The organism is Sphingobium sp. (assembly GCF_041987595.1).
Classification (GTDB): Bacteria; Pseudomonadota; Alphaproteobacteria; order Sphingomonadales; family Sphingomonadaceae; genus Sphingobium.
This window is the reverse complement of the sequence record NZ_JBHIWJ010000005.1, coordinates 1-54703: the sequence shown is the minus strand read 5'-3', so window position 1 is coordinate 54703 and position 54703 is coordinate 1. Positions and strand designations below refer to the sequence as shown.

The window sequence follows — 54703 nt, the reverse complement described above, 5'->3', positions numbered from 1 at the left end:
TGAAGGGCGTCGATATAGCTGCGTTGCGTGCCGAGATGCGCAGCCCTGCCCTCGCTGTGGCCGATGAGTTCGGATGCAAGGTCGTGATCGGGAAAAATGGGGAGCGGATGATAATCCAGAACGGCGTCGTGGTGACGGTGCTGGGGAAGAGCCGGACCGTGGGGAGGACGATTGCGCGATGACCCCGAAGCAACAGCGCTTTGTCGAGGAATATCTCATCGACCTGAATGCCACCCAAGCGGCGATCAGGGCGGGCTACAGCGCAAGGACGGCAAACGAGCAAGGTGCAAGGCTGTTAGCGAATGTTAGCGTCCGTAGTGCCATTGCTGACGCCAAGACGAAGCGATCGGAGGAAACTCAGGTAAATGCGGCTTGGTTGCTCGCTCGGCTCGCGCAGGAAAGCGTAGCCGACCTTGCCGACCTGTACGACGAACGGGGCAACGTGAAGCCGGTCAAGGACTGGCCGCTGATCTGGCGCCAAGGTCTGGTAGCTGGCATCGAAGTCGAGACGATCGGCGCGGGAGCGGGCGTCGTCACCAAGCTCAAGATCAGCGACCGGATCAAACGGCTCGAGCTGATCGGCAAGCACATCGATGTCCAGGCCTTCAAGGAGAAGGTCGAGCATACTGGCGCGATGACGCTGGTGATCGACAGCAAGGACGCTGCCCTTTGAGCCCAGCGGTTGGATTTGCTGACGAAATCTCTGCTGAGCGTCCTGTTGGCATAGGGCACAATGGCGGCCCGGCGATTGCCAAGCTAACCCCCAAGCAGGAAGAGGCGCGCGACCTCCTCGCCTCCCCTGCCCGCAACATCATGCTCCGCGGCGGTTCGCGCTCGGGCAAGACCTTCCTCCTGTGCCGCGCCATCGTCCAGCGTGCCATCAATGCACCCGGCTCCCGGCACGCGATTTTTCGGTTCCGTTTCAACCACGCCAAGACCAGCATCTGGGCCGACACGCTGCCCAAGGTGCTGAAGTTATGCTTCCCCGCGCTGCGCGTCCGGTTCGACAAGACCGATTTTTACGTCGAGCTTCCCAATGGCTCGCAGATCTGGATAGCGGGTCTGGATGACAAGGAACGGGTCGAGAAGATCCTCGGCGCGGAATATGTGACGCTCTACTTCAACGAGTCCTCACAGATCCCGTGGGGTTCGGTCGAGATGGCTATGTCCCGTCTCGCCCAGAAATGCGAACTTGCGCCCGAGATCGCCGCCGCGACCGGGCGGACGCACCTCGCGCTGAAGGCCTATTTCGACTGCAACCCGCCGAGCAAGCTGCACTGGTCATTCCAACTGTTCCGGCAGAAGATGAAACCAGGCACGAAAGAGGCGGTGCCGAACCCCGACGATTATGTCGAGATGAAAGTCAATCCGTCGGACAATGCGGATAACCTGCCGGCCGAATATTTCGAGGTGCTGGCATCCATGTCGGCGGCCAAGCGGCTGCGCTTCGAGGCCGGGGAATGGGCTAGCGAGGTCAATGGCGCGCTGTGGACGCTGGAGGATCGGAAAGCGCCGGACGATCGCGTGATTCCCGGCATCGACAGCCTCCGCATCACGGAGGATCAGAAGCCGCAGATGCAGCGTATCGTGGTCGCGGTCGATCCTTCGGGAACGAAGGGCGATGGGACAGGCGATGACATCGGCATCGTTGTGGCAGGTAAGGGCATCGATGGGCGCGCCTATGTGCTGGAAGATGCGACCTGTCAGCTATCGCCAGATGGCTGGGGGCGGCGCGCTGTCGAGATGTATCGGCGCTGGCAGGCTGATCGGGTGATCGGCGAGCGGAACTATGGCGGGGCCATGGTCGCGTTCGTGATCAAGACGGCTGACCAGTCCGTGCCCTACAAGGAGGTTACAGCGAGCCGGGGTAAGGTAGTGCGCGCAGAGCCGATCGCCGCGCTCTATGAGCAGGGCAAGGTCAGTCATGTCGGGACGTTCCCCGATATGGAGGATCAGATGTGCAATTTCACATCATCGGGGTTTGTAGGCGAGGGATCGCCTGACCGGGCCGATGCGATGGTGTGGGCGCTGACCGAGCTGATGCTGGAGGGCGCCGATCCTTGGGCATCTGCTCTCTAGGCTGGCGTCCGTAGCATTCGCCGGCCGATCCCCGCAGCGTCCGACCATGGCCCATCTGCTCGACCACCGCGGCAACCCCATCCAATCTGCCGCGCGCAGCAATGTCGTGCCGATCACGCGCGACGGCCTCGCGGGCCTTGTCAATGCCGCGACCGGCGCCGGGACCAGCATAGACCGCAGCGTCTGGGACAACTGGTATTTCGTGCCGATGTCGCCGCAGGAGATCATCTCCGGCTATCGGGCCAACTGGTTGCTGGGCAAAATCGTGGATATCCCAGCTGAAGACATGGTGCGCGAGTGGCGCGAGTGGCAGGCGGACGAAGGGCAGATCGAAGCCCTGGAGGAGGCTGAGCGCAATTTCGGGATCGTCGGAAAGGTGCAGGAGGGCATCTCCTACGGACGCCTCGGCGGTGGCGCTATGTTGCTTGGATATGGCGATGCGAACCCGGAGAATCCTGCGCCAAAAGCGACCAAGGATAGCCTGAAATATGCGCACGTCTTCAATCGCTGGGAACTGACGGTCGAGGAGGAGGAGCGCGACGTTAACTCGCCTTGGTTTGGCCAGCCCAGGTTCTTCCGCATCAACGGCACGGTCGGCCAACCTCGCATCCACCCCTCGCGCATGGTCGTTTTCAAGGGTGCGCGGGTCCCGCGTTTTCCCGGTGTGACATGGGAGGATTATTTCTGGGGTGATAGCGTCCTGACCCGGGTGGACCGGGCCGTGAAGAACGCGATCAAGGCCAATGACGGATTTGCGCGCCTCATCGACGAGGCGAAGATTGACATCTACCGGCTGTCGGGCTTCATGCAAAACCTCATCAGCAATGAGGACGCGGTTCGCAAGCGGGTGCAATATACCGACGCAGGCAAATCGTCCCTCCGCGGCGTCTATCTCGACAAGGACGACGAATTCACGCAGCGCCAGCTTTCGCTCACAGGCATGCCCGAGATGATCGAATCGCTGCTATCGGTCGTCGCCGGTGCCGCCGACATTCCTGCCACGCGCCTGCTCGGTCGCGCTCCGCAGGGTATGAACAGCACCGGCGATCACGACGAGCAGAATTATCATACAATGATCCGCAGCAAGCAGCGGCTTTACCTGTCGCCCGCCGTCGATCTTATCGATAGCGCATTGATCCCCTCTGCGCTCGGAACCCGCCCGAAGGAAGTCAGCTACAAGTGGGCGCCGCTCTCCCTGCCTTCCGAGAAGGAGCAGGCCGAGACGAACAAGATCAAGGCCGAGACGATCAAAATCTACGTCGACGCGGCCCTGCTGCCGTCGAGTGCGATCGAGAAGGCGACGCAATCCATGCTGTCGGACGACCAGTGGCTGCCAGGTCTGGATAAGGCGCTGGAGGAGGCTGCCAAGGCGGGAGAACTTCCGGGCGACGGCAACGAAACCGAGCTGGGCATTGTGCCGGTCGGATCGGAAGGAGGTGATCGGACATCTGCCGGCGGCGGGGGAACCCCCGTAAATTCCTCCGCCCGCCGTGCTGCGAATGATGCGGCGCTTTTTGACAGCATTGAGGCCGCGACAGGTGCGGACCGTGCCCTGATTGAAAGCATTTTCTCGATGATCCCGCGCGCCTCTGATTAATTGGCTGCGGCTGATGCCCTACTCCCTCCCTACCCTCGCCCGCCGCGCCGGAAAGCGTCGCAACATCACCCTGCGCCCGATCATCCCGACGCAGGCCCAGGCCACCGACCTCGCCAACATCTATGCCCCCGCCTGGCGCATCTGGGCCGATAGCGTCGACCGCATCCTCGCCGGGTACGATCCGCAGACCCTACCCACCGCCGACGCACTGACGATCGATACCGCTGACCATGTGCAGACCGCGATCAACGGCGTGGCGAATGAGTTCCTCATCATCCTGACGGCGCGGATCACGCCTGCGCTGCAACGATGGCTGATTTCTGCTGAGCGAGTGCATAGATCGAAGTGGTCAGCAGCCATCCGCGCGGGCGTGGGGGTCGATTTGGAAATGATGCTGTCCGCGCAGCCGGTGGAAGAAACCTTGTCGGCATGGATGGCCCGCAACACCGCCTTGGTGAAGAACATTTCGGATCAGGCCCAGTCCAGAATATCAGATGCGGTCTTTCGGGGATATCAGCAGCGCACGCCCGTTCGCGAGATGGCGAAAGAGATCAGCGGATATACCGGCATGGGTCGTGACCGGGCCTTGCGGGTGGCGAGCGACCAATCGTCAAAGCTGAGCAGTGCGCTCGACAAGGAGCGGCAGGCTGAAGCTGGCCTATCCGAATACAAATATCGCCATGGTGGAAAACTTCATGCTCGGCCGTGGCATAAGAAGCGCGACGGCCACATTTTCACGCTGCGCACCGACAAGGAAGTGGATGGGGGCGAGCAGATCGAACCGGGGGATGGGCCAGGGGAGCCGCCCTTCTGTTCGTGCCGCCGACAGGCCTATATTCGACTGCTTGATGAGATCGAATAACTAGGTTTTTCAGCGAGTCGGTGGTATATTTGACGAGCCGCAGCAGGACTGGAACTCCCGCCACGGCTCTAACCATAATCGCATTGGAGGTGCGGCAATGGCTCGTATGAGCATAGAGGAATTGTTGCGCGGGGAAACCCGCTTTGGGATGTTCACCGTGCTCGGTGAGGGTGATCCAATCATCACGAAATCTCACCCTTTGCGGTGCGCCAAGGTGCAATGTGACTGCGGCAACATCCGGCATGTCCAGCCTGCAAAGCTGCGCAGTGGGCGGCATTTGAGCTGCGGCTGCGTATCTGGCGAGATGAGCCGCCAGCGGTTCACGAAGCACGGTGGGTCTGGAACACCCGAATATTCCAGTTGGAAGGCTATGCACGAGCGCTGCTACAACCCGGCGCATCGGTCGTTTGGCCGCTATGGCGGAGCGGGTATCACCGTTTGTCCACAATGGCATGGATCTGAGGGTTTCAATCGCTTCGTCCGCGACATGGGGCCGCGACCGAAAGGCACCACGATTGATCGCATTCGTGGAGACGAGGGATATTCACCTTCCAACTGCCGCTGGGCAACAGCAAAAGAGCAGCAGACCAACCTGTCATCGAACGTTATGTTGACCCACGACGGAAAGACAATGACGCAGAAGGATTGGGCGCTACATCTGGGAATGAGCAAGAACGCGGTGTCGGAGCGCTTGCGGAAAGGGTGGAGTATAGAGGCTGCACTGACGACGCCTGCTCATGGGAACCTCTGGCGTCCGTAGAACCCCTTTCCCGCGATGGGGCAAACCAGCCCCATGCTTTTTGCCGACGCTCTCACGCTCGACGCCCCCCGCCGCACGCAGGACGGCTATATGGCCGTGCGTGCCAAGGCGGCCAGGACGGGAACCTACGCCTATCTCGGCAGCGAGATCGACCCGCAGAACGCCCACGGCCTTCGTGATGCTGGGCTGGTCCATGTCCTGCGCGATGACGCCGCCGTGTTCGACAGCAAGTCGGCCCACAGCTTCATCGGCAAGCCGATCACGGACAATCACCCGAAAGAGGCCGTGAACGCGGCAAACTGGCGGGATCATGCCCGCGGCGTCGTCATGGGCGCGATGCGAGATGGCGAATATCTCGCCTTTGATCTCCTGCTGACCGATGGCGATACCATAACCGCCGTCGATGCGGGCAAGCGCGAACTGTCCAACGGCTATGCGGCCGATCTCCAGTTCGGCGACTTCACCGGTCCCGGCGGCGTGAAGTGCGTCGCCAAGCAGGTTTCCATCACCGGCAACCATGTCGCCATCGTCGACAAGGGCCGTGCGGGCGCTTCCTGCGCCATTACCGATTCCGTCGCGCTCTGCGACGCGAACCCGGCGGCAATAGCCGCTTTCACACCTCCCCACGGAGACAAAACCATGAAGACCCTGACGATCGACGGGCTGAAAGTCCCGAACGTCTCCGATGAAGCGGAGGCGGCAATTGTGAAGTTGCAGGCCGACAGTGCAAAGCTGACCACGGACCTGAGCGCCAGCCAGGCCAAGGTCGCGGAACTGACGACCGGCCTCGCCACCAAGGATGCGGAAATCGCCACGCTCAAGCAGCAGGTGGCCGATGCCGCGATCACCCCGGCCAAGCTGCGCGACGCTGCGAAGGGCTATGCCATCGTCTGCGACAAGGCGAAGGCGCTTGGTGTCCAGATCGCACAGGATGCCGATGAAGCGGCGATCCGGCGCGCTGTCGTCGATGCCAAGCTTGGCGATGCGGCGAAGGGATGGACCGACGATCAGGTTTCGATCTCGTTCGACACGCTGACCGTTGATGCGAAGCCCACCGATCCGCTGCGCACCGCCCTGACCGATGGTCTGCGCCAGCCGGTCAATGACGCTGCTGTCGTCTCCACCCTGCGCGCTGCGCGTTACTCGTAAGGGGCTGATCCATGTCTGTTTTGCAGAGCAACTTCACCGAGACCGTCGCCAAGGGCTATGCCGGTATGGTCGCCAATGGCGAAACCTCGAACCGTATCACGCGGACTGTCGAGGACGCGGCCGGCATCGCCTTCGGCAAGCCGGTCTATCGTGGGTCGGGCGATCACGGCTGCACCGGCACTGTCGGCACGCTGGCCACCTTTCTTGGCTGGGCCATCGCCACCTCCGCGCTCGCTATTCCGGCCGGCGCTGATGCCGACGAATATCAGCAGTATGACAATGCTGCGATCCTGACCGGCGGCGCGATCTATGTCGACGTCAAGGGCGCCGTTGCTGACGGCGCGGCCATCACCGTGGGCACCGGCGGCGGCGCGGCCGACCTGATCGGTTCGACTGCTGCCGACGCGACCCACATCGCAACCGGCTGGGTCGCTGACGAAACCGTCACGGACGGCGTGTGCCGCATCGTGAAGCGCTAAGGGGGCAAATATGAACGCCATTTCTCACTTTTTCGACGCCGCCGCCGGTCGCATCACGGACCCGATCTTGTTCCTGGCCGCCGATGCCGCGGTCAAGAATCAGGTCATCAGCCTGTGGGCCGCCGACAATGCGCGCCACGCCGCGACCTTCGCCGATCGCATCGATGCTTTTCTCTCGGACGCCCAGGTCGGTTACGCCTTCCTGACGCCCCAGCTGTACCGCATCGAAGCCGAAGTCTACATGACGAAGTATCCGAGCTTCGACATCACCCGCTTCATGAGCGTGGATAGCTCGGGCGACATGTGGGATGTCGGCACGCTGGTCTATTCCATGGATCAGGTCGGCCAGGCCGAGTTCCTGGCAGGCGGCGCCTTCGACATGCCCTATGCATCGACCAAGATGGCGCAGGCCACCCGCAACTTCCATCTGGCCGGCATCGGCTATGAATGGAACACGCAGGAGATGCAGCGCGCCGCCAAGTTGGGCCGCTCGCTGTCGTCGGACAAGGCGCTGGCTGCCGGCCTCGCCGCCGATCGCTTCATCTATGGCATCGCCATGTTGGGCAAGACGCCGCGTGGTGACGCGGAAAAGGGCTGGACCGGCTTCGTCAATGACGCGAACGTGCCGAGCGCACAGGTCGCCAATGACGGCACCGGCCCGTCCCGTCTGTGGTCGGCAAAGACCCCGGATCAGATCCTTCGCGACATCAACGAGGCGATCACCGCGGTCGAAACCGGATCGGGCGAAACGATGGTGGCCGATACGCTGGTTCTCCCGACCAGCAGCTACAATTACATCGCCACGACCCGCGTGACCGATACCGGCGCGACGATCCTCTCATTCCTCCAGGCCAACAATGCGGCTGGTGAAAGCCTCCGCATCATCAAGAGCCGGGCTCTGGAGACCGCCGGGACCGGCAGCACCAAGCGCCTCGTCGCCTATGCCAACAATTCGCAGGTGCTGAAATTCCACCTGCCCGGCCCGCACCAGTTCCTGCCCGCCTTCCAGAAGGGCAGCATGGTCTATGAGGTCGGCGGCATCATGAATGTCGGTGGCACTGAGGTTCGCCTGCCCAAGGGCATGGTGTACCGCGACAGCTTCTGAGAAGATCGGACATGGCAAAGGTCAAGAACATCTCCACCGGCCCGCGCGGCGCCTATCTGGGCGGCGCGCTGGTCATGGCGGAAGCCGGTCAGGTCATCGAGGCCGACGATTTCGCGGAGGAATGGTTCAAGCAGGAAGGCGAGGACGAGGGTGGCAAGGAACCGGGCCCGCTCGACGGCAGCGTCCCCGAGCTGACCGCCTACCTCGAAGGCGTCACCGACGCGGACGAGGTGCAGAAGCTGATCGACGCGGAGACGGGCGGCAAGTCGCGCAAGGGCGCGCTTGAGGCTCTGGAAGCTCGCCGCGACGCTCTGCTCGCTGAATAACCTCGGGTCGCTCTGGGGGGTGACGGGCCGCTGCTCTATCGGGCGGCGGCCCTTTTCATAAGGATCACCGATGGCCTATTCGGCACCCGCAAAAGACACCTTCACCGGCATCTTCCCGGCCTTCGTGGCGGTGGGCGACGAGGCATATGCCTTCTGGTCGGCCCGCGCCGCGCGCATCGTCGATCCGATCCAGGCGTGCCTCGCCGATGATGCCGCCCTCGCCTGCATGCTGGCGACCGCACACTATCTGACCCAGCAGGGCATCGGCACCGGCACGGATGCCCAGATGGCGGCGCAAGGCGCGAGCGGGTTCAAGCGGCTGAAGTCCGGCACGCTTGAACTGGAGAAGGCCGACAGCGCCAGCGTTGCCGACATGGGCGATTGGGGCACGACAAGCTACGGGCAGCAGCTCTATCCGATGCTGAAGGCTTGCGTCGGCGGCCCCCGCGTGACCGGCACCGGCTGCGTCGTCAGCGGCGACGGGTTCAACGGCTTCGCGGGCGTCCTCCCGCCTTGGGTGCGGTGATGGGCTTGCTCGACGGCGGCATAGAGGCAATCTTCGGGACCGCGTTCGGTGGCCTATTCCTGCCCGGAACACTGCACCGGGACGGCACGGAGCCGATCTTCGACGCCGAGGGCAACATCACCGGCTATGAGGGTGGCGAGGGCATACCCTGCCGCCTCCAGATCGACGGCGCGACCTATGCGATGCGGCAGAGCGACGGCTATGTCGACGGCGATGTCCGGATCATCATCCTGTCCGCCGGGCTGGGCGTTGAAGTGACCACCGACATGCAGGTCACCGGGCGCGGGCAGCGGTGGATGATCGCCAGCGCCGAGAGGGATGCCGCGGCATCGCACTGGATTTGCCGGGGGCGGAAGGCGGACTGATGGTCAAGATCACCGGAGCCAAGGCCCACAAGGCGCGGCTGAACCGCATCCGGGGCGCCGCGATGCGTGCGGAGGTCGGCAAGGCCATCTATGCGGCGGCCGATTATCTCAGTGTCGAGGCCGCCCTGTCCGTCACCAACGGGGCGGTCTCCGGAAAAGGGCACGTTGCCAGCTCGCCAGGCGAACCGCCGAACGCCGATACGCACGATCTCGATCGCTCCATTCATACCGAGCGAGAAAGCCAGCTTGTGGCGCTCAGCGTGGCGGATTCCGACCATGCCGCCGCATTGGAGATTGGCAACTCTCGCGTCGCCGCCCGGCCTTTCATGCAGCCAGCAGCCGAGAAAACCCGTCCGAAGGCTCAGCGCCTCGTCGCCGCTGCGGTCAAGATCGTCTCGAACGGAGGAACTCTATGAGGGTCAAGTTCACCGCCGGCTATGATCACCGCTGGCCTTCGCGAGCCGTGACGCACTTCCCTGCTGGTTACGAAGGAACGGTGAAGCGGGAGGTCGGCGAGCGCGCCATCGCGAAAGGCAGGGCGACAGAAGTGAAGCGGCGTGCTAAAGCAAAGGCAGATGCAGCGCCCTCCTCAGACGCCAACATGGGAACAGGTGGAAGCCTGGCTGGACGAAACGATGCTCACCATGTGGGGGCCGTCGTTCAGCCTGCGTTCGTGGACGGGGCCGGACAATGACAACCATGGACCCGAGCCTGTCAGTCCGCGGGAAGATTATAGCAGCCCTGAAGGCTGACGGGGAGCTGACCGCGTTCGTGCCGGCGGCGCGGATCTATCCCAGCAAGACCCCAGCAGCCGTCGTTTTCCCTTTTATCCGTGTACCGATGCTGACTGGCACGGTCGCCGAACTGGACGGTGGCAGCGGGTCGGATCAGTCTGGCATGATCCACTGCTTCACGAAGCTATCCGCCACGGTCCCGGACCCTGAAGCCCAGGCCGCGACCATCAACGCGCATATCGTCCGGATCGTCAGCGGGATCGACGCAATATCCCTCGGGGATGGCGAGAGCCTTGGCGTCCACGCCGTGCAAACGCAGGTGCTGGAGGATGGCGCTGAAGCCGACGCCTTCCACGGCATTGTGCGGGTCCGTGCTACCGCATCCTAACCGCTGGCGTCCGTAGAGACGGCGCGCCCTGCCCCATAGCCTGCCACCAAATCCTCGCGGGAGCTTTTGGAATGGCGTACACGGACAAACTGAAATCGACGCGCGTCGCGATCATGATGGGCGACGGCGCGACGCCGGAAGTCTTCTTGCCGATGTGCGGCATCACGACCAAGGGTTTCCAGCAGACCCGCGCGACCAGCGACACCGTTGATTGGGACTGCGCCGATCCGGACGCCACGCCGATCACCGTGCGCGATGTGGGCGCCACGGACTGGACGATCAGCGGCTCCGGCCTGCTGCATCGCCCTCTGCTCGCGGATGTTCAGGCGGCCTTCGATAGTTCGGAAGCCACCAACTATCGCTTCATGTTCGATGAGCCTACCGGCGGCGAAGTGATCGATGGCTATTACCAGGGGCCCGGCATCATCACCGACTTCAACATCACCGGCACCAACGGCGAATATGTGAACATCAGCATCACGATCAGCGCGGCCGGGGCGAAGGCGTTTGTTGCCAATACCTGACCGGATCACATCGCGTCGGATTGAGGGGCGGCCTGCGGGTCGCCCTTTTCAGTTCGGCTTCACCAGCGGGGCGTCGAATAGCTCCGGCCAGCACTTCTTCGACATCTGCTTCCAGATATTCTTGGTAGCGCCGCGATACGCGCCGAATCCGTACAGCAACAGCGTCCGTTTCTCCCCCTCATGCACCTCAAACGACATGGTGGGCTCCTTCACCGTGCCACCCAGGTTACCGAAACGAAAATCGACGCGCTGGCCATAGGGCTGCTGCTCGATCGTCGCGGTACCGCCCTTATCGAAGAATGCTTCCGCGCATTGAACGGCTTCGGTGGCCGGCTTGTCCGTTTCGGCCAGGACATAGGAACGGTCAGTCGGCAGCGTTATGGCGCTGGCGAGCAATATGGCAGCGATCAACAATCTCTCTCCTGCTGGCGTCCGTAGAGCATGGCGCACCATCCCACATAGCGTTGCCCCATGCAAACCGAGATCGACCTTGCCTTTGCGGATGGCCGCTACCTGTTCCGGCTACCGATCAAGCGGATAGTCGAGATCGAGGCAAAGGCCGGCCCGATCGATCTGGTCAAGCACCGCCTGCTGCATGGCGGCTTCTCGATCCATGATGTGGTCGAGACGATCCGGCAGGGGCTGATCGGCGGCGGCAAGGGTGAGGTGAACGGCGCGCCTGTCGAAGTGACGGCCCTGCGCGCGAACAGCCTGATCGAGAACTATGTCGATGGCCACGCGCTCGCGGATCACCACATCACCGCGCAGGCGATCATCACCGCGCTCTATGTCGGCTACACGCCCGCACAGCAGGCTAAAAAAAAAGCCCCGGTGAAGCTCAAGAACCAGAACGGATCGACTGGGGCGTCGTCCTCCACAACCTCCGAACCATCGGCTTCGGGCTGAGGGATGCGGAGGCCGTCACTATGCCGGAATATACCGCGCTGCTGCACCATCACAATCTAGCGAACGAAGAAGGCGAGGAAGCGCCACCCTCCGCTGATGATGTGACCTCTATGTTCCTGCGCATGGAGCGCGCTGGCATCGGGAAAATCCACTGATGGCTGTCACCGCTGATCGCGTTGTTGTCGAGCTTGAGGCTCGGCTTGATCGATATGAAGCCAATGTTGCTCGGGCCGAGGCCAAGTTCGATAAGGCGATGGGCGGCATCCAAAAGAGCGCAGGAGCGACGGAGCGCATCGTATCGCGGGCCATGAGTGGCATCACGGGCGCGCTGGCGGGGGTCTCGGCTGTAGCTCTTGCCCGCTCCTTCCTGACGATCGCGGACGAGGCCAAGAAGCTGGAGGCGCAGCTACGCCTTGCCACCGCTGGTTTCGGTTCCTTCGGGCAGGCGCAGAAGGATGTGCAGCGGATTGCCGACGAGACGCGATCTGGCTTGTCGGAAACGGCATCGCTCTATGGCAATTTCGTGCGTGGCGCGAAGGAGCTCGGCGCGACCCAGGCGGAGGCCGCTCGCGCGACCGAAACCTTTTCCAAGACGCTGAAGATCAGCGGTGCCGATGCCAATCAGGCTGCTTCGGCCACCCTGCAGTTCGGTCAGGCCCTGGCGGCCGGCGCATTGCGCGGCGACGAGCTCAACAGCATTCTGGAGGCCTCCCCTCGCCTTGCCCGACTGCTCGCCGAAAGCATGGGTCAGCCAATCGGCCAGATCAAGCAGTTGGGCGAGGAAGGAAAGCTGACCTCCGACAAGCTGCTGAAGGCCCTTACCGACACCAAGTTCACCGCGGGCATCGACGCAGAGTTCAACCAGATGCCGGTCACGTTCGATGATGCGATGACACGCGTCTATAACGCGGCGCTGACGACCTTCTCGGCTTTCGATCAGGGTGGTGAGTTCTCCTCCATGATCGCGAGCTTCTTCGGCGAGGGCGCTGACGGCTTCTCGGACTTGGAGCAGCAGGCCTTCGACACCGGTGCGGAAATTCGCGCCACGTTCGCCGGCCTGACAGACGTGTTCCAGCCTCTCATCGATGCCGCGTTCAACGCCTTCGGTAGCATCGAGCAGCGGGCGAATTATGCCCGCGACAACATCGCGAACATCCTCCGGCTCATCGACAATGCGGATAATTTCCTCATCCGTATCGATAATTTCGGCCGCCGCGTGGATAACGGTATCAAGTCCACTATCAACGAAGCCCAACGGCGTGCTGGCGGGGGCGGCCGCGAGTTTTCCATAACGCCGCTGGCGAAGGAGGCGGATCGCGCCGGGCAGTTCCTGAAGGCCTTCAACCAGTCGATGGCATCTTCGCAAGGAAAGCGCGCAGAAGACCGCTTCCGCAACATGATCGGCGGTTACGACCTGATGGGCAATCCGCTGCCGGGAACGCCCGGAGCGGGGCGCGGAAAGCCAACCAGCACACCATCCTCATCCAGCGGCAAGAAAACCCGCACGCCGAAGTCGCCGCTAAGCCCCGAGGCTTTCGCGCGCGAAGAAGCGTCCCTCAACGACCAAATCCTTCGCCTCAAGGGTGATGAGCTAACCAACGCCGCTGATCGGGCGCAGGTAGAGCTTAACCGGATCGAGGCGTCGAAGCAGGCCGCCATCAAGGATGTGGATCAGGAGAAGCGCTACACCCCTGAGCAGAAGAAGAAGATCATCGCCCTGACCGAGACGGTCGCCGCACTGGAGGCTGGCAAGGTCATCTATGAGCGCGACGTGCAGGCGGCGAAGGACGCGCTCGGTATCCGCCTGGGCGATCTGCGCAATCAACAGGATCTGCTGCGGGCGCAGAGCGATTTGACCGATACGCGCGAACAGCGCCGCGACCTCGAACTGCGCTTGCTCGACCTTGCCTATCAGCAGGAGAAAGCCGAGCTTGAGGCGGTCATTGCCAGCAAGGATGCGACTGACGCGCAGAAGAAAGTGGCGCAGGCTCGGCTTGCGACGCTCGGCCAAATTCAGCAGGCGGAAGTGGCGGGCGTTAATCGGCAGTTTGAGGGTCCGCTTGACCGGTATCTGCGCAGGGGCAACGATACCAGCACGCAGGATCAGGTCGAGGATCTGGTCGTGCAGGAACTCGACTATGTGCAGGATGGCATCAGGGACGCGATCACGAAGCGCCTCGGGATCAAAGACCCTTTCCTCGCCGGCATCCTCGACATCTTCATCCAGCAGAACATCATGCGCCCCATCGCTGAGGCGCTCGCCAATAGCGGCGGTGGCGGCGGCATCGGCGGCTTAATCGGCGGGATTGGTGCGGTTCTGGGCTTTGCGGGAGGCGGCTCCGGTGTCATCGGCGGGCGCGGCGGCACCGACACCAATGTCCTGTCGCTGAATGGGCGGCCCTTCGCCAATGTCAGCCGAGGCGAAACGCTATCTGTCGGCTCCAAGGCGCTCGGCGGGCGCTCCGGCGCGCAGGTCGTCCAGCCCATCATCCAGGTCGACGCCCGCGGCGCGGTCATGAACGACGAGTTCGCCCGGATGATCCTTGCGAAGGCCAATCAAGGGGCGGTGCAGGCGGCGGCCTCCATGGGGCAGGCTATCAACAAGAACCTGCCTGCGCGCCTGGCGAGCTTCCAGCGGGACGGCACCTGATGGCGATCTACCGCGAGAGCATCGTTGCGCGCATCGACTGCGACCCGCCTGCACTCCTTTGGTCAGGCTATGGGCCTCTCCCGTTGCCCGCCGATACGGTGATCCCTTCTCCCACGATCGCGCTGGGCGGTGCCGAGCTGGTGAGCGTCCCGGATTTCCAGCAGCTGATCAACGGCACGGCCGAGCGCCTCGATTTCACCCTGTCGGGCGTCAGCGAGGAGACAATGCGCCTGGCGTTGGAGGATGCCCCGTCGGTCAAGGGTGCTCGCGTCGACATCGGAACCGTCCAATTCGATGAGGCATGGCAGGTCGAGAGCGTCGAATGGGAGGCGGTCTTCGAGGCGCGGTCGCTGAAGATCAGCCGCCCGACCAAGCAGGGCGATCAGGTAACGCGCTCGATCACGCTGACCATCGTGCAGGGCGACACAACCAGGGCACGCGCCAAAAACGCCTTCTTCACGGATGCCGATCAGCGCCGCCGGTCTCCAACCGATGCCATCTTCAGCCATGTCGCAGGCATCAATGCGGGCACATCGCGGCGGTTCGGTCCGAAATGATCGAACTCGGAACCTTTCTCCGCGAGATGGGCAACCGTCGCCGTGTACCTGGCAAGTGGGACTGCTGCGCTATGCCTGCGGAATGGGCGATCTTGAACGGATGGCCTGATCCGATGGCGCACTGGCGCGGAGCCTATGACACGGAAGAGGGCGCCGCACGCTTCATCGAGGACGCTGGGAGCCTAACCCAGTTATTCCGCTGCGGGATGGAAAATGCAGGCATCCCGGAGCGGCGTGGAGATGTGCGAATCGGCGACATCGGCGTGCTGCGGGTCGGCGGCATGGAAGCAGGCGCGATCTTCACCGGCAAGCGCTGGGCGATGGTGGCAGACCGCGGGCTGGCCGTGGCGTCCGTAGAGATCGAGGCTGTTTCGGCGGCTTGGTCGGTATGTGGGTAAAACATTAGGCGCAATTTTGACGATCGGCGCAGCCGTTGCGATCAACGTCATCCCCGGCGTTGGTCAGGCTATCAGCGGCGCGATCGTCGGTGCCCTTGGCGGCACCTTCGCGGCCTATGGCGTGGCCGTTACGGCGGTACAGGCCCTAACCCTAGGCCTGACCGTTGCAGGCGTCCAGAGCTTGGGCGGCCTACTCGGTCTCGGCCCATCAATGCCGAAGCCGGACACAGCGACGACTGCTATCAAGATTCCACGCCCGCCCCGCGTCAGCGCATATGGGATCAGCCGCCTTTATGGTGCCTATGTCCTTTATGAAACATCGGGAAACGGCACGGCGGTCGATGTCCACGCCATCCATGACGGCAGGCTGACCGAAGTCCTCGGTTTTTATCTCGCTGATGACAGGATTACCTTGTCTGGCGATTTCGTGAACGCCGGGGAGGATGGTCGTTACGGCGAGAACAAAGTGAGCCTCTACTACACGGACGGCAGCACTCCTGGTCCAGCCAACACCGTTGCGATGTCCCTCTTGCCCGGCATCTGGACGGCCAATCACCGCGGCGATGGCGTGGTCCTGATCAGCCTGTTCTGTGCGCCGGTGAAGTCTGAGGACTTCCTCGATATCTACCCAAATGGCGCGCCGGTGCCCTCGATGGTGGCGAAGTGGCAGAGATGCCCGGACCCGCATTCTGCCGATCCGACCAACGAGGCGCTGTGGACATGGACTGAGAACCCCGTTCGACAGCTCATGCACTATAAGATGGTGCGTGAAGGCATCGATTATTCGACCAAGATAGCGCCGACGATCGAATATTGGCGCGCTGCGGCCGATGTTTGCGATGAACCTGTTGCGCTAAAGGCAGGCGGCACTGAAGCCCGCTGGCGATCCTGGTTGGCTCACAAGCACACTGACAAGCATGGTGACGTGACAGCGGCACTGCTCGCCTCCTGCGACGGCTGGATGGCCCCGCGCAGCGACGGCGCGCTAGTGATTTTTGCGGGCAAATACATGGCGCCCAGCGTCACGATCGGGCCGGAGCATATCGTCGCTTTCGAATGGCAGGGCGTGGGCGTCGATGACGATGAGGCTGTCAACGAGATCATATGCTCCTACATCAGTGCGGCTCACGACTATAACAGCGTCGAATGTGATGCGTGGCGCGACGAAGACGACATTGCCGAGCGCGGTCAGATCCTCAGCGACAGTCTCGACCCGCAAGTCCCGTCATGGGGTCAGGTTCGCCGCCTCGCAAAGCGCCGCATGGCCCGCACGAATGCGCTGTTTCGCGGGACGGTGACAACGAATGTCGCGGGTCGTATCGCCAGGGGCCATCGTTACATCAGCCTCGATCTGACGGAATCCGGGGCGACCTTCTACAGCGGGCCGGTCGAGATAACTGCGGTCACGCGGAACATGACCACTGGCGGCATAACCTTTTCATGGGTGCAGGCATTGCCCGCCATCGATTCCTGGAACCCAGCCACCGAAGAAGGCGAGCCGGCGGCGCTTGGTGATCGTGTAGCGCCGGAACCTCTCGACCCCCCTTCCATCCTCTCCGCTACCCCGAACACATACGACTATGGGGCGCAGATCACGGTAAGCGTGAGCGGGCCAATCCGCCCTGACCTAACCTGGTATATCCGTTGGAAGATCAGTACCGACGCAATCTGGTCGGAGAATACGGCGACGGACACGGATGCCGGCGACCCTATCGTCCTGATAACCCCGATTGTCCCCGCGGGCGCCGCGATCGACGTTCAGGTCGCGTACGGGGTTGGCGATGGCCGCACCTCTGACTGGTCTGAGACGGCAACCGCTACGACGGAAGCTGGAGACATAATCTATGACGGCGGCGACGCCGAGACGGAGGCCTGATGCCTACGGTTCGTTTTCAGCTCCGCCGCGACACGGCGGCGAATTGGACAAGCGTCAATCCCACGCTTGGCCCTGGCGAGCCCGCGCTGGAGACGGACACCGGCAAGCGGAAATACGGCAATGGCGCGGACGCTTGGACAGATCTCCCTTACGCCGTTGTTTCACCGACAGATATTATAAGCTCGACAACTGTCGGCCGATCGCTGCTGACCCTTGCTAACCCCGATGCAGTTCGATTTCTGCGGGTCAATGCTGACAGCAGCATTTCGGCGCTAGATGCCGCAGCGTTCCGCACGGCAATTGGAGCGGGTACGTCGTCCACGACCGGAACAGTTACAAGCGTCGGAGCGTCAGGCGGCACGACTGGGCTGTCGTTCACAGGCGGTCCGATCACCGGTTCTGGAACCATTACACTAGGCGGCACCCTAGCCATTGCAAATGGTGGCACTGGCGCGACCAGCGCAGCGGCCGCCCTATCCAATCTCGGCGGTGTGGCGACGTCACGCTCAATATCGACCGGCACCGGCTTGGTGGGCGGTGGCAATCTTTCGACGGACCGCACGCTATCGCTCGCCACCAGCGGGGTCACATCTGGCTCCTATGGATCCGCGTTGAAGGTGCCCACCATCACGGTCGACGCATATGGTCGCGTAACCATCGTATCGGAAAACACGATCCCTGCACTTGCGTCAGGGAATTACACACCAACCCTGACTGCGGTTGCAAACGTCTCCGCGCTGACCGCCTATGAGTGTACATGGATGCGCGTCGGCAACAAAGTGACGGTACATGGCCGAATCGACATGACCGCGACGGCGGCGGCCACCTTGTCGCGCTTCACCATGACGCTGCCTATCGCAACCACCATGACGGCCGGCGAGCATGCTGGTGGCGTCATCGGAACGGGCTTCGGCGGCAACTTCCAGGGCGGCGTGGGCATCGGTAATGGCACGACGATCGAGGTGCAGATCCAGGCCATAGCGGCTGCTGGCCGCGCACACTGGTTCGAGTTTGGTTACAGGGTAATGTAGGGCTGGCGTCCGTAGAGCAGAAGAGGCGTCCGCGCCAATCCTGCGGCATGTTCATCTTCCCGTCGCATCGCTTCAATCCGAAGCTGGTAACCGCGATGCCGGTTCCGCAGGTCGTGTCCGGCGGCGCGAACCTGAACGATGACGAGACCACAATTCAAACCGATGGCGGAGGTCGGTGGTCCGTCACGCACGGCAATATCGACCTGCGCGGCCCTTCGATGCTGCGGCTATGGGAAAGCTGGGTGGCATATCTTGCCGGTGGCGCCCGAGTGATCCTCGTCCCTCTTCTCTCCCTACCGACCGCCCCACGCCCAATCGCTGGCGGAGGGATCGCTCGGCCTTCGCGGCTTGTGGCGGATGACGATCATTTCCCAACATCAGTCGCTTATGCCGCGCCGTACATCAATGCCGAGACTGCCGCGCCAGCAGGCATGCGCGCCACCACGCTCAGCGTTAACGTGACGCAGGGTGCGCGTCTGGAAGGTGGCGAGAAGTTCAGCGTCGGCCGCCGTGGGCATATTGTGGAGCGGGTCGTCTCGCGGACAGGGCAAGTCGCAGAGTGCGTCATATCCCCGCCCACTAGGGAGGCAATTCCTTCTGGCGCGGCCATCAACTTCGAATGGCCAGTCGTCCAGTGCAGGGCGGTCATGGGACAGAACCTTGCGCCCGATGTGTCTTTCGGCAGATCAGCTGGCGTGTCGATCTCCTTCGTGGAGGATTTCAGCGATGCCGGCTGAGATGGACATCGAGGTTCCGCGCAACGGCAACTACTTCAAGGGATGGACGCTTGAGGACGACGCCGGCAGTCCGATCGATATCACCGGATGGACGTTGCGGCTTCAGGTTCGCGCCGTCGCGGGAGCCGGCGGTGCGGCCATCGCCTCCGCGCTGATTAGCGGACGAGACGACGCGCAGGGCTTCTTCAATGTGCGCCTGCGCGGCGCGGACTTCGCGGCGGTGCCTGGCGCGATGGAGATCGTCAAGCTGGCCTATGACTTCATCGCATTCGATGCCGACAACATTGTGATCGTCGAAACGCGCGGCCAGATCCATCTCATTCCAGGTGTGACCATATGACGGTGATTTCATCCAGTGGCGGTGTCCGCATTCGTGTGTCCGGCGCGCGCGGGCCGCGTGGCTTGGCGAGCGGGCCTTTGGGCGCCGGTTCGGTCGATGCTGAGACGATCAGCGACAGTGGCCCAGAGCAAGAGCTGATCCGGGAGAAAATCGGGGCTGGTCCGATCAACTTCTCGCATGACGACATCGCCGACGAGGGATCGATTGTCGACAAGCTGAAGCGCGAGGTTCACGTCGAGGACGCGCCTTGGCTCGCTAATAGCGTGATCGTCTTGGACAAGGCGGCAAAGGTCCAAGAGGCGATCGACTTCGTTTCGGCGTTGGGCGGTGGCACCGTCAAATACGGCCATTCCGGCGATTCCTACACGTTTGCCGATGGCATCAATCTTCGCCGCAACGTAACCCTGCAGGGCCCAACGGGGCGCGCTGATCCTGGGAACCCATTCGCTGGCCGGGCCGGCTTCTACGAGGCTCTCGCGGTCGTTCCCAAGCTGATCCTTGGCAGTGGGGCGAGCATCACGCATGAGGGCGCCGGATGCCTGCAAAGCTGCTATATCCTTCGCGAAGGAACGCCGACCGACGGCACGGCCGATCCGGATGATTTCGAGGGCACCGCGATCCTGACCGGAACGACGGATGCGGTGGCGATCCGCGACTGCTCTATCCTCGGCTTCGAATTTGCCGCGTTGTCGACCGGGACCGCTCGCATCATCTGGGCCGATGTTCTGATCGACTGCCTAAATGGGCCTCGTCAGGAAACGAGTTACGACAAGAACACCTATTCGTCGGTGCATTGTTATGGCGTGCTGCAAGGCGACGTTGGGCCGACTAGCGCGCTCACGTTGCGCAGCGGCGCCGGATTCTATCTAGGCGGCGAGTTCAATGGCGGACCAACGCTGTTCAACTGCTTCGAATATGGCTTCAATGTCGGTTTCCATGTTGCCTGCCCTGGTAGTTACAAATTCGTTGCGTGCTGGTCTGACGGCCCCCACAATGCGGGCACCGAACGCCCTCTCGACCCCAACAGCGTCGGCATCTACTGCGTGTCCGCTTCGCCCGCGCATATCGTCGCCGAACCGCAGTTCGTCGGTATCACGGTCAGCGCCAAGGGCACGGGGGCGGTGTTGGGCGGGGATATCTACGGCGCCACACTCATCTTCGGCGCGCATATCTATCTCTGCAACGTCTGCATCAATTGCAGTGCCGAGAACGTCGTCTTCATGGGCGCGCTGCGATCCTATTTCGATGGCGGGATCATCTTCAACAGCCCGGACGCGGCCTATTCCGCCAAGGTGCCATTCAGCATCTTCTATAACCCACAGGTCAGTTCGACGTTCGAAATTAACTGCGGTTTTGGCGAGCCGATCCTGACTGGCACATCGCGCGCAGACGGCAACATGCGGCTGGTCAATGTGGTGCCGTTCCGCACGACGCGCGACGATGCGGGTCTTGTGATCGTGCCGGATCACAGGGAAACCTTCGAGGTCGGGCAGATTACCGCGAGCTTCACCGGTTCCATTTCGGGAACGACGCTCACTGTCACTGCCACATCTGGCGGTCGGATCGCGGTGGGGAGTGTCATCGCGGGCAGTGGTGTCACGGTCGGCACAAAGGTCATTGGGAAACTGACCGGCAAGGGCCTCACCGGCACATACATCGTGGACACATCGCAGACAGCAGCAAGTCAGGCCATGACCGGGACACTCGGGACCGTTGGCGCGATCGGCGACTTCTATCCGCGCATCCCCGGCAAGATCATCGAGCCGGTATTCCCTGCATCTGGCTATTCGCTGACCGGATCGAATTTCCGCCTCGGCTCCGCATTTGCGCCTGGCGTTGATGGCTCGATCCGGCTGCGTTGCTCGGCTGATGGCTCGCAATATCGCGAGCTTTCGCGGGGGCCGTTCTGATGCGCCATCATAAAATCACAACGGCGAGAACGCCAAGGGTCGGGGGTCGACGTGACGGCTGAGATGTGGACGACGTTCGGCCAGTTTGGGCCGCTCGGTCTGATGATCGCCTATTTGGTCTGGCGTGAAACCCGGATCACCGACGCGCGGCAGCAGAATGAGAAGGAGCGCACCGAAAGCGACCGCGCTCTTGCCGCCGCACTGTCGGCGCTCACCGTCACGATCCAGCACCTGGAGCAGAGGATTGGAAAATGACGGGCGCGCCGACGCAGCAGGAGAAGATCGACGCCATCAGGGCGGTGCGTCTCGCGGCTCACGAGCTGGCGAACGTCTGCGCGGCGATCGTGGGTGGCACGCAGATGGCGGTGTCATTGCCGACCGTGGACACTCTGGGGAAAACGACGCGGGGGCTTACTCCTAAGCCGCTGAGCAAGGGAGGCGAATGATGACCACGATCAGCGATGACGATTTCGTGCGCCTGTTCCAAGAGCGGACCGGAATCACCCCGGTCGATGGCTGGGCGGGCAAAGACACGCTGGCCATGCTCGACAAGCTGGCCCCAGCGAAGGCGGCGCCCGCCAGCGACATTCCGGACGACTATTGGCCTATGCTGTCGAAGATCGAGAGTGGCGACCGGCCCTATATCAAGGCCGCAACCTCCACCGGGTCTGGCCTCTACCAGTTCATCAGATCGACATGGTTGGGTGAAGGTGGTCAGTGGGGCGCCGATCCCCAGCAGGCGTTCGGCGGCCTGAAGCCTTCGATCGAGGAGCAGACCGCCCGCGCCAAGACGTTCACCGCGAAGAATGCGGCATATCTGCGCGCCAAGGGCATCCCGATCAACAAGGCGTCACTCTATGCCGCACACTTCTTCGGGCCGCTCACCGCCGCGCAGGTAATCGGGGCTGACGTGGATGCGCGCGCCGATCTGATCGCGGGCGCCGCGGCGGCCAAGGCGAATCCGTCGATCCTGCAAGGCAAGACGGTCGGCCAGTTCCTGAAATGGCTGAACAAGAAAACCGGAGCATGGGCGCGATGAACCGTCCCCTCATCACCATCAAGCCGCCCACGGATCATTTCAGCGAAATCCTGCTGCTGACGGTCATCGCCGCGGGTGTCCTCTATGTGATGCACGGCGCGATCGAGGCGAACCATGCGGGCGAGGCGTCGGCGTACACCGCGATCCTCATGGCGATCGTGTCAGCCATCAAGGAACGCTGGACCCAGCGCAGCCTCGATCGGATGGGGCAGAGCCTAGCCAATGCGCCTGCTGTCGATCCCCCAGCGCCGGAGCCCAAACCATGATCTTCTTCTGGCTCCCCTATCTCATCAGCTTCTTCGGCTGCACCTTCGACGAGGACATAACATGATCCGCCTGATCCCGCTGGCGCTGCTCTGCGCCCTGCCCGGCTGCACGCCGGTCAACACGATCCCGCCCGCGCCTGGCGCTGTGGCCGACAAGACGACGCTCGACGAGCAAGGCGCGCTCGCGGCGGAGCTGGCCTATAAGGCGGCCCGCATCGCGATCGAGACGGGCGTCGATGCTGGGCTGATCCGTGGCGCGACCGCCGCCAAGATCGCCACCCTGGACGCGAAAGCCTATGCCGCGCTGGGGATCGTTCGGAAGGCATATGCCGCCGGGAACGCGGCCAGCTACGCGAGCGCTCTGACCACTGCCCGCGCCGCTGTCGCCGATCTCCTCACCCTCACCGGTAAGACGGGAGCCTGATCCATGAACGTCACCACCGCGCTCAACCTGCTGCAGATTATCGGCCCGATCGTCGCTCGCGCGCCCGAGTTCATCGCGCTCTACGAGGCCGCCATCGCCATGTTGAACGCCGATGACCAGGCCGTCGCGAAAGAGGCCCTGGCCGATATCCAGGCTGACAACGACGAAGGCCACGCTCGCCTGCAGGCGAAGCTGGCCGCCGCCACTTAAGACGCGAAAAACCGCGCCACCCGCTCCTTGAACTTCTTGGGCTTGCGGAACGGATAGGTCACGACCCGCAGCGGCTTCGGCAGCTTGCTCCGGGGCGCAGGTTCTCCGGGAAGGCTCTGATAGGTTTCCAGCAGCTTCGCATCGGGATTCCGCCGCATCCATTCGAAATGGAAATGGTGGTCGGTGTGATATTTCGGGAAATTCAGCGCGAACTTGCGGTCAGGCACGGAAATGATGTGCGTGGTCATGTAAAATTCCGACAGCGCGATCACCTCTTTGCGCATGTCGGCATAATGCTCGATATCGATCGGCACCTTCTTCGACAGCGCGGTCGTGAAGATATATTGCTCAGGTGTCAGGCGCGAAAATTCGCTGAACCGAAAGCGGTTGGGCTGCGAATGGTCCATGAAATATAAGGCGTCGTCGTCATCCTGAAGCGGAACGTCCCAGAGGAACAGCACATCCTCCAGCAGTCCAAAGCTGACGTGATCGGACGGGTGAAACGGTAGCGGGTGGTTCGGCAGGCGCTCCAGGATCGAGGCGGTGTTGCGCGACGAGAAATTGTTGGTCAGCACAGGCCGAGTGAAGACGTTGCGCTTGTCAGCTTTCAGAGGCTTTGCATTCTCGAAAATTTCGAGGAAGTCCGTACCTTCCAACACCATGTCTGTGCGGATTTTCAGCGCATATTTCCGTGTTGCAGCCTTAAGGCCGGCGACGGTGCAGACGATCTGCCGGTTGACGTTGCTGGGGACGAAGCTCGGCCAGACACCTTGCGCGCCGGGGTCTTCGTTCTCGATCAGCTTGTCATGCTCGACCGCATCGATCTTCTGCCCCTCCCATGTTGAAAGGATGATTTCCGCATCCGGCAGCAGTTTGCGGATCTGCCGCGACAGAGCGACCGTGATGCCCGTTCCGTGCGCGCGATCGTTCGCCCATTCGATCGGCCCCTGGACGACGACGCTGATATCCTTGCTCTGGATCATGAGTGTTTCTTCTGCTTCGGGTGGGCCTTGCGGAACTCGTATCGGATGCCCGGCTCGACAAGTCGTTCATGCAGTTCCTCCGGGAACAGCGAGAACAGATCGGTCAGCAGCAACCGCCAGGCATGAAGCTCGTCATGGCTCTGCGGCATCCCCAGCTCATAATTGATGATCTGGTCTATCTTGTAGAGCAGGACGAGGCGATAATAATCGGCGCTCGCGCCATCGAACTGCTTGAGGGCGTGTTCGATCGACAGTTTGAGGCATGCCTGCTTCTGCGACGGAAGGACCTGCCACCACTTCTCGGTGGACTGCCCGGTCCGCTCGCGGCGATAGTGGTGCAGGATCAGGTTGCAGACCGCCGGGTTCTTGGCATGCTGCATCAGCGACAGCGAGAACGGCAGATCCTCATACTGATAGACATGGCGCATGGCATTTAGCGCAGTCGGGCGCAGCTTGAGCGAGAAGAAATTCATCCAGACGGTGTGGTTGAGCCGCGCGGTTTCGCGGGCGTCCTGATCCTCGACCGGCTTGGGGAGTAGCACGTCCGCTTTCGGCTCGTAGGAAGGATATACCGGGTTCCACGCCTCGCGAGTCTTGTCGTTATAGTGGTCGAAGCCGAACAGCACCAATTCGCTGTTGAGGTTCTGCGCGGTCGTCAGCAGCTTCTCGACGGCATCCCGGTTCAGCCAGTCGTCGCCATCGATCATGACGCAGAAGTCGCCCTTGGCCTGCTGGAGGCCATAGCGGCGCGAGCCATTCATGCCGAGGTCGACATGATGCACCTCAATGCGCGGATCGAACCGCGCCATTGTCTCGGCTCGGCTTCCCGTCTCGTCCTCGGAATTGTCATTGACGACGATGATCTGGAGGTTCGGATAGGTTTGCGTCAGGCAGGAGCTTATCGCGTGGCAGATATGATATTGAATATCCTGAGCGATGATGACGATGCTGACCTTCTTGTCCTTCAACCGCTTAAGCAGGGCGGGGTCGCTCGGCTGGGCGTAGGGCTGATGGGCCAGCTTCTTGTGGTAGGGGAAAACCTGCGACGTGATCTCGCAGCCTTCGCGGCTTGAAATCTCCACGATCTCGCCCGCATCGATCCGAACCACGCTGCCTTCGCTCACCTCAAGCTGGTTGATGGTGGCGGAGCCTTTGGTGACGATCAGGAACTCGGTTCCGCGCCGGTTGAAGCGCGGCGAGATATGACCGCCAGCCGCAAGCGATTCGGTGAGCGTCTTAGCGTCCTTGGCGACATAATGAGGGCCGAAATAATCGGTCATCAGCTTCGCCAGCTTTTCCTTTACCGGGTTCTCTTCGATAAGTAGCGGCCCGCCGGCTTTTGTGTCCTCGCTGGCCGCGGCGCCGATGGCCGCCTCATTCCGAATCTGCAAGCTACTATCCCCGATTAGCGATACGGCGGGGAGAATTAGGCCATGCCCTTCTGCGCCGCAATATTAATTCCGGCGAAGAAAGGGGTCATAATCCGGGTGCCCGGCAAGATAGGTAATGGCCCCGAGTGACCTCACCTCCATCATCAGCATCTTGCGAATTTCGGGCGGGCAGGCCTGCATCGCGGCAGGGTCGCCCCGATGCCCTTCGCCGTCGCTGGCAAACATGGGAGAGCCGTCATCGCGGATAATATCGCAGCCGTTGAACTCGCAGTCCACGCATTCGCTGCCGTCAGCCAAGATGACAACGCACCGCCAGAGCAGCTTGTCGGCCAGCCTTTCGCCATCGCCGACATAGACGACCTCCATGTCATAGTCTGGTTGGCGATCGTCCGACTCGTTCAAAGATATGCTCATTGTGGGCCTTTAGCAGAAAGTATGCCGCCTTGAAGCCGTTAGGGAATGGGCCATCGGCTTGCACCCCTAATCCGGCAGATACTCCCCCAGCCTGTCGGCCTGGAAGGGATATCCTGCTTCAAGCAGCTGCCGGCATAGCTCCCATATTTCTTCAGGATCAGGCATGGGGCCGCATTGGCAGCGCTTCATCAGAGCGTTATACTCGTCCTGAAGTCCTCCATCTGCTCGATTGAATGTCATCCCAGCTTGTTCGTCGACAGGTCGGTCGCCTGCATCTCATAGGCTGACGGCAAGACCCATTTGCGCGTCCGGACAGCCTCGCCCTTCAGCTTCTCGACCAGATCATAGCGATGATCGTAGCCATGGCTCTCGCCGGGCATATAGGTGTAGACCAGCTCTGTTTCCGCGCTGCCTTGCGCGAGACTGAAAATCATCTCGTCGTGCATACCGTCGGCAAGGTCCGTCAGGTCCATTCCCAGATCGCGGCACAGGTCGGTGATGACGGCACGCGTTTCGAATTCGCCCACGCCCTGATCCAGACGGGCAGCAATTGTGTCGAAAGCGACCTTCACTTCGTCGGTCATCTCGTCCTCCTGTCAGAAGCATTGACGCGCGCGTCCCAAGCCAGCGCTCCGAGCATGAAAGGCCCGTCATCCCTATGTCCTTCGCGAATCTCTCGAAGGAACTGGCGGTTGTTGTGTCCGCGCGCCTCCAGCGCATTCGCAACCGCTTCGCGAATGTCGTCAATTCGTTCCATGTCTCAACTCCGATATGAGAACATATGAGGAACACGATCCGAGTCGGTCAAGCGCATTGACTCTCGATTGGTCGCGTCTCAGGCTAAGCCTATGTGCAATCGGGCAGAACGCGGTGACACGCAGAAGGTGCTGAACCTGTTCGGCGCCAGAAAAGGTGCGCGGTTCAACGAAGGGCCGCTTCAGACGCATCCGGCTCAGCCAGGCACCGTCATACGACTGGAGGGTGGTGAGCGGGTACTGGAGCAGATGACTTGGGGCTTCCCGGTCGCCCTTCCAAGCAAACGAGACCCAACGAAGAAGAACAAGCCGAAGCCGGTGAACAACGCCCGCTTCGACAAGCTCGGCACCTTTTGGAAGCGCTGGGCGATCAACCCGGCGAACCGATGCCTGATTCCGACCGCCCGCTACGCCGAAGCCGTGGGCGAACCGGGCCGGATGACGGAGACATGGCTATCGCTGCGTGACCAGCCGATCTTCGCCTGGGCAGGGCTCTGGTCGAACAGCGATGAGTGGGGCGCGGTTTATACCGGCGTCATGACCGACAATGCGCCAGAACTGATCGACATCCACGACCGCTCGCCGGTGATCCTAGACCTGGAAGATTGGGAGACCTGGCTGCATGCGCCGCTGGAGGATCTATATCAGTTCGACCGGCCCTACCCTGCCGAGCGCATGATCGTGGAACACACCGCCAATCCATGGTTCCGGAAGAAGGGAAGCGACCCAGCGGGACCGGCGCTGCTTTAGAAAAAGGGCCAGCAGCCTTCCGGCCGCCAGCCCTTTCCGTCTCAAGCACGTCTCAACGCGGGCATCATAACATAGGTTCTATGCTTCGCAATAACCGACAATCCGCCGCCAGCACCCCGCCATTATCCCAGCGCTCGACATAGACCGCCTGCCCGCGCCTGATCTGCTCGCAGGCGACATTCCGGCCACCAACATAGACTTGGGCAAGCGTCCGGCCATATCTGTCCTGCCCGACGCGCTGCACGCTGACCCGGCCGTCCATCATCGCCTCTAGGCTGCGCTTGCTGGCATTGCCGTCGCCGGGGACGCACACCCTGCCCTTTCGGCAACCGTGGATCTCGGGCGCGTCGATGCCGAGCAGGCGGATGCGTTCGCCATCAATGCGAAGGGTGTCGCCATCTACAACGGTTACGGCGGCGGCGAGGAGAAGAGCGGCGATCATGCGGCGAACCGGCTAGACTGATTCCCCCAGACCGTCCATCCCTCCCGCTGCTGGCGGCCGAATATGTCGATATAGGGGCCGTCCCACAGCTGCTCGATGTCGTCATAGATCTGGTCGGGCTTGCGGCTGTGTTCCCGGACTGGCGCGACGATCAGGTTCCGCACCGATTTGGACCGCTCCTTGGGGTTGCCCATCTTTCCGACGATCCAGAACTCGGCCGCGTTCCGATAGACATAGCCGGTCCCGAACGCCCACTTCTTTCCGGTGCTCGACTGCTTCGCCCATGGCCCGCCGGTGCAGAAACGATAGCCGTAATGCGCGAGCAGCTCGATCGCTTGGGGCATCATGGAGAAGACGCCCCACATCACCATGACGCTGTCCGGCATGGCGAGGTGCCCGACCGGCAGTTCCTTCAGCTGGTCGATCGTCATGCAGTCATAGTGCGCCTGCGGAGATTTCTCGTATCCCTTGGGCGTCCGCATCTCATAGGCCCAGGGCGGATCGATATGGATCACCCGCTGGCTGAACATGGGAATGTTGCCGAAGGGCCAGGTCATTTGTCCCCCGGAACATAGGGCAACAGCGCTGGCATCTCGCGCGTTTCATAGGCGTGCGCGATCTGAGGCCGCATGAACTGCCCGACCAGCTGGCCGTCGGGCAGAACGATATTCGCCATGAACTCGTCCTCGAAAATGCTGATGCCGCTCTCGACTGCCTCCAGCTTCGCCTTGATGACCAGCAGGAGCGCCCGCCAACGCGAGCGACAGGCCTGCTCCCACTGCGCCAGCGCGGCCTCGGCGGTGCGCGGCCCCTTGCTGTGGTGGGTGAACTCGGTCCGATTTTTGTCCGGCATGGTCAGCACGAATTTGACCTGCCGATCCCGCATGGTGAAGCCGACGACAGCATGATCGGCGCTCCAGCCAGAAATGAACTGCGACGCGCCGTAGCGCTCCACGATTGCCTCGATCTCGGCTTTGCTCTTGGCGCTGCTGACCGTCGTGGTTGATGCGTATTTCGTCATGCCGCGATCCTTTCGAACATGTCATATTGCGGGTCCGGCAGCAGATGATGCCACTGCTCGGCCATGGCCTCCGCGATGTTGGGATAGGTTTCCGACCGGCGCCGCGCGCGATCCGGCCCCGGCGGTTCCCGGTGACAGCGCGACCACGCCTTATGCTCCTCAGTGCCAGGCTTCGGCGGTGTCAGCATGTTGGTCGGCTTCAGGTCCGGCAGGCCGATCAGCTCCAGCCCGGTATTCTTGAAGAACGGCTCACCGAAGAAATAGGGATGCACGAACTGCGTCCGCCCGCGCCGGGTCAGCTGGATCGCATAGCGGTGCATGACCGGGTTCTCGACCACGCGGCGGGGAATCTGGTGAGCGTCGCGCAAACTGCGATAAAAGGCGGCGGCCTCCTCCAGTTCGGCCCAGCGCTCCGGGTCGCGCCCGTTTTCCTTCTTGCCGTCGATATAGAGCCACTTCACCCCGCTATTGCAGAGGATCGTGCAAGGCGGGTGCATGCATGCCAGCAAATCCCACCCCTCATTCAGATAGTCGCGGACATCACCCCGGATATGGCGGTTGCTGCCATCGTCGGCGGCTTCGATGTCGCACGACCAGGCATCATGCCCGCGGGCTTCGAAGGCGCGGCGCACGACTCCGCTGCGCTCGCAGGCGACTAGGACGCGGCCCATTATGCGACCCTCGGCTTATGCATGAGGGCGAACTTGTCAGCGGCATCACGCACGGCGGTTGACGGAATCTTGTTTCCGAATGCCTTGATCTGGACGACGCGCGAGCCGATGATCTCCACTGTCGCCATCCGCCGCAGGTCCGCGCGGATCGAATAGATATGGCACTTCCCATTCATCACCATGGGAATGTAGGTGGCGACGCAATGCCGCATCCGGCGCCCCTCCTCCATCAGCATGGAGGGAGTGGATAGCTTGAAGAATTCAAAGCCGCCCACTTCGGCATGGTCGGGCCAGTCGCTGAGGTCGATCACCGTGTCAGGACGGATGCCCACGCCAAGCCCCGCGACTGATCGGTCAGCTGCAAGCCGGTCGTGCCAAAGCTGGACCTCGTTCGCCATATGCTCGAACGACCAGCGCGACACATCAAGCGAGGGATGGAAGCCGACGAAGTCCGCAAAGTCGCCAGCCTGACCGCGTTCGCAGCGGTGTGCATGACGGGCAATCCATTGGAAGTGCAGCTTGGGCGATCGGTTCCGGATTTTCATCCTCGCCCGCCAATCCCGCAGTGATGCGAGCCAATGGCGCTGCGCCCTGCCCTTATCCGGTATCGCCTGCGAAAGAGTGGATGGATCAAGGTCCACCAGATCGCGCACGAAGGACGACATATAGGGCTGGATCGCATAGCCGGTCAGCTTGCGCAGGGGCGTGTGGATGCCTGCCGCAGCCATGACGCTGCGAAGGCGCTCACCGCGCTCGATAGGACCGCCGATACGGCTAGCAATATAGAGGCGGGCCGCGCGGCTGTTCCACTTCACGCCGAATGCGGCGGCGAGGACGGGTGCTTGCTCTAGGTAGTCGATTGCTCGCGGGTGAAGGCCTGCGATGAACTCCGCGTTACGATGCATCCCTTGGTTCGGGAAAAGCATGCGGACGCGCTCCACGACTGTCGGCTGCTCGCTCATGCCGCACCGCCAATCTGGGACCGCACCGGGTCCGCAAACTGCTCGATGTTCGCATAGTGTTCCTGCGCAATGGGCGAGGAAGACTGAGGATTTACTGCGAAATTATGGGGATGCGTTGCCCTCCGAAGGCAAAGGCCAGAGGTTCGAATCCTCTTGGGTGCGCCATTTTTGCTTTGCCTTAATCGAACAATCTTCCTTCAAGCCCAAGCAGATATTGCTTGGCTTCAAGACCGCCTGCAAAGCCGGTCAGCGCGCCGTCGGCGCCCACGACGCGATGACAGGGCGCGATGATCGAAATCGGATTGCGCCCGTTGGCAGCCCCCACGGCACGACAGGCATTGGGCTTGCCGATCTGGTTCGCCACATCGGCATAGCTGCGGGTCTCGCCAAAGGGGATGGTCAGCAAAGCCGCCCAAACCTGCTTCTGGAAATCGGTGCCATGAAAATCGAGCGGCAGGTCGAACGCCTGCCGTCGACCGGCAAAATATTCGCCTAACTGCCGATCCGCCTTTACCAGCACGGGATGATGAGGATCATCTGCGCGGGGCTCCAGCCGCACTCTGACCGGATCATCATTTTCCCACAGAACCGCCGCCAGCCCTCGCTGGCTCGCCACCAGCGTCAGTTCGCCGACGGGCGACGCCATGATCCGGCATAGGTAGTTCATGCCCACTCCTTTCCATGCTTAGATGGTCTCGACATAGGGCATGATGCGTGCCCCTGCCTCCCGCCGCTTGCGATCAAAGCAGCGGGAACGGGTCATTGGAGACCGCCGCCCATGGCACGATAGAGTTCGATCATGTTCACCGCCCGCGTCAGCCGGGTCGAGAGCAAAGTCTGTTCCGCATTGTAGAGCGTCCGCTGCGAATCCAGCGTGGTCAGGAAAGCATCCACACCCGCCCGGAAGCGCGCTTCCGACAGCCGATAGCCGACCCGTGCCGAATCCCGCAAAGATGTTTGCGCCTCCAACTGCGCCGTCATCGTCCCGCGGCGAGCCAATGCGTCCGCAACTTCGCGAAAACCGGTCTGCACGCTTTTTTCATAGGTCGCGACCATCGCGTCATAACTGGCCCGCGCATAGCGCAGATTGCCCTGATTACGCCCGAAATCAAAGATGGGAAGGCTCGCCGCGGGCGCCACCGACCAATAATCGCTGCCCGATCTGAACAGATTGGAAAGACCAAGGCTCATCGTCCCGAACGCCGCCGTCAGCGAGATTTTGGGGAAGAAAGCCGCCCGCGCCGCGCCAATATCAGCATTGGCAGCGAGCAGCTGATGCTCGGCCGCCATGATGTCCGGGCGCCGCAACAACGCTGTAGACGGCAGGTCGGCCGGCAGATTGGTCAGCGTCACATCCCCGTCCGGCATGGCGGCTGGCAAATCCTCCACCGGCAGGGCGGTTCCGGCCAGCAGGTTCAGCGCATTCTGGTCCTGCGCCACCAGCGTCGTCGCTGTGGCGATGTCGGACCGCGCCTGATCATAGCTGGTCTGAGCCTGTCGCACTTCCAGCTCCGACGCGACCCCCTTGGCGAAGCGTGCTCTGGTCAGATCAAGCGTTTGTCCAAAGGCCTTCTCCAGGTCGCGCGCGATCTTCAGCCTTTCCTGATCGGCCGCCATGGCAAGCCAGGCGTTCGCGACTTCCGCAATCAGGGCGGTCTGCGCCGCATTGCGGTTTTCGACCGAAGCGAAATATTGCTCCTGCGCTGCCTTGGTCAGATTGCGGACCCGGCCGAACAGATCAATCTCCCAGGCCGACACCCCGACCGAAGCGGCATAAGTGTCCGTCCGCCCCGAAGCCCCACCCTGTTGCGCCAGAGGCGAATCCTGATAGGTCGCGCTGCCACTGACGGCCGCGGTTGGAAATATGTCCGCGCGCTGCACCCGATATCGCGCCCGCGCCTGCTCCACATTGGCCAGCGCTACGCGCAGGTCGCGATTATTGCCGAGCGCCGTTTCAATCACTCGCACGAGACGCGGATCGACGAAAAAGTCCCTCCAGGCCGTGTCCGCGGGAATAATCGCCTGTCCTTCCCTCGCGGCATAGGCCGCGCCTTGCGGGCTGGCCTCCGGCACCGGCAGCGCGGGCCGCACATATTTGGGCGCCATGTCGCAGGCGGCCAGTGTCAGAGCCAGAGCGGCCGCCGGGAGTAGCTTCAGTTTCTGCATTGTCCTCATGCCTCCTGCGGTGCCGACGGCGCGCCGCCTTCATGTCCTGTCTCTTCCTTGCCGTGATGTTCGCGGAACAGCCGCTTCACCACGGTGAAGAAGACGGGCACGAAGAAAATGGCGAGGACGGTGGCCGACAGCATGCCGCCAACCACGGCCCAGCCGATGGCGTTCTGGCCACCAGCGCCGGCCCCCTTGGCCACCGCCAGCGGCAGCACGCCGAAGACGAAGGCGAAGCTGGTCATCAGGATGGGCCGCAGGCGCAATCTGCCAGCCTCCAGCGCGGCCCGGGCAGGCGACAGGCCTTCGCGCATCTTTTCCTCGGCGAATTCGACGATCAGGATCGCATTTTTGGCCGAAACGCCGATGGTCGTGATCAGGCCCACCTGCAAATAAATGTCGTTGTTGAGGCCCACGAGAGCCGCTGCAATCACTGCGCCAAAGACGCCCAGCGGCACCACCAGCATGACCGCGATCGGCACCGACCAGCTCTCATACAGGGCGGCAAGGCACAGGAACACGATCAGCATCGAGAGCGCGTAAAGCGCAGGCGCCTGCCCGCCCGAGGTTTTCTCCTCATAGGAAATGCCGTTCCATTCATAGCCGACCCCGGCGGGCAGCTTGGCGGCCAGTTCCTCCATCGCCTTCATCGCACTGCCGGTCGACACGCCCGGCGCAGGGGCGCCCATGATCTGCATCGACGGCACGCCGTTGAACCGCTCCAGCTTGGCCGGGCCATAGGTCCACTCCGTGGTCGCGAAGGAGGAAATGGGCGCCATCACGCCGCTGCTGCCCCGCACATGCAACGCGCCGATCGATTCCGGCTTCGTCCGGAAGGGCGCGTCCGCCTGCACAAAGACGCGCTTTACCCGGTCACGGTCGATGAAGTCGTTGACATAGCTGCTCCCCATGGCCGTCGCGATAGTGTCGTTGATGTCGGCCTGAGCGATGCCCAGCGCGCCTGCCGCCGCATGATCGACGTTCAGCTTGAGCTGCGGCGTATCCTCCAGACCGTTGGGGCGTACCTGCGCCAGCCGCTTGTCGGCCATCGCCATGCCCAACAGCTGGTTGCGCGCCTCCAGCATCTTTTCATGTCCCAGGTTGCCGCGGTCCACGAGTTGGAAGTCGAAGCCGGTCGCATTGCCCAGTTCCTGAACGGACGGCGGCACGAAGGCGATCGCCATGCCGGACGAAATCTTGCGGAAAGCCGCGTTGGCCCGCTGAGCGATCGCGGCCACGCCATTGTCCCTGCCCTTGCGTTCCGACCAGTCCTTCATGCGCGCGAAGACGATACCGACATTCTGCCCCTGTCCCACGAAACCGAAACCGGAAATGGTGAAGACGGCGGCGACGTTCTTCTTCTCGTCCACCAGATAATGATCGCGCACCTTCGCGAGCGTCCGCTCCGTTTCCTCGATGGTAGATCCGGTCGGCAGGGATACCTGATTGATGACGATCCCCTGATCCTCGTCGGGCAGGAAACCGCCCGGCAGGCGCAGGAAGATCAGCCCCATGCCCAGAGCGATCAGCGCATAGAGCAGCATGGTCCGCCCCCAGCGGCGCTCCACCTTTTCCACCGTCCTGCCATAGCGAACGACATTGCGGTCGAAAGTAGTGTTGAACCAGTCGAAGAAGCGGCCGAAGCGCGAGCCGAAAAAGCCCGTCCAGATGTGGCTGTGCCCCTTGGGCTGCAAGATGGTCGCGCACAGCGCCGGGGTCAGGATCAGTGCGACCAGCACTGACAGCACCATCGACGACACGATGGTTATGGAAAACTGGCGGAAGATCACACCGGTCGACCCGCCGAAAAAGGCCATGGGCAGGAACACAGCCGACAGCACAAGGCCGATGCCGATCAGCGCGCCGCTGATCTCGTCCATCGACTTTTTCGCCGCTTCCTTGGGACTAAGCCCCTCTTCCTGAATGATGCGCTCGACATTTTCGACCACCACGATCGCGTCGTCGACCAGCAGACCGATGGCCAGCACCATGCCGAACAGGGTCAGCGTGTTGATGGTGAAGCCCGCCGCATAGAGGATCGCCAGCGACCCCAGCAACACCACCGGCACGGCAATGGTCGGGATCAGCGTGGCGCGCCAGTTCTGGAGGAACAGGAACATCACGACGAAGACCAGCAGCACCGCTTCGAACAGCGTGTGAATCACCTGATCGACCGACAGCTTCACAAATGTCGAATTGTCGACCGGGAAGTCATATTTGACCCAGCCCGGAAAGGCCCGGGAAAGATCGTTGATGCGGCTTTTCACAGCCTCGACAGTGTCGAGCGCGTTGGCGCCGGGCGCCAGCTTGATGCCGAAACCGGCGGCCGGATGCCCGTTGAACTTAGCCCCGAAGCTGTAGCTTTCCGCGCCCAGCTCCACCCGCGCCACATCGGACAGGTGGACGACAGAGCCATCATTGTTGTTGCGCAGCATGATCTGGCGGAACTGTTCCGGGTTTTTCAGGCGGGACTGCGCAGTCACCGTGGCGTTCAGCGCCTGCCCCCCGGGTGAAGGCGTGCCGCCGATCTGGCCTGCGGAAACCTGCGCATTCTGTGCCCGGATCGCGGCTTTCACATCGCCCGTCGTGATGCCCAGATTGGCCATTTTGTAGGGATCGAGCCATATGCGCATCGCATATTGTGCGCCCAGAAGCTGGGTATCGCCCACGCCATTGACGCGGCTGATCGGGTCCTGAAGCGTCGAGGCGACGAAATCGCCCGCATCCTGCTGATCGTGAATGCCGTCATCGGCATAGACCGCCATCACCATCAGGAATGTCGCGGTCGACTTGGTAACGCGCAGTCCCTGCTGCTGCACTTCCTGCGGCAGCAGGGGCGTCGCCTGTGCCAGCTTGTTTTGCACCTGCACCTGCGCGATGTCGGCGTCGGTGCCCTGCTCGAAAGTCAGCGTTATGGTCAGATTACCGGCGGAATCGCTACTCGACGAAAAATAGCGGAGATGGTCGATGCCCTTGAGCTGCTGCTCGATGATCTGGGTCGTCGTGCTTTCCAGCGTTTCGGCATTGGCGCCGGGATAGCTGGTGGAAATCGTCACCGCGGGCGGCGCGATCTCGGGAAATTGCGCGACCGCCAGCGAACGCATCGCCAGCAGACCCGCCAGCATGATGACGATGGCAATGACCCATGCGAAGATGGGCCTGTCTATGAAATAGCGGGCCATGGTCTATCGCGCTCCGCCGCCTTGGGTCTGCGCCGACGCGGCCGTCACCTGTTGCGGCCGGCCGGGTCGCACCACCGTGCCCGGACGCAGATTGACCAGACCTTCCACGATCAGCCGGTCGCCCGCCTTCAGCCCCTTCGTGACGATCCATTTGTCGCCAACGGGCCGGTCGGTTTCCACCTGCCGCACCTCCACCTTGTTGCCGGCGCCGACCACCATAGCGGTCGCCCGGCCGCGCGGATCGCGGGTGATGCCCTGCTGCGGCGCAAGAATCGCCTGCGTCCGTTGCCCCTCGACCAGCTTGGCACGGACATACATGCCGGGCAGCAACAGCCCGTCGGGATTGGGGAAAGTCGCGCGCAGCGTCACCGCGCCGGAGCTGGGGTCGACCGTCACTTCGGAAAATTGCAACCGGCCCTCAATCGGATAGACACTGCCGTTGGGCAGCAGAAGCTGCACCCGGGCGCCCTGATCCGCGCTGACCCCGCCCGCCTTCATAGCCTGCCTGAGATCGATGATCTGCGCAGCCGATTGGGTGACGTCGACATACACCATGTCGGTCCGCTGGATGGTCGCCAGCGCATCGGCCTGCCCCGTCTGGACCAGCGCGCCCGGCGTGAACAGCGACCGCCCGATGCGGCCCGAAATAGGCGCCCGAATCCGCGTGAAGTTCTCGTTCACCTGCGCTGCCTGGACAGCTGCGCGCTGCGCCGCAACATCGGCCCGCGCCTGCTGGGCGGCGGCATCGGCATTGTCCGCCTCCTGCCGGCTGACGGCGTTGATGCCGACCAGTTCCCTGTAGCGCTGCGCCTGCAAGCCGGTTGCCCGGATCGAGGCCTGCGCCCGCGCCAGCGAACCCTGCGCCTGGCTCAGCGCGGCACGATAAGGCGCGTCCTCAACTTCATACAGCAGTTGCCCCGCGCGCACATAAGCCCCCTCGGTAAACAGGCGCCGGCGGATCACTCCGCTGATCTGCGGTCGGACTTCTGCCGTCTCGACCGCTACGATGCGGCCGGGCAGTTCCGCCGTCAGCGGCGCAGTCTCGACTTTCATCGCGACAACACCCACGGCAGGGGGCGGTGGCGCCGGTTGCTGCTTTTCCCCGCAACCACCCAGGGCCACCGTTGAAACGCAGGCCAGCAGCCCGGCAAAAATCCCCTTTTGCATCGGCCGATGCTCCATCTCGAAAATACGACAGATAAGGAATGAACGTTCATTCCGCTTGCACAGCAGGTAGGAACATGCCACATTTTGTTCAAGAGTAAAAAACGCATTGGGGACGGAATTTGGTTGCAGTGCAGCATGAAACGAGCGGACGGGTCCGCATCCTGAGCGCCGCCCGCGACCTGTTCGCCGCGAATGGCTTTCACCAGACGTCCATGGCTGAACTGGCTGCCGCCGCACAGGTTTCGGTGGGCCAGATCTACAGGCTGTTCAGGGGCAAGGAAGACATTATCGAAGCGATCGTCGACAGCGACATCAGCGATCGGGAAGCCGTCATGCTAAGCCTGCAACGACGGCTTGATGCAGGCGAAATCGATATCGAAGAAACATTCGAGCTGTTACTGCTGGAGGTCATGGACAATCCGCACGAGGCATTGTCCTTCGACATATTGGCGGAGGGGTTCCGCAACCCGCATGTGGGTCAGACCATTGCCGACATGTGCGCGCAGCTTCGGAGGTCATTGGGCTATTTCGCCTGTGCCGCGAACCCGAACCTTTCCGGCGAAGCGCTGAAGGGCGCCGAAGAAATCATTCTCGCCAGCATGTTCGGTCTGGGCCACCGCAGCCTCTCAGCTCCCGCCCTCAGCGCCGAACGCGCCGCAAAAAACGCTGCGCACATGATCGTCGCCGCGCTCCGTTCGGCGAACTGATCGCCCTGGCGCGGCCAGTCGTCACTTTGTCGCATTGCAGCAGAACTGCTGACGCGGCGCGGCAACTTCATCCCCACTCGGACATTTAAGCCTCCAAGATTTTTCGGGAGGCAATCATGACGATCAGCACATCCTTCGACCGCAGCTATTTCGAAGCGCGGCTGGACCGCAACCGCAGGCTCGCGGCGCGCTCCCGCAGTCCTGAAATCCGCGCGATCCACATGGAATATGTGCGACTGTATCAGCAATTGCTTGAACAGAAGGACACCATCCCGGCCTGACCTTTCTCGCCGTTGGAACGGTTGCGAACGGATTGAATCCGATCAACCGCTCCCATTATTGCGCGGCCACGCCTTCGGGCAATACTACAGCTGACCAGCTCTTGCCGGGCACAAGATATTTGGCGGCCAGCTTCTGAATGTCGGCGGGAGTGACGGTGAGCATATCCTGCGCCATGGTCTGCATCGCCTGCACATAGCGGGGATCATGGGTCGCGCCCTCCATCTGGTTCATCCAGAAGGCGTTCCCCGTCCCGGCGCGCATCAGCAGTTGCCGCATCGGTGCGACGGCGCGCTGCAATTCATCCGCAGTGACGGGATTTTTAGCGAGATCAGCCGCAGTGTCACTCACTACGCCATAGAAATATTTGACCCGATCCGGGCGCACCTGGCTTGTCACAAGAATATAGCCGCCGCCTTCATAGGAAAAGGGCCAGTTATTCTGCACGCTTGGCGAATAGGCCGCCCCTTCGGTCGAGCGCAGCTTGTCGAACAGCCGGTCGTTGAAAATCTGCGTCAATATTTCGAGCTGTCGCGCCTCCCTGGTCAGCGCAAAGCCGCCCGCAGTCGGCCATGCCATGACCGCTGCCGCCTGCTCCTTGTCGCCCTTGTGCCGCAGCACGACCGGCGTTTCGACATGGGCCGGGAAACGCATCGCCCGGTTCGCCGCCGGAACCGGCACATCGGGCCGTGGCGGCAGCGCGCCAAAGGTCGCGGCAACCGCCGCAACGGCGTCGTCAGCCTTCACCTGCCCAAAAATCTGGATTTCGATCGGCCCCGACGCCAGCAACGGCTCCCATGTCGCGCGGAACGCCTGCGGCGTCAGCCCATCTATCTCCGCCCGTGACGGGGTGCGGAAGCGCACATCCTTGTCATGCAGCAGCCAGTTGAGATCACGCGCCAGAACGCTGTCGGGAGCCCGCGCCATCGCATCATAGGCGACCCCCGCCCCGGTCTTGACCCGCGCGATCGGCGCGGGGTCCCATCCGGGCGCGAACAGCTTGGTCGCGAACAGTTGCAACTGGTCCTTATAGTCCGCCGGGCGCGTGACCGCCTGCATTTCGAAGGCGTCATCGTCGATGGAAAAGTCCATTCCCATACGGCGACCATTGGTCAGATCGTCCAGTTCCCGCTGACCGAGCTTGCCTATCCCGCTCGCTACCAGCGCGTAGTCGGCCGCCCAGCCGGGCGCCGGCCTGGTCGGCGAAAAGGCCTGCTGTCCATGGCCAAAGCGGACATTGATGCGCACCTTCTCCGTTTCGGCATCATTGGCAAAGAGGGTCAGCTTGACGCCGTTGGAAAAGCTTATACTCTCCATTCCCGGCAGGCCGATGGGCGTGCGCGACACGACCTTGCCCGGCACGCCCAGTTTCGGCAGATCGGCCATGGTCACGACTTTGTCGCCCAATCGCACATTGGTCGCCGCCTTGACCGGCGCCGCAACCGCCGCTGCCAGCTTCGCGTCGATGTCCGGCAATACCTTGCCTGTGACCAGCATCGCCCGGAACACCCCCGCCGAAAACAGCCGCTTGGTTGAATCCAATATCTTCTGCGGCGTCATTGCAGGCTTGCCCGAACGGAAAATGTCGAGCGCCGCCTGCGGGCTGACCGTGGTTTCGCGAATATCGACCGCGCTCACCAGATCGCTCGCCTGCTTGGCTCCCGCCTCCGTGTCGGCATTTTCGACCTGAATCGCGAGCGCCGTGTCCATCTGCGCATATTCGCGATCGATCTCGATCTGGCTCGGCGGCGTCTCCTTGGCATCTTCGATAATGGCGCGGACGTCGGCCAGCGCCTTCTCCCAATTGTCGCCGGAAGGAACCAGGGTGATGAAGGTGCCGTCGGCCGATCGGCTCACATCCTGCTGGTCCGCGCTCGCCTGAAGGAAGCTGCCGCCCGCCCGCGCCGCCTGCTCCAGCCGCCGGTTGACGATCTGAAGGGCGAGCATGTCGGTCAGCTTGTCCTGATTATAGACGATCGTGTCGGCATGGGGCTTCCACGGCCGCAGCCACGCCATGGTGAGGCCGGTCGGCGCACCCGGCTCCACCGTGACCTTGGTGGCGGGCGCCTTGGGATCAGGCTCGCCGAAATCGGGCAGCGGCGCGCCCTTGCCGGGGACCATCCAGGACGCGAAATTATCCTTGATCAACTGCTCGGCCAGCGCCGGGTCGATGTCGCCGGCGATCGAGATCACGGCATTTTCCGGGCGATACCAGCGCTGGTGAAACGCCTCCATCTTCGTCGCCGTCACCGCGTTCAGCGTCGCGACGGTCCCGATCGGGCTATGATCGGCCAGAGGTTGCCCGGCAAAGAAGTGCTGCCGCGTCGCGTCGGAAATCCGCATCTGCGGCCCGTCGCCCTCGCGCTTTTCCGCCAGCACGACGGCACGCTCGGCATTCACCGCACTGTCCACGATATTGGGATCGGCCATCATGCCCGAAAGGATTTTCAGGCTCTCCCCCAGGCTGGTCTGCGTCGCCTGCGGCAGATCCAGCGCATAGGTCGTTCCGGTCGGCGTGGTCTGCGCATTGCTGTCGCTACCGAAAGTCACGCCCAGCCGCTGCCAGATGCGTTTGGATTCACCGTCGGGCACATGGCGGGAGCCGCGAAAGGTCAGATGCTCCATGAAATGGGCGTAACCCAGCTCATCGGGATGCTCCATCAGCGACCCGGCATCGATCCGCAGCCGCACCGAAACCTGCCCCGGCGGCACGCCATTGCGCCGGATCGCATAGCGCAACCCGTTCGGCAGTTTGCCGAAGTGCCACGCCGGATCGATCGGCACATCGCTATTCTCATAGAGCCAGGGCCGGATCTGCGCTTTTGTCGATCCGGGCGCGGCGGAATTGGCGACCGGGTCCGTTTTCGCGGCAAGAGGCGCGGAAACTCCCGAGAGCAGCAAGGCGAGGACGGACAGCGAAGCGGCGGAACGCCGAAAGGAAAAGCTCATGGTCGCGCAGCCTAATGAGATTTTCCTGAATGACCACTGACAAAGATGGCCGGAAGATGAACGGCTTGTCCTATCATCCGGCCACTACAGATCAGCGACTAGGGAAAAAGGCTTACCGCCCGCCTGTCTTCTGCACGGCGCCCTTATGAGCGCCGACGCCGCTGCCTCCCCGCCGGCGACGGAAATTCTTCTTCGCGGGCTTGGCGTCACCGTCAACCCAATGCGCCCGCTCGGCATTGCCGCGCGGCTGCTGCTTCTGCTGGTCCTGATAACGGCGCTGTCCTTCGACCCGCTTCGCCTTCTGCTCGGGCGTCTGCTCGCGGCCCTTGCGCTGGGGTGCGGCCTTGGGAAGATTGCGCACCGCTTCCATGAAATTATCCGGCAACGGCACGACATCGAGCTTCACCTTGGTCGTGCGCTCGATCGCCTTCAGATAAGGCCGCTCGTCATCCGCCACGAAACTGATCGCAATGCCCTCGGCTCCTGCCCGCGCCGTGCGGCCGATACGGTGCACATATTGCTCCGGCACATTGGGGAGCTCGAAATTGATGACATGGCTGACGCCCGAAACGTCGATCCCGCGCGCGGCAATATCGGTCGCTACCAGCAGCTTCACATGCCCATGGCGAAAAGCCTGCAAGGCGGTGGTCCGCTGCGCCTGGCTCTTGTTGCCATGAATGGCGACCGCCTGGATCCCCGCCCCTTCCAGAAAGCGCACGACGCGATCCGCGCCATGCTTCGTCCGGGTGAAGATCAGGGCGCGGTCGATATCCTCGTTCCTGATCGTCAGGTTGAGCAGCGCCTGCTTTTCTATCTGATTGACGAAGGTTGCCTGCTGGCGCACCCGCTCCGCCGTGGTCGACTGCGGCGCGACGCTGACCTTCACCGGCTCATGCAGGAACTGGCTGGCCAGTGCCTCGATCTCACCCGGCATGGTGGCGGAGAAGAAAAGATTCTGCCGCTGCTTGGGCAGCAGTTTGGCGATCCGCTTCAGCGGATGGATGAAACCCATGTCCATCATCTGGTCGGCTTCGTCGAGGACGAAGATTTCGGTATCCTTGATGGTGAACGCCCGCTGATCGATCAGGTCGAGCAGACGGCCCGGCGTGGCCACGACGATGTCCACGCCCCGGCTCAAAGCCTTGATCTGACGGTTGATCGGAACGCCGCCGAACACCACTTCGACCAACAGTTTCAGGAAGCGGCCATAGTCGCGGAAGCTTTGCGCGATCTGCGCGGCCAGTTCGCGAGTCGGAGACAGCACCAGCATCCGGCAGCCCTGCAACGGCGTCGGCTTGGGATTACGGGCGAAATGGTCAAGGCTGGGCAGCGCGAAGGCTGCGGTCTTGCCCGTGCCGGTCTGCGCGATGCCGCACAGATCCTTGCCCTTGAGCAGCACGGGAATGGCCTGGCTCTGGATCGGCGTCGGCGAGCCATATTTCTTGGCGGCAAGCGCTTTCAGGATCGGCTCGGCAAGGCCAAGGTCGGCAAATTGCATAGAAAATAACTCACGAAGTCAGCCCCGGCGCCAGCCGGCATGGCCGGGACGCAAGGCGGGTTACGAAACGACCCGCGTGAAAAGGGAAGCCTCAAAGCTTGGCGCAGACTTTCATTGGCCGGCCCCGATGCCTGTTCCGGCCGGAGCGATCACGCTGCCAATCGCTAAAAGGAGTATGGGAACCCCACTGCTGCGTTGCAGCACATATGATAGGAAAAACTGGAAAAAGCAAGCGGTGCCTGCGCATTGCAGGCGCCACCGTTACTCAAAGCGTCACTTCGACATGCTTGCCGCGCATCTCATCCCGCACATCGCCGCCGAACATCTGCTTGAACATGCCGCCCAGCGACATGTCTGCGCGCCAGATCTCCGCACGTCCCAGGTTGAAGCGCAGCATCAGCAGATTCGGGTCCTGCCGGCCGCCCGGATACCAGCTGGCGACGTCATGGGTCCAATAACGGTCGATGACCGCCGGGTCGGTTTCCTCGACCAGCGTGCCGTCGATACAGGCAAACAGGAAATGCCCCTTGCCGACAAATTGCGCCATGGCCGGACCGCCCCCAGCCAGCCGGTTTTCGCGCGTAGTGTAGAACCAGAAACAATGGTTCGCGCCGGGATCGAGCTGAGCCGTCATCGGCATGCTATGCTCGTGCGACCCCTGCAGCCCAACCATCAGAAACGGACTCTGCGACAGTTCGGTCCAGAAACGGTGGCGAATGTCGGACTCGTTGCTCATCTTCTCTCTCCCTTCGATCTCACGCGGGACTCAATCGACGGCTGGAAGCGAAAGTTCCGGCACCCAATTTAGCACGAAAGCTTGATCTTGCGCACTCTTCTCTCCACATAGCGCGCATGTTGATCGAGACCGAAGCGACGCCCAATCCGGCCACCGTCAAGTTCATTCCCGGCCGTGTGGTCATGGGCATGGGAACCCGCGATTTCGCTACACCGGAAGAAGCGGAGGCCTCTCCGCTGGCGAGCACGCTGTTTGACCTTGGCGACGTGACCGGCGTGTTCTTCGGGGGCGACTTCATTTCGGTAACAATCGCTCCCGGCGCGCAGTGGAGCGATGTGAAGCCAGACATTCTGTCCGTCCTGCTTGACCATTTCTCGGCAAACATGCCGCTGTTCGCGCCCGGTTCGGCTGGCGAGATCTTCGTCCCGGACGAGGAAGAATTTGCCGATGATCCCGAAGATGCCGAAATCGTCGCGCAGATACGTGAACTGATCGACACCCGCGTTCGCCCGGCGGTCGCCAATGACGGCGGCGACATCATCTATCGCGGCTTCGACAAGGGCACGGTTTACCTCAGGATGCAGGGCGCCTGTTCGGGCTGCCCCTCCTCCACCGCAACGCTGAAAAATGGTATCGAGCAACTACTGAAACATTATGTGCCGGAAGTGACCGAAGTTCGCGCAGTCTGACGTCGAACGGCCAATTGGCAAATCGGTCCGGATCGATTAACCGCTGATCAACGCCGCAGCGGGCGGACGGATTACAGGGGTCTTGTTTGCGCATATTGGTCATCGATACCGCGACGCAGGCGCTGTCGGTGGCGCTGCTCGATGACGGCACGCCAGTCGGCCATTTTCATGAGATCGTGGGGCGTGGCCATGCGGAAGCGCTGCTACCCGCCATCGCCGCCATGCCGAATGGCGGGCGCGCAGACGCCATCGCCGTAGATGTCGGACCCGGCAGCTTCACCGGCGTCCGGATCGGCATAGCGGCCGCCCGCGCTCTGGCTCTGGCCTGGAACATTCCCCTGCATGGCTACAGCGCCCTGTCGCTGATCGCGGCAAAGGCGGCGTTCGGCCATGAGGGCGAGTCCCTGACCGTCACCATCACCGGCGGCCATGGCGAATTATTCTGGCAAAGATTTTCGGGCGATGGCCGCTTGGCAAGAACGGCGCCCGCTTCAACCGCGATTGTAGCCCTTGCGGCGCAAATTGCCGATCCGGTTCTGTACGGGACCGGCGCCGAAGCGCTGATAACCGCGCGCGGGGCCGGCACGGCGATCAGCCTCTATCCCGATGCAGCCGATTATCCGCTGATCGCCGCGCAGCAACCCTTGTCCCCCTCGCCCATCTACTGCCGCGGCGCCGACGCCAAAACAATGGCTGAGCGGGCTGCATCATGATCCCCGGCCTTACCCTCGAAACCTATGAGGAAGGCGAGCGCAACGCGATGAGCGATGCGATGGACGTCATGACCCGCGCCTTCGACCCGGCCTATGGCGAAGCATGGACGCTGCCCCAGTTGGCGGGAGTGATGACGATGCCGGGAACCTGGCTGACCATCGCCCGCATCGATGCCGCACCGTTGGGATTTGCACTGGTCCGGTCGGTCCTCGACGAATGTGAATTGCTGCTGCTTGCGGTCAGTCCGCTCTGGCGCGGGCGCGGCGTTGGCGAGGCCCTGCTGCTTGACAGCCTCAAGACGGCGCGCAGACGGGGCATTACGTCGATGAACCTGGAAGTTCGCTCATCCAATACAGCAATAAGGCTATATGAAAAAACTGGTTTCGAATATGTTCACCGCCGTCCCGGATACTATCGGGGCAACGACGGTCAACTTCACGATGCCTTAAGTTTTCGTCTAGACATGCTTAGATGACGTAAAACACCGCTTGCCAAAAAAATGCCACAGGTTTAGCTGACCCGTACCGCTCCTGAAATGATTTTGCTTGGGCGGGTCGCCCCAACCAATAGCCTTCGCAGGAAAAACAAATGGAAATCGAATCAGCCCAGAGCGAACTGCTCATTACTTTGACGTCGGATATTGTGGCGGCCCATGTCTCCAACAACAGCGTCGCCGTCTCTGACGTATCCACATTGATCCAGAATGTGCATGCCGCGCTTTCGGGTCTCGCCACGCCGGCCGCCGCGCCGGAAGTGAAGCCGGAACCCGCCGTGTCGGTCCGTTCGTCGATCAAGCCGGATTACATCATCTGCCTGGAAGACGGCAAGAAGCTCAAGATGCTGAAGCGGCACCTGATGACCCATTATCAGATGACTCCGGAAGATTATCGCGCCAAGTGGGGCCTGCCCGCCGACTATCCGATGGTCGCCCCCAATTATGCCGAACAGCGTCGTAGCCTGGCGAAGAAAATCGGCCTCGGCACCAAGCGCCGCCGCGTTAGGGCCGCGAAATAAGCTGCCGAATCGCAGGCCAAAAGCCGATAAGCAAGGGGTGCGCGGACCGCGCGCCCCTTTTATAATTCGGCAAAAGCCGCTACGCTTTTGCCGAAATACCCACATTACAGCCAAGTGAGCCTGCATGAACCGCAAGATCGACGTCGAAGCCCTATGCCATGAAAAGGGCCTGCGCATCACTGAACAGCGCCGCGTCATCGCCCAGGTGCTGAGCGAGGCCACCGACCATCCGGACGTTGAGGAACTGCATCGCCGCTCCGCCGCCATCGATCCGGGCATTTCCATCGCCACCGTATACCGCACGGTGCGCCTGTTCGAAGAAGCCGGCATTCTGGATCGCCATGACTTTGGCGACGGCCGCGCCCGCTATGAGGCTGCCCCGGAATCCCATCACGACCATCTGATCGACGTCGAAACCGGCAACGTGATCGAATTTGTCGATCCGGAACTGGAACAGCTGCAAAAGCAGATCGCCGAAAAGCTGGGCTTCCGCCTGGTCGATCACCGCATGGAACTGTACGGCGTCGCGCTCGACCGCAAGAACTGAAGGCAGCTTGGCCAGACTCCGCCGCACCCTCCGTTTCTGGGCGCGCACCGGCGCGCTGGCCGCCAGCCTGCTGCTCTGCCTGATCCCGCACCTGCTCTGGCGCGCCGCGGGCGGCCGCTCCCCCTGGCCCCGGCTCTTTCTCGCCATGGCCGCCCGGTCGGTCGGCGCGCGGATCCGGATCGAGGGGCATGTCTTTCACGGTGACAGCTTCATCATCGCCAACCATGTCAGCTGGGTGGACATATTGGCGCTGGGCGGCGCAACCGGCGCTGCGTTCGTCGCACATGACGGCATAGCGGGCTGGCCGGTCATCGGCTGGCTCGCGGCGCAGAACAACACGCTGTTCGTGGCCCGCAACCGGCGAGGCGCGCTTTCCTCCCAACTCGATGCGCTGCGCGCCGCGCTTGCCGGGCATCAGCCCGTGGCGCTTTTCCCTGAGGGCACGACCAGCGACGGCAATGAACTACTGCCCTTCAAACCCTCGCTGCTTGCCGTTCTTCTCCCGCCGCCTCGCTCCGTCCGCATCCAGCCGGTGCACATCGATTATGGCGCGGCATGCGCTGAAATCAGCTGGCACAGCAACGAACCGGCGGCCGAGAATGTCAGGAGACTGATGGAGCGCAATGGCCGCCTCGAGGTCATCCTGCGCTTTCTTGAGCCTTTCGACCCTGCAATCTGCCCGGATCGCAAGGCCTTGGCCGCGACCACACAAGAAAGGATCGCTGCGAGCATCGCCACCTTTCGCTCCGGCTCCACCGCCTGTATAGCTGGACCGCATGAATCGTAACGACGCCAAAAAGACTCCAGCGACTTTCCACGTCAAATCCTTCGGCTGCCAGATGAACGTCTATGACGGCGAGCGTATGGCCGAAATGCTGGGGACCCGCGGCATGACCGCCGCCGCAGAGGGCGCCGGGGCCGATCTGGTCATCCTCAACACCTGCCACATCCGCGAAAAGGCAGTGGACAAGGTCTATTCCGACATTGGCCGCCTGACCCGCGAGGACGGCACGCGCCCGATGATCGCCGTCGCTGGCTGCGTCGCGCAGGCGGAGGGCAGCGAAATCCAGCGCCGCGCCCGCAACGTCGATATCGTCGTCGGCCCACAGGCCTATCACCACCTGCCCGACCTGATCGACAGAGCCGGTCGGGGAGAAAGCGCGGTCGACACCGACATGCCGCTGGCATCCAAATTCGGTGCCCTTCCCGCCCGCACGAAACAGGCACGCCCCACGGCCTTTCTGACGATCATGGAAGGCTGCGACAAATTCTGCACCTATTGCGTGGTTCCCTACACACGCGGTGCGGAGATCAGCCGGACATGGTCCGCGATCCTCGATGAAGCCAGGGCGCTGGTCGACGGCGGCGTGCGGGAAATCACGCTGCTCGGCCAGAACGTCAATGCCTGGACCGGGGAAGACGACAAGGGCCGCGGTCAGGGCATGGACGGCCTCGTCCGCGAACTCGCCAGGATCGATGCTTTGAAGCGGATCCGCTACACGACCAGCCATCCCAACGACATGAGCGACGGCCTGATCGCCGCTCATGGCGACGAGCCGAAACTCATGCCCTTCCTCCATCTGCCGGTGCAGTCGGGCAACGACCGGGTGCTGAAAGCCATGAACCGCAGCCACAGCGCCGACAGCTATCTACGGATCATCGAGCGCGTCCGCGAGGCCCGCCCCGATATCGCCCTGTCCGGCGACTTCATCGTCGGCTTCCCCGGTGAAACCGAGGCCGAGTTCGAGGATACACTGAAGATCGTGGAGCAAGTCCGCTACGCGCAATGCTACAGTTTCAAATATAGCCCGCGCCCCGGCACCCCCGCCGCCGACATGGACGGCCAGATCCCGGCGGAGGTGATGGACGAACGGCTCGCCCGCCTTCAGACGGTGATCAACCGCCATCAGGCCGAATTCAACGCCGCGACCGTGGGCCGCCGCACGGACATATTGCTCGAGCGCAAGGGCCGTCATCCCGGCCAGCTCATCGGCAAGTCGCCCTGGCTCCAGTCGGTGGTCGTCACCGCGCCCGAACTTTCCATCGGCGACATGGTTGAAGTCGATATCATCAGTGCCGGCCCGAACAGTCTGGCCGGCGAACCCAGCAGGAGGAAGGCCGCTTGAACCTACTCAAAGTCGTTTCCGTGGCTACGGGAACCCAGCTCCGGACCGGTCCATCGGGCGCAACGGACAGGAGGTGGATATTCGCCCTGGCGGATATGACAATTGGGAAGGGAGGCTGCTGAATGTCGAAAAAACCGAACCAGAACCACCGCGCCGACGTCGCCGAACGCGCCCGGCTCGAAGTCACCTTCGACCGCCCGCATCTGCTGGGCGCCCTGTTCGGCCAGTATGACCAGAATTTGGTGGCCATCGAGAACCGGCTGGGCGTCTATATCGCCGCACGCGGCAACAAGCTCCAGATCGAGGGCGAAGCCGAAGCCGCCGCCCGCGCCCGCGACGTGATGACCGGCCTCTACAACCGCATCGTCGCAGGACAGGAAATCGACGCCGGTGCAGTCGAAGCCGTCATCGCCATGTCGGCGGAACCGACACTGGACGGCATCATCCGCCACGACGTGGCCGAACCGCCCAAGGTGATGATCCGCACGCGCAAGAAAACCATCGTCCCGCGCTCCGCGACGCAGGTGACGTACATGGAAGCGCTTACCCGCAACGACATCATCTTCGCGCTCGGCCCGGCAGGCACCGGCAAGACCTATCTCGCCGTCGCGCAGGCGGTGAGCCAGCTCATCACCGGCAGCGTCGACCGCCTGATCCTTTCCCGCCCCGCCGTCGAAGCGGGCGAGCGGCTTGGCTTCCTGCCCGGCGACATGAAGGAAAAGGTCGACCCCTATCTCCGCCCGATCTACGACGCGCTCTACGACACGCTCCCCGCCGAGCAGGTCGAACGGCGCATCGCGTCCGGCGAGATCGAAATCGCTCCCCTCGCCTTCATGCGCGGCCGCACCCTCTCCAACGCCTTCATCGTGCTGGACGAGGCGCAGAACACCACCATCGCCCAGATGAAGATGTTCCTCACCCGCTTCGGCGAGGGCAGCCGCATGGTGATCTGCGGCGACCCGCGACAGGTGGATCTGCCACAGCCGGGCATTTCTGGCCTGGCCGACGCCGTGACGCGCCTTGAGGGCGTGGAAGGCATTTCGGTCGTGCCCTTCGGCATCGGCGACGTCGTACGCCACCCGGTCGTCGGTCGCATCGTGCAGGCCTATGAGGGTCCGGATGCATAAAGCACCCCCCAATCCGACAGCCGTTCGTGTCGAGCGAAGCCGAGACGCGAACAGCCACGCATATCGTTTCTCCACTTCGCTCGATACGAACGGAATTCCATTAAATGATTGAAGTTGCCGTCCTTCACGAACAGGGTTGGCCCAAGGGGGATTGGGAATTGCTGGCCCAGCGCGCCGTCGTTGCCGCTATCACGCATAGTCCCTATGCCGCCTTCGCGGCGGAGGAAACGCTCTATGAAGTCGCGGTCAAGCTGACCAGCGATGAAGAAGTGCATCAGCTCAATCGGGCCTATCGGGACAAGGACAAGCCGACCAACGTCCTGTCCTTCCCGATGGTGCAATCCGACCTGCTAGAAACCACCGCCAACACCGACGATGGCGAGGTCATATTGGGCGATATTGTGCTGGCCGAGGGCGTCTGCACCGCCGAAGCTGCGGAAAAGGGCATCTCCATTGCCGACCATGCGACGCATTTGATCATCCATGGGACTTTTCATTTGCTGGGATATGATCATATGGAGGACGCCGAGGCCGAAGCGATGGAAGCTCTTGAGACGCAATCGTTGCTCAGCCTCGGCATTTCCGATCCCTATGGGGATCGATACGGGTAAACGTTCTGACCAACAGGGGAACAGGAAGAGAAATGGCGGAAGGCAGTCCGAAGGACGGCAACGGTTCGAAGGAATCGGACAGTAGCGCCCAGGAAGGCGGTTTATGGAGCGGCCTGAAGTCGCTGCTTTTCGGTGAAGATGAGAGCCACAGTCTCCGTCGCGAGCTGGAAGAGGCGCTCGACGAATATGATGAGGAAGAGCAGGACAAGGGCGCATCCCCTCCTGCCAAGGGCGACCTGTCGGCGATCGAGCGCCAGATGGTGCGCAACCTCCTCCATTTTTCCGAACATACGGTCGATGACGTCGCGGTTCCCCGCGCGGACATTATCGCCATTGAGGAGAAGGCGAGCTTCGCCGACCTCGCCGCCCTGTTTGCCGAAGCCGGGCACAGCCGCATCCCGGTCTATCGCGAAACGCTCGATACGATCGTCGGCATGGTCCATATCCGCGACGCCTTCGCGATCCTGGCGGGCAAGGCGCCAGTCCCTGAAACGCTGGAGCAGCTGATCCGCCAGCCACTTTACGTGCCCGAAAGCATGGGCGCGCTCGACCTGCTCGCGGAAATGCGGGCCAAACGCACCCATCTGGCCATCGTGCTGGACGAATATTCGGGCACCGAGGGGTTGCTGACCTTCGAAGATCTGGTCGAGGAAATCGTCGGCGACGTCGAGGATGAGCATGACGAAGAGCCTGAGGCTCTGCTGATCCCTCTGGACGGCGGTCTCTGGGAAGCCGACGCCCGCGCGGAACTGGATGACGTCGCAAAGGAGATTGACGAACGACTCGCCGATGTCGAGGAAGATGTCGATACGCTGGGCGGTTTGGCTTTCGTGATCGCGGGACGCGTGCCCGGTCCCGGCGAGATCGTCGAGCATGAACAAAGCGGCTGGAAACTGGAGGTCCTCGCCAGCGACGGTCGCCGCGTCAGCCGCTTGCGGCTTCATCCCCCGGCGGCAGGGGAAGCCGAAGACATGGAATAATGCGCCGGCCGGCCCGCTTTCGGATCAACCGGCCTTCGCCTCTTCCCGCTCCGCCAGCAGCCATGCCAATGCCGGATCAGCCAGATCGAATATCCGCAGATAGGGCTGGGTCATCACACGGCGCACCTGCATGCGGGCGATGACGCTGGGCGTGACGATGGCAATGCGCCGGGCCAAGGGAAAATCGCCCAGATTGCGCCCGAAGGATTCCACCGCGTCCTGCGTCTGCACGGCGCTGCCGGTCATATCCATACGCAGCAGATAGCCGGGCTTGAAGCCCTCCTCGATAAATTGCCGCTTCAGCAATCGTGCATATTCCGCAATGACCTGATCCGTAAAGGTGCCCGTCCATTTGATGTCGAGCAGGTTCAGGTCATGCCGGAAATCAATAAGATACATGACACTTCCTCCGGTCATGCACATGCCCATCAAAGCTTACCGAAGATTTACACAGATCCCATAATCCGTTTGATGCAATCGGAATGCACCGCGAAAAATTAAGGGCTTGCCGCTAGAGCCTTGGCCTCGACATGCGGGATCATGGCTGAAATGCGACAGGAACGACCGAATTTTGCCAAGGCCCATCACAGGCCTATTCCGGTTACGCCATGGCTGGTCCATGAAAAATGGCTGTTCGCGCTGATCTGCCTCGCAACCCTGTTCTACGCCTGCGTTACGCCACCTTTCCAGGTGCCCGACGAAAATCAGCATTACATGAAGACGCTGATGCTGTCCGAAGGCCGCATCCTGACCGAACAGAGCGGACCGATGATCGGCGCACCTCTCCCAGGCGCCGCGATCGACCTGCATGATGTTCTCTTCCCCAGCGGCGCATCCGCCACACTGCGCCTTTTCGACATGGGGATGCTCGTCAAAGGATGGACCGGTACGACGGCCAATGCCGCCCGCTTTGCCGACTTTCCGAATGTCGCCAATTACGCGCCCACCCTCTACGCACCCGGCGCGCTGGGCCTCATGATCGGCGACGGCCTTGGCCTGCCGCGACTTGGCGCCTTTTACGTCGGCCGCTTCGTCAATGCCCTGCTGGCGCTCGCCCTGCTCGGTGCGGCGCTCCGTCTGCTCCCTTTCGGTCGTCCGGCCATGTTCGGCGCCGCACTGCTTCCAACTTTCGCTTATCAGAGCGGATCGCTCTCCCCCGATGCGGTGATCAACGGCATCGGCTTTCTCGGCACCGCCCTTGCCCTGCATATCGGATTCATCAGTCGGCGGCCTTCGCGCAGCCTGGCCCTGTTCCTGACCGCGCCCCTTCTCGCGCTTGCCAAGGGTGTTTATCTGCCGCTGATGGCCGCAGGCCTGCGCCTGCCGGAGGATCGGCGTGATCTGCGCCCGTGGCTGATCCTCGCGGCCATGGCGGTCGGCGCTGTCGCCTTCCTGCTCTGGATGAGGTGGTCAGGCGCCAATCACCATGGCAGTCAGGCGCTCTATCACATAGTCTCCCGCAAGACCGGCCAAACCGTCATGACCGCGCCGCTGAGCCAGCAACTGGCCGTGATCGCGCAGGATCCCGCCGCCTATCTACGCATCCTTGCCAGCAGCGTGGCGGAACGATCGCCGGTCTATGCGCTCCAGATCGTCGGCCGCTTCGGCTGGAACGCGATATTGCTGCCTTTATTCGCCTATCCACTCGCCGCTCTGATGCTGGGCGCAGCGATACTGGGCGGCAGCGGCATGCGCTTCCCGCTCGCCCAGCGCCTCTGGTGGCTGGCCATCGCGGCTGGCATTGCGCTGCTGATCGAAACCGCCATGTACCTGACAGGCACCCCGCTCGGCGCAGACTATATACAGGGGACGCAGGGGCGTTATTTCCTGCCGGTCCTGCCGCTGGTCCTGCTGGCGCTGATGCCCACGGCGCCCTTGCGCGGGGCGCGGGTTCTGTTTGCCGGCGCGGGGTTATTGCTGTCGATGATCGCCGCGGCAACCGCCCTCGACAGCTTCTGGGTCCATGGCTTCATCACCGCCGACGGCATGCCCCCGCATCACAGCCTGATCCGGGCACTCATCCTGCCCTCCCCGCGCTGGTAGCCAGGCCCGGCACAAAACCAGCCAGCCCAGGCCTTCGACCCAACCCGCCACCACGTCGCTCGGCCAATGCACGCCCAGCCACACCCGGCTCACTCCGATCAGCCCGATCAGGGCGGCGGCTGCGCCATGGACCGATCGCCGTCCCGTCAGCAGCGCCAGCGCGCCAAAGAAGATCATGTTCCCCGCCGCATGACCGCTGGGAAAACTGTAGCTGTGCACGATGTCCAGATGCGCCAGCAAATCGGGCCGCGGCGCGGCAAAGACCTGCTTGAGCGCCAGATTGAGAAGCGTCCCGCCGGTCACCACCAGCAACAGCCAGAGCGCGCGGCGCCTATCGCGAAAAAAGAGGCGAAGACAGACCAGTCCCGCCAGAGTGATGCGCGCGACCGTCCCTCCAATGGCGGAGGCCGCCAGCATGACGGGCGTAATGAAACCGCCCGCGCCGCTATCCCTGGCGCGTCCCGCCATCCCCATCAGCCCGGCGTTGAGCCGATCCAGCAATCCATGCCGCTGGGCGAGATCGATCAGCAGAACGAAAAAAAGCGCGAGAGCCAATGCCCCCGCGCCTTTCGCAACCAGCCCGTGCCGATCAGATATGAAGCGCGCGCCCATAAGCGGCCAGCACGCTTTCATGCATGGATTCCGAAATGGTCGGATGCGGGAAGACCGTGTGCATCAGTTCCGCCTCGGTCGTCTCCAGCGTCTTGCCGATGGTGAAGCCCTGAATCATCTCCGTCACTTCCGCGCCCACCATATGCGCGCCCAGCAATTCGCCGGTCTTGGCGTCGAACACCGTCTTGGTAAAGCCCTCGGCCTCGCCCAGCGCGATCGCTTTGCCGTTGCCGATGAAGGGGAACATGCCGACCTTCACCTCATAACCGGCTTCCTTCGCCTTGGCTTCGGTCAGGCCGACGCTGGCAATCTGCGGATGGCAGTAGGTGCAGCCGGGAATATTGCGCACATCCATCGCATGGGGGTGCTTGCCCGCAATCGCTTCAGCCGCGATCACGCCCTCATGGCTCGCCTTGTGCGCCAGCCATGGCGGCGCAGTGACGTCGCCGATCGCCCAGAGACCATCTACATTGGTCTTGCAGCTCGGATCGGTCACGATATGACCGCGCTCGGTCTTCACGCCCAGCGACTCCAGCCCGATATTCTCTGTGTTCGGCACGATGCCGATGGCAACGATGACATGGCTGAATTCGCCATTGACGATTTTGCCGTCCCTGCCCTTGATCGCGGCCTTGACGCCATTGGCGCCGACTTCCAGCTTCTCGACACCCGCACCGGTCATGATAGTCATGCCCTGCTTCTTGAGCGCCTTTTCGAGGAAGGCGGAAACGTCCGCATCCTCGACCGGCACCACGCGGTCCAGCATCTCCACCACGGTCACTTCCGCACCCATGTCGTTATAGAAGCTGGCGAACTCGATGCCGATGGCGCCCGAACCGATGACGATCAGCGACTTCGGCGCGGCCTTCGGAACCAGCGCCTCGCGATAGGTCCAGACCCGTTCGCCGTCCGGCTCAAGTCCGATTGCG

At 62.4% G+C, this 54703-nt stretch carries 64 protein-coding genes and 1 pseudogene (1 of these 65 cut by a window edge); 45 read left to right on the top strand and 20 right to left on the bottom strand.

The genetic code is table 11. The annotated features are described in order from the left end of the window. The 15 genes from ACFC3J_RS02620 to ACFC3J_RS02550 all read left to right on the top strand — a co-directional run. Positions 1-182: the 3' portion of a hypothetical protein gene (locus tag ACFC3J_RS02620; RefSeq protein ID WP_375194661.1), read on the top strand. The gene continues 49 nt to the left of window position 1, outside the view; only the last 182 of its 231 coding nucleotides appear in the window; its start codon lies off the left edge, out of view; it ends in the stop codon at positions 180-182. Next, positions 179-673, top strand: coding sequence for a terminase small subunit (locus ACFC3J_RS02615; protein WP_375194660.1), 495 nt, complete (start codon positions 179-181; stop codon positions 671-673). The genes ACFC3J_RS02620 and ACFC3J_RS02615 overlap by 4 nt, the downstream gene beginning before the upstream one ends. Then, positions 670-2079 (top strand): phage terminase large subunit, encoded by a 1410-nt coding sequence (locus ACFC3J_RS02610; RefSeq protein ID WP_375194659.1) that lies wholly within the window; start codon positions 670-672, stop codon positions 2077-2079. The genes ACFC3J_RS02615 and ACFC3J_RS02610 overlap by 4 nt, the downstream gene beginning before the upstream one ends. Before the next feature lie 46 nt (positions 2080-2125). Continuing rightward, a complete protein-coding gene (locus ACFC3J_RS02605) occupies positions 2126-3676 on the top strand; it encodes a DUF1073 domain-containing protein (protein WP_375194658.1) in 1551 nt (516 codons plus the stop codon). Between the two features lie 13 nt (positions 3677-3689). Continuing rightward, complete coding sequence (locus tag ACFC3J_RS02600; RefSeq protein ID WP_375194657.1) at positions 3690-4538, top strand: phage minor head protein; 849 nt, start codon at positions 3690-3692, stop codon at positions 4536-4538. Positions 4539-4644: 106 nt separating this feature from the next. Further along, on the top strand, positions 4645-5298 hold the full coding sequence (locus tag ACFC3J_RS02595; protein WP_375194656.1) for a hypothetical protein: 654 nt from the start codon (positions 4645-4647) through the stop codon (positions 5296-5298). A gap of 33 nt (positions 5299-5331) precedes the next feature. Beyond that, positions 5332-6447: a DUF2213 domain-containing protein gene (locus tag ACFC3J_RS02590; RefSeq protein WP_375194655.1), complete on the top strand. Its 1116-nt coding sequence runs from the start codon at positions 5332-5334 to the stop codon at positions 6445-6447. 11 nt (positions 6448-6458) lie between these two features. Next, positions 6459-6926: a hypothetical protein gene (locus ACFC3J_RS02585; protein ID WP_375194654.1), complete on the top strand. Its 468-nt coding sequence runs from the start codon at positions 6459-6461 to the stop codon at positions 6924-6926. Positions 6927-6936: 10 nt separating this feature from the next. Then, the gene (locus ACFC3J_RS02580; RefSeq protein WP_375194653.1) at positions 6937-8031 is read left to right on the top strand and encodes a DUF2184 domain-containing protein; all 1095 of its coding nucleotides are present in this window, start codon (positions 6937-6939) and stop codon (positions 8029-8031) included. Positions 8032-8042: 11 nt separating this feature from the next. Next, positions 8043-8357, top strand: a complete 315-nt coding sequence (locus ACFC3J_RS02575) for a hypothetical protein (RefSeq protein WP_375194652.1) — start codon at positions 8043-8045, stop codon at positions 8355-8357. 70 nt (positions 8358-8427) lie between these two features. Further along, positions 8428-8883 (top strand): DUF4054 domain-containing protein, encoded by a 456-nt coding sequence (locus tag ACFC3J_RS02570; protein ID WP_375194651.1) that lies wholly within the window; start codon positions 8428-8430, stop codon positions 8881-8883. Beyond that, positions 8883-9248 carry a hypothetical protein gene (locus tag ACFC3J_RS02565; protein WP_375194650.1) on the top strand — a complete coding sequence of 122 codons (366 nt, stop codon included), beginning with the start codon at positions 8883-8885 and terminating at the stop codon, positions 9246-9248. Before ACFC3J_RS02570 ends, ACFC3J_RS02565 begins: the two co-directional genes overlap by 1 nt. Beyond that, positions 9248-9664, top strand: a complete 417-nt coding sequence (locus ACFC3J_RS02560) for an HK97 gp10 family phage protein (protein ID WP_375194649.1) — start codon at positions 9248-9250, stop codon at positions 9662-9664. The genes ACFC3J_RS02565 and ACFC3J_RS02560 overlap by 1 nt, the downstream gene beginning before the upstream one ends. Before the next feature lie 274 nt (positions 9665-9938). Further along, entirely contained in the window at positions 9939-10370 is a 432-nt protein-coding gene (locus ACFC3J_RS02555) for a DUF3168 domain-containing protein (RefSeq protein WP_375194648.1), read from the top strand. A 71-nt stretch (positions 10371-10441) separates the two neighbouring features. Further along, positions 10442-10894 carry a phage tail tube protein gene (locus tag ACFC3J_RS02550; RefSeq protein WP_375194647.1) on the top strand — a complete coding sequence of 151 codons (453 nt, stop codon included), beginning with the start codon at positions 10442-10444 and terminating at the stop codon, positions 10892-10894. Between the two features lie 48 nt (positions 10895-10942). Here the strand turns inward: ACFC3J_RS02550 and ACFC3J_RS02545 are convergent, their stop codons facing one another. Continuing rightward, the gene (locus ACFC3J_RS02545; RefSeq protein WP_375194646.1) at positions 10943-11308 is read right to left on the bottom strand and encodes a hypothetical protein; all 366 of its coding nucleotides are present in this window, start codon (positions 11306-11308) and stop codon (positions 10943-10945) included. 57 nt (positions 11309-11365) lie between these two features. On the opposite strand from ACFC3J_RS02545, the gene ACFC3J_RS02540 reads away from it, so the two are divergent. The 16 genes from ACFC3J_RS02540 to ACFC3J_RS02465 all read left to right on the top strand — a co-directional run bounded on the left by ACFC3J_RS02540 (position 11366) and on the right by ACFC3J_RS02465 (position 23238). Beyond that, on the top strand, positions 11366-11800 hold the full coding sequence (locus tag ACFC3J_RS02540) for a gene transfer agent family protein (protein ID WP_375194645.1): 435 nt from the start codon (positions 11366-11368) through the stop codon (positions 11798-11800). 20 nt (positions 11801-11820) lie between these two features. Continuing rightward, a complete protein-coding gene (locus ACFC3J_RS02535) occupies positions 11821-11955 on the top strand; it encodes a hypothetical protein (RefSeq protein ID WP_375194644.1) in 135 nt (44 codons plus the stop codon). After that, complete coding sequence (locus ACFC3J_RS02530; protein ID WP_375194643.1) at positions 11955-14450, top strand: tape measure protein; 2496 nt, start codon at positions 11955-11957, stop codon at positions 14448-14450. The genes ACFC3J_RS02535 and ACFC3J_RS02530 overlap by 1 nt, the downstream gene beginning before the upstream one ends. Then, positions 14450-15007: a hypothetical protein gene (locus ACFC3J_RS02525; protein WP_375194642.1), complete on the top strand. Its 558-nt coding sequence runs from the start codon at positions 14450-14452 to the stop codon at positions 15005-15007. Before ACFC3J_RS02530 ends, ACFC3J_RS02525 begins: the two co-directional genes overlap by 1 nt. After that, a complete protein-coding gene (locus ACFC3J_RS02520; protein ID WP_375194641.1) occupies positions 15004-15405 on the top strand; it encodes a hypothetical protein in 402 nt (133 codons plus the stop codon). The genes ACFC3J_RS02525 and ACFC3J_RS02520 overlap by 4 nt, the downstream gene beginning before the upstream one ends. Positions 15406-15421: 16 nt before the next feature. Then, a complete protein-coding gene (locus tag ACFC3J_RS02515; RefSeq protein WP_375194640.1) occupies positions 15422-17281 on the top strand; it encodes a hypothetical protein in 1860 nt (619 codons plus the stop codon). After that, positions 17281-18312 carry a hypothetical protein gene (locus ACFC3J_RS02510; protein WP_375194639.1) on the top strand — a complete coding sequence of 344 codons (1032 nt, stop codon included), beginning with the start codon at positions 17281-17283 and terminating at the stop codon, positions 18310-18312. Before ACFC3J_RS02515 ends, ACFC3J_RS02510 begins: the two co-directional genes overlap by 1 nt. A gap of 47 nt (positions 18313-18359) precedes the next feature. Continuing rightward, positions 18360-19049 (top strand): hypothetical protein, encoded by a 690-nt coding sequence (locus ACFC3J_RS02505; RefSeq protein WP_375194638.1) that lies wholly within the window; start codon positions 18360-18362, stop codon positions 19047-19049. Between the two features lies 1 nt (position 19050). After that, positions 19051-19389 (top strand): hypothetical protein, encoded by a 339-nt coding sequence (locus tag ACFC3J_RS02500; RefSeq protein WP_375194637.1) that lies wholly within the window; start codon positions 19051-19053, stop codon positions 19387-19389. Further along, a complete protein-coding gene (locus ACFC3J_RS02495; RefSeq protein WP_375194636.1) occupies positions 19386-21299 on the top strand; it encodes a hypothetical protein in 1914 nt (637 codons plus the stop codon). Before ACFC3J_RS02500 ends, ACFC3J_RS02495 begins: the two co-directional genes overlap by 4 nt. A gap of 51 nt (positions 21300-21350) precedes the next feature. Beyond that, the gene (locus tag ACFC3J_RS02490) at positions 21351-21554 is read left to right on the top strand and encodes a hypothetical protein (protein WP_375194635.1); all 204 of its coding nucleotides are present in this window, start codon (positions 21351-21353) and stop codon (positions 21552-21554) included. After that, the gene (locus tag ACFC3J_RS02485; protein WP_375194634.1) at positions 21551-21745 is read left to right on the top strand and encodes a hypothetical protein; all 195 of its coding nucleotides are present in this window, start codon (positions 21551-21553) and stop codon (positions 21743-21745) included. The genes ACFC3J_RS02490 and ACFC3J_RS02485 overlap by 4 nt, the downstream gene beginning before the upstream one ends. Continuing rightward, entirely contained in the window at positions 21742-22338 is a 597-nt protein-coding gene (locus ACFC3J_RS02480) for a hypothetical protein (protein ID WP_375194633.1), read from the top strand. Before ACFC3J_RS02485 ends, ACFC3J_RS02480 begins: the two co-directional genes overlap by 4 nt. Beyond that, positions 22335-22604, top strand: coding sequence for a hypothetical protein (locus ACFC3J_RS02475; protein WP_375194632.1), 270 nt, complete (start codon positions 22335-22337; stop codon positions 22602-22604). Before ACFC3J_RS02480 ends, ACFC3J_RS02475 begins: the two co-directional genes overlap by 4 nt. Before the next feature lie 61 nt (positions 22605-22665). Continuing rightward, complete coding sequence (locus ACFC3J_RS02470; protein WP_375194631.1) at positions 22666-23028, top strand: hypothetical protein; 363 nt, start codon at positions 22666-22668, stop codon at positions 23026-23028. Between the two features lie 3 nt (positions 23029-23031). Beyond that, positions 23032-23238, top strand: coding sequence for a hypothetical protein (locus ACFC3J_RS02465; RefSeq protein WP_375194630.1), 207 nt, complete (start codon positions 23032-23034; stop codon positions 23236-23238). Here ACFC3J_RS02465 and ACFC3J_RS02460 read toward each other — a convergent pair. The 4 genes from ACFC3J_RS02460 to ACFC3J_RS02445 all read right to left on the bottom strand — a co-directional run bounded on the left by ACFC3J_RS02460 (position 23235) and on the right by ACFC3J_RS02445 (position 26610). Further along, complete coding sequence (locus tag ACFC3J_RS02460) at positions 23235-24221, bottom strand: WavE lipopolysaccharide synthesis family protein (protein WP_375194629.1); 987 nt, start codon at positions 24219-24221, stop codon at positions 23235-23237. The two genes, ACFC3J_RS02465 and ACFC3J_RS02460, sit on opposite strands and share 4 nt — an antisense overlap. After that, positions 24218-25612 (bottom strand): glycosyltransferase, encoded by a 1395-nt coding sequence (locus ACFC3J_RS02455; protein ID WP_375194628.1) that lies wholly within the window; start codon positions 25610-25612, stop codon positions 24218-24220. The genes ACFC3J_RS02460 and ACFC3J_RS02455 overlap by 4 nt, the downstream gene beginning before the upstream one ends. Positions 25613-25675: 63 nt before the next feature. Then, complete coding sequence (locus tag ACFC3J_RS02450; protein ID WP_375194627.1) at positions 25676-26026, bottom strand: hypothetical protein; 351 nt, start codon at positions 26024-26026, stop codon at positions 25676-25678. A gap of 236 nt (positions 26027-26262) precedes the next feature. Then, a complete protein-coding gene (locus tag ACFC3J_RS02445; RefSeq protein WP_375194626.1) occupies positions 26263-26610 on the bottom strand; it encodes a hypothetical protein in 348 nt (115 codons plus the stop codon). 264 nt (positions 26611-26874) lie between these two features. On the opposite strand from ACFC3J_RS02445, the gene ACFC3J_RS02440 reads away from it, so the two are divergent. Then, positions 26875-27531, top strand: a complete 657-nt coding sequence (locus ACFC3J_RS02440; RefSeq protein WP_375194625.1) for an SOS response-associated peptidase — start codon at positions 26875-26877, stop codon at positions 27529-27531. A gap of 64 nt (positions 27532-27595) precedes the next feature. On the opposite strand, the gene ACFC3J_RS02435 is transcribed toward ACFC3J_RS02440, so the two are convergent. The 9 genes from ACFC3J_RS02435 to ACFC3J_RS02395 all read right to left on the bottom strand — a co-directional run bounded on the left by ACFC3J_RS02435 (position 27596) and on the right by ACFC3J_RS02395 (position 37142). Continuing rightward, on the bottom strand, positions 27596-27973 hold the full coding sequence (locus ACFC3J_RS02435; RefSeq protein ID WP_375194624.1) for a thermonuclease family protein: 378 nt from the start codon (positions 27971-27973) through the stop codon (positions 27596-27598). After that, positions 27970-28530, bottom strand: a complete 561-nt coding sequence (locus tag ACFC3J_RS02430; protein ID WP_375194623.1) for an MT-A70 family methyltransferase — start codon at positions 28528-28530, stop codon at positions 27970-27972. Before ACFC3J_RS02430 ends, ACFC3J_RS02435 begins: the two co-directional genes overlap by 4 nt. Next, positions 28527-28994 (bottom strand): hypothetical protein, encoded by a 468-nt coding sequence (locus tag ACFC3J_RS02425; RefSeq protein ID WP_375194622.1) that lies wholly within the window; start codon positions 28992-28994, stop codon positions 28527-28529. The genes ACFC3J_RS02430 and ACFC3J_RS02425 overlap by 4 nt, the downstream gene beginning before the upstream one ends. Continuing rightward, positions 28991-29665, bottom strand: coding sequence for a hypothetical protein (locus ACFC3J_RS02420; RefSeq protein ID WP_375194621.1), 675 nt, complete (start codon positions 29663-29665; stop codon positions 28991-28993). Before ACFC3J_RS02420 ends, ACFC3J_RS02425 begins: the two co-directional genes overlap by 4 nt. Further along, a complete protein-coding gene (locus tag ACFC3J_RS02415; protein WP_375194620.1) occupies positions 29665-30480 on the bottom strand; it encodes a PcfJ domain-containing protein in 816 nt (271 codons plus the stop codon). Before ACFC3J_RS02415 ends, ACFC3J_RS02420 begins: the two co-directional genes overlap by 1 nt. Before the next feature lie 325 nt (positions 30481-30805). Continuing rightward, on the bottom strand, positions 30806-31294 hold the full coding sequence (locus ACFC3J_RS02410) for a methylated-DNA--[protein]-cysteine S-methyltransferase (protein WP_375194619.1): 489 nt from the start codon (positions 31292-31294) through the stop codon (positions 30806-30808). Between the two features lie 92 nt (positions 31295-31386). After that, positions 31387-32793, bottom strand: coding sequence for an efflux transporter outer membrane subunit (locus ACFC3J_RS02405; protein WP_375194618.1), 1407 nt, complete (start codon positions 32791-32793; stop codon positions 31387-31389). 5 nt (positions 32794-32798) lie between these two features. Further along, on the bottom strand, positions 32799-35975 hold the full coding sequence (locus ACFC3J_RS02400; RefSeq protein WP_375194617.1) for an efflux RND transporter permease subunit: 3177 nt from the start codon (positions 35973-35975) through the stop codon (positions 32799-32801). 3 nt (positions 35976-35978) lie between these two features. Beyond that, on the bottom strand, positions 35979-37142 hold the full coding sequence (locus tag ACFC3J_RS02395) for an efflux RND transporter periplasmic adaptor subunit (RefSeq protein ID WP_375194616.1): 1164 nt from the start codon (positions 37140-37142) through the stop codon (positions 35979-35981). Between the two features lie 119 nt (positions 37143-37261). On the opposite strand from ACFC3J_RS02395, the gene ACFC3J_RS02390 reads away from it, so the two are divergent. Both ACFC3J_RS02390 and ACFC3J_RS02385 read left to right on the top strand, forming a co-directional pair. Further along, positions 37262-37849 carry a TetR/AcrR family transcriptional regulator gene (locus ACFC3J_RS02390; RefSeq protein WP_375194615.1) on the top strand — a complete coding sequence of 196 codons (588 nt, stop codon included), beginning with the start codon at positions 37262-37264 and terminating at the stop codon, positions 37847-37849. A 116-nt stretch (positions 37850-37965) separates the two neighbouring features. Then, positions 37966-38130, top strand: a complete 165-nt coding sequence (locus ACFC3J_RS02385; protein WP_375194614.1) for a hypothetical protein — start codon at positions 37966-37968, stop codon at positions 38128-38130. Between the two features lie 55 nt (positions 38131-38185). Here the strand turns inward: ACFC3J_RS02385 and ACFC3J_RS02380 are convergent, their stop codons facing one another. From ACFC3J_RS02380 to ACFC3J_RS02370, 3 genes are all read right to left on the bottom strand, one after another. Next, positions 38186-41077 carry a M16 family metallopeptidase gene (locus tag ACFC3J_RS02380; protein WP_375194613.1) on the bottom strand — a complete coding sequence of 964 codons (2892 nt, stop codon included), beginning with the start codon at positions 41075-41077 and terminating at the stop codon, positions 38186-38188. A gap of 112 nt (positions 41078-41189) precedes the next feature. After that, the gene (locus ACFC3J_RS02375; RefSeq protein WP_375194612.1) at positions 41190-42575 is read right to left on the bottom strand and encodes a DEAD/DEAH box helicase; all 1386 of its coding nucleotides are present in this window, start codon (positions 42573-42575) and stop codon (positions 41190-41192) included. 265 nt (positions 42576-42840) lie between these two features. Continuing rightward, positions 42841-43311, bottom strand: a complete 471-nt coding sequence (locus ACFC3J_RS02370; protein ID WP_375194611.1) for a pyridoxamine 5'-phosphate oxidase family protein — start codon at positions 43309-43311, stop codon at positions 42841-42843. Positions 43312-43427: 116 nt separating this feature from the next. Here ACFC3J_RS02370 and ACFC3J_RS02365 point away from each other — a divergent pair, with 116 nt between their 5' ends. The 10 genes from ACFC3J_RS02365 (at position 43428) to ACFC3J_RS02320 (ending at position 51119) form a co-directional block, all read left to right on the top strand. Further along, a complete protein-coding gene (locus ACFC3J_RS02365) occupies positions 43428-44000 on the top strand; it encodes a NifU family protein (protein ID WP_375194610.1) in 573 nt (190 codons plus the stop codon). 86 nt (positions 44001-44086) lie between these two features. After that, on the top strand, positions 44087-44713 hold the full coding sequence (gene tsaB / locus ACFC3J_RS02360) for a tRNA (adenosine(37)-N6)-threonylcarbamoyltransferase complex dimerization subunit type 1 TsaB (RefSeq protein WP_375194609.1): 627 nt from the start codon (positions 44087-44089) through the stop codon (positions 44711-44713). Next, a complete protein-coding gene (locus ACFC3J_RS02355) occupies positions 44710-45189 on the top strand; it encodes a GNAT family N-acetyltransferase (RefSeq protein ID WP_375194608.1) in 480 nt (159 codons plus the stop codon). The genes tsaB and ACFC3J_RS02355 overlap by 4 nt, the downstream gene beginning before the upstream one ends. Positions 45190-45302: 113 nt before the next feature. Continuing rightward, on the top strand, positions 45303-45728 hold the full coding sequence (locus ACFC3J_RS02350; RefSeq protein ID WP_375194607.1) for a MucR family transcriptional regulator: 426 nt from the start codon (positions 45303-45305) through the stop codon (positions 45726-45728). A gap of 124 nt (positions 45729-45852) precedes the next feature. After that, positions 45853-46275: a transcriptional repressor gene (locus ACFC3J_RS02345; protein ID WP_192668525.1), complete on the top strand. Its 423-nt coding sequence runs from the start codon at positions 45853-45855 to the stop codon at positions 46273-46275. 7 nt (positions 46276-46282) lie between these two features. Beyond that, positions 46283-47062: a lysophospholipid acyltransferase family protein gene (locus ACFC3J_RS02340; protein WP_375194606.1), complete on the top strand. Its 780-nt coding sequence runs from the start codon at positions 46283-46285 to the stop codon at positions 47060-47062. Beyond that, positions 47052-48401: a tRNA (N6-isopentenyl adenosine(37)-C2)-methylthiotransferase MiaB gene (gene miaB / locus ACFC3J_RS02335; protein ID WP_375194605.1), complete on the top strand. Its 1350-nt coding sequence runs from the start codon at positions 47052-47054 to the stop codon at positions 48399-48401. The genes ACFC3J_RS02340 and miaB overlap by 11 nt, the downstream gene beginning before the upstream one ends. 122 nt (positions 48402-48523) lie before the next feature. Further along, positions 48524-49528, top strand: coding sequence for a PhoH family protein (locus ACFC3J_RS02330; protein WP_375194604.1), 1005 nt, complete (start codon positions 48524-48526; stop codon positions 49526-49528). 104 nt (positions 49529-49632) lie between these two features. After that, positions 49633-50139, top strand: coding sequence for an rRNA maturation RNase YbeY (ybeY, locus tag ACFC3J_RS02325; RefSeq protein WP_375194603.1), 507 nt, complete (start codon positions 49633-49635; stop codon positions 50137-50139). 32 nt (positions 50140-50171) lie between these two features. Next, on the top strand, positions 50172-51119 hold the full coding sequence (locus ACFC3J_RS02320) for a hemolysin family protein (RefSeq protein ID WP_375194602.1): 948 nt from the start codon (positions 50172-50174) through the stop codon (positions 51117-51119). A 24-nt stretch (positions 51120-51143) separates the two neighbouring features. Here ACFC3J_RS02320 and ACFC3J_RS02315 read toward each other — a convergent pair whose 3' ends face one another. Further along, positions 51144-51518: an STAS/SEC14 domain-containing protein gene (locus ACFC3J_RS02315; RefSeq protein WP_375194601.1), complete on the bottom strand. Its 375-nt coding sequence runs from the start codon at positions 51516-51518 to the stop codon at positions 51144-51146. Between the two features lie 150 nt (positions 51519-51668). Here ACFC3J_RS02315 and ACFC3J_RS02310 point away from each other — a divergent pair, with 150 nt between their 5' ends. Further along, positions 51669-53162, top strand: a complete 1494-nt coding sequence (locus tag ACFC3J_RS02310; RefSeq protein WP_375194709.1) for a DUF2142 domain-containing protein — start codon at positions 51669-51671, stop codon at positions 53160-53162. 36 nt (positions 53163-53198) lie between these two features. Here the strand turns inward: ACFC3J_RS02310 and ACFC3J_RS02305 are convergent. Continuing rightward, a pseudogene (locus ACFC3J_RS02305) lies at positions 53199-53579 on the bottom strand (phosphatase PAP2 family protein); the annotation flags it as partial. 172 nt (positions 53580-53751) lie between these two features. Beyond that, the coding region (locus tag ACFC3J_RS02300; protein ID WP_375194600.1) for a dihydrolipoyl dehydrogenase at positions 53752-54703 on the bottom strand (952 nt) is incomplete at its 5' end.

Coding starts and splice junctions, on each gene's coding strand:
- ACFC3J_RS02615 (WP_375194660.1), top strand. CDS start 179: ATGACCCCGAAGCAACAGCGCTTTGTCGAGGAATATCTCATCGACCTG.
- ACFC3J_RS02605 (WP_375194658.1), top strand. CDS start 2,126: ATGGCCCATCTGCTCGACCACCGCGGCAACCCCATCCAATCTGCCGCG.
- ACFC3J_RS02600 (WP_375194657.1), top strand. CDS start 3,690: ATGCCCTACTCCCTCCCTACCCTCGCCCGCCGCGCCGGAAAGCGTCGC.
- ACFC3J_RS02595 (WP_375194656.1), top strand. CDS start 4,645: ATGAGCATAGAGGAATTGTTGCGCGGGGAAACCCGCTTTGGGATGTTC.
- ACFC3J_RS02590 (WP_375194655.1), top strand. CDS start 5,332: ATGCTTTTTGCCGACGCTCTCACGCTCGACGCCCCCCGCCGCACGCAG.
- ACFC3J_RS02585 (WP_375194654.1), top strand. CDS start 6,459: ATGTCTGTTTTGCAGAGCAACTTCACCGAGACCGTCGCCAAGGGCTAT.
- ACFC3J_RS02580 (WP_375194653.1), top strand. CDS start 6,937: ATGAACGCCATTTCTCACTTTTTCGACGCCGCCGCCGGTCGCATCACG.
- ACFC3J_RS02575 (WP_375194652.1), top strand. CDS start 8,043: ATGGCAAAGGTCAAGAACATCTCCACCGGCCCGCGCGGCGCCTATCTG.
- ACFC3J_RS02570 (WP_375194651.1), top strand. CDS start 8,428: ATGGCCTATTCGGCACCCGCAAAAGACACCTTCACCGGCATCTTCCCG.
- ACFC3J_RS02565 (WP_375194650.1), top strand. CDS start 8,883: ATGGGCTTGCTCGACGGCGGCATAGAGGCAATCTTCGGGACCGCGTTC.
- ACFC3J_RS02560 (WP_375194649.1), top strand. CDS start 9,248: ATGGTCAAGATCACCGGAGCCAAGGCCCACAAGGCGCGGCTGAACCGC.
- ACFC3J_RS02555 (WP_375194648.1), top strand. CDS start 9,939: ATGACAACCATGGACCCGAGCCTGTCAGTCCGCGGGAAGATTATAGCA.
- ACFC3J_RS02550 (WP_375194647.1), top strand. CDS start 10,442: ATGGCGTACACGGACAAACTGAAATCGACGCGCGTCGCGATCATGATG.
- ACFC3J_RS02540 (WP_375194645.1), top strand. CDS start 11,366: ATGCAAACCGAGATCGACCTTGCCTTTGCGGATGGCCGCTACCTGTTC.
- ACFC3J_RS02535 (WP_375194644.1), top strand. CDS start 11,821: ATGCCGGAATATACCGCGCTGCTGCACCATCACAATCTAGCGAACGAA.
- ACFC3J_RS02530 (WP_375194643.1), top strand. CDS start 11,955: ATGGCTGTCACCGCTGATCGCGTTGTTGTCGAGCTTGAGGCTCGGCTT.
- ACFC3J_RS02525 (WP_375194642.1), top strand. CDS start 14,450: ATGGCGATCTACCGCGAGAGCATCGTTGCGCGCATCGACTGCGACCCG.
- ACFC3J_RS02520 (WP_375194641.1), top strand. CDS start 15,004: ATGATCGAACTCGGAACCTTTCTCCGCGAGATGGGCAACCGTCGCCGT.
- ACFC3J_RS02510 (WP_375194639.1), top strand. CDS start 17,281: ATGCCTACGGTTCGTTTTCAGCTCCGCCGCGACACGGCGGCGAATTGG.
- ACFC3J_RS02505 (WP_375194638.1), top strand. CDS start 18,360: ATGTTCATCTTCCCGTCGCATCGCTTCAATCCGAAGCTGGTAACCGCG.
- ACFC3J_RS02500 (WP_375194637.1), top strand. CDS start 19,051: ATGGACATCGAGGTTCCGCGCAACGGCAACTACTTCAAGGGATGGACG.
- ACFC3J_RS02495 (WP_375194636.1), top strand. CDS start 19,386: ATGACGGTGATTTCATCCAGTGGCGGTGTCCGCATTCGTGTGTCCGGC.
- ACFC3J_RS02485 (WP_375194634.1), top strand. CDS start 21,551: ATGACGGGCGCGCCGACGCAGCAGGAGAAGATCGACGCCATCAGGGCG.
- ACFC3J_RS02480 (WP_375194633.1), top strand. CDS start 21,742: ATGATGACCACGATCAGCGATGACGATTTCGTGCGCCTGTTCCAAGAG.
- ACFC3J_RS02475 (WP_375194632.1), top strand. CDS start 22,335: ATGAACCGTCCCCTCATCACCATCAAGCCGCCCACGGATCATTTCAGC.
- ACFC3J_RS02470 (WP_375194631.1), top strand. CDS start 22,666: ATGATCCGCCTGATCCCGCTGGCGCTGCTCTGCGCCCTGCCCGGCTGC.
- ACFC3J_RS02465 (WP_375194630.1), top strand. CDS start 23,032: ATGAACGTCACCACCGCGCTCAACCTGCTGCAGATTATCGGCCCGATC.
- ACFC3J_RS02460 (WP_375194629.1), bottom strand. CDS start 24,221: ATGATCCAGAGCAAGGATATCAGCGTCGTCGTCCAGGGGCCGATCGAA.
- ACFC3J_RS02450 (WP_375194627.1), bottom strand. CDS start 26,026: ATGAGCATATCTTTGAACGAGTCGGACGATCGCCAACCAGACTATGAC.
- ACFC3J_RS02445 (WP_375194626.1), bottom strand. CDS start 26,610: ATGACCGACGAAGTGAAGGTCGCTTTCGACACAATTGCTGCCCGTCTG.
- ACFC3J_RS02440 (WP_375194625.1), top strand. CDS start 26,875: ATGTGCAATCGGGCAGAACGCGGTGACACGCAGAAGGTGCTGAACCTG.
- ACFC3J_RS02435 (WP_375194624.1), bottom strand. CDS start 27,973: ATGATCGCCGCTCTTCTCCTCGCCGCCGCCGTAACCGTTGTAGATGGC.
- ACFC3J_RS02430 (WP_375194623.1), bottom strand. CDS start 28,530: ATGACCTGGCCCTTCGGCAACATTCCCATGTTCAGCCAGCGGGTGATC.
- ACFC3J_RS02425 (WP_375194622.1), bottom strand. CDS start 28,994: ATGACGAAATACGCATCAACCACGACGGTCAGCAGCGCCAAGAGCAAA.
- ACFC3J_RS02420 (WP_375194621.1), bottom strand. CDS start 29,665: ATGGGCCGCGTCCTAGTCGCCTGCGAGCGCAGCGGAGTCGTGCGCCGC.
- ACFC3J_RS02410 (WP_375194619.1), bottom strand. CDS start 31,294: ATGAACTACCTATGCCGGATCATGGCGTCGCCCGTCGGCGAACTGACG.
- ACFC3J_RS02405 (WP_375194618.1), bottom strand. CDS start 32,793: ATGCAGAAACTGAAGCTACTCCCGGCGGCCGCTCTGGCTCTGACACTG.
- ACFC3J_RS02400 (WP_375194617.1), bottom strand. CDS start 35,975: ATGGCCCGCTATTTCATAGACAGGCCCATCTTCGCATGGGTCATTGCC.
- ACFC3J_RS02395 (WP_375194616.1), bottom strand. CDS start 37,142: ATGCAAAAGGGGATTTTTGCCGGGCTGCTGGCCTGCGTTTCAACGGTG.
- ACFC3J_RS02385 (WP_375194614.1), top strand. CDS start 37,966: ATGACGATCAGCACATCCTTCGACCGCAGCTATTTCGAAGCGCGGCTG.
- ACFC3J_RS02380 (WP_375194613.1), bottom strand. CDS start 41,077: ATGAGCTTTTCCTTTCGGCGTTCCGCCGCTTCGCTGTCCGTCCTCGCC.
- ACFC3J_RS02375 (WP_375194612.1), bottom strand. CDS start 42,575: ATGCAATTTGCCGACCTTGGCCTTGCCGAGCCGATCCTGAAAGCGCTT.
- ACFC3J_RS02370 (WP_375194611.1), bottom strand. CDS start 43,311: ATGAGCAACGAGTCCGACATTCGCCACCGTTTCTGGACCGAACTGTCG.
- ACFC3J_RS02365 (WP_375194610.1), top strand. CDS start 43,428: ATGTTGATCGAGACCGAAGCGACGCCCAATCCGGCCACCGTCAAGTTC.
- ACFC3J_RS02355 (WP_375194608.1), top strand. CDS start 44,710: ATGATCCCCGGCCTTACCCTCGAAACCTATGAGGAAGGCGAGCGCAAC.
- ACFC3J_RS02350 (WP_375194607.1), top strand. CDS start 45,303: ATGGAAATCGAATCAGCCCAGAGCGAACTGCTCATTACTTTGACGTCG.
- ACFC3J_RS02345 (WP_192668525.1), top strand. CDS start 45,853: ATGAACCGCAAGATCGACGTCGAAGCCCTATGCCATGAAAAGGGCCTG.
- miaB (WP_375194605.1), top strand. CDS start 47,052: ATGAATCGTAACGACGCCAAAAAGACTCCAGCGACTTTCCACGTCAAA.
- ACFC3J_RS02330 (WP_375194604.1), top strand. CDS start 48,524: ATGTCGAAAAAACCGAACCAGAACCACCGCGCCGACGTCGCCGAACGC.
- ybeY (WP_375194603.1), top strand. CDS start 49,633: ATGATTGAAGTTGCCGTCCTTCACGAACAGGGTTGGCCCAAGGGGGAT.
- ACFC3J_RS02320 (WP_375194602.1), top strand. CDS start 50,172: ATGGCGGAAGGCAGTCCGAAGGACGGCAACGGTTCGAAGGAATCGGAC.
- ACFC3J_RS02315 (WP_375194601.1), bottom strand. CDS start 51,518: ATGTATCTTATTGATTTCCGGCATGACCTGAACCTGCTCGACATCAAA.
- ACFC3J_RS02310 (WP_375194709.1), top strand. CDS start 51,669: ATGCGACAGGAACGACCGAATTTTGCCAAGGCCCATCACAGGCCTATT.